General features: G+C 38.7%; 52 protein-coding genes and 6 pseudogenes (1 of these 58 running past the window's edge). 52 read left to right on the forward strand and 6 right to left on the reverse strand.

Annotated elements, in window-relative coordinates:
- Positions 1-32: 32 nt before the first annotated feature.
- The 12 genes and pseudogenes from HMPREF2867_RS10865 to HMPREF2867_RS10875 form a co-directional block, all read left to right on the forward strand.
- A pseudogene (locus HMPREF2867_RS10865) lies at positions 33-137 on the forward strand (conjugal transfer protein); the annotation flags it as partial.
- A 22-nt stretch (positions 138-159) separates the two neighbouring features.
- On the forward strand, positions 160-1,365 hold the full coding sequence (gene mobT, locus HMPREF2867_RS02900; RefSeq protein WP_070575669.1) for a MobT family relaxase: 1,206 nt from the start codon (positions 160-162) through the stop codon (positions 1,363-1,365).
- Between the two features lie 42 nt (positions 1,366-1,407).
- Positions 1,408-1,629 carry a hypothetical protein gene (locus HMPREF2867_RS02905; RefSeq protein ID WP_001009056.1) on the forward strand — a complete coding sequence of 74 codons (222 nt, stop codon included), beginning with the start codon at positions 1,408-1,410 and terminating at the stop codon, positions 1,627-1,629.
- 116 nt (positions 1,630-1,745) lie between these two features.
- Complete coding sequence (locus tag HMPREF2867_RS02910; RefSeq protein WP_000342539.1) at positions 1,746-2,243, forward strand: antirestriction protein ArdA; 498 nt, start codon at positions 1,746-1,748, stop codon at positions 2,241-2,243.
- Positions 2,244-2,331: 88 nt separating this feature from the next.
- Complete coding sequence (locus HMPREF2867_RS02915; RefSeq protein WP_000723888.1) at positions 2,332-2,724, forward strand: conjugal transfer protein; 393 nt, start codon at positions 2,332-2,334, stop codon at positions 2,722-2,724.
- A complete protein-coding gene (locus HMPREF2867_RS02920) occupies positions 2,708-5,155 on the forward strand; it encodes a conjugal transfer ATPase TcpF (RefSeq protein WP_000331160.1) in 2,448 nt (815 codons plus the stop codon). The genes HMPREF2867_RS02915 and HMPREF2867_RS02920 overlap by 17 nt, the downstream gene beginning before the upstream one ends.
- Before the next feature lie 2 nt (positions 5,156-5,157).
- Positions 5,158-7,335 (forward strand): CD3337/EF1877 family mobilome membrane protein, encoded by a 2,178-nt coding sequence (locus HMPREF2867_RS02925; RefSeq protein ID WP_070575672.1) that lies wholly within the window; start codon positions 5,158-5,160, stop codon positions 7,333-7,335.
- A complete protein-coding gene (locus HMPREF2867_RS02930; RefSeq protein ID WP_000769868.1) occupies positions 7,332-8,333 on the forward strand; it encodes a bifunctional lytic transglycosylase/C40 family peptidase in 1,002 nt (333 codons plus the stop codon). Before HMPREF2867_RS02925 ends, HMPREF2867_RS02930 begins: the two co-directional genes overlap by 4 nt.
- A complete protein-coding gene (locus tag HMPREF2867_RS02935; RefSeq protein WP_001224319.1) occupies positions 8,330-9,262 on the forward strand; it encodes a conjugal transfer protein in 933 nt (310 codons plus the stop codon). The genes HMPREF2867_RS02930 and HMPREF2867_RS02935 overlap by 4 nt, the downstream gene beginning before the upstream one ends.
- Positions 9,263-9,575: 313 nt before the next feature.
- Positions 9,576-9,623: pseudogene (locus HMPREF2867_RS11740) on the forward strand (hypothetical protein); the annotation flags it as partial.
- Between the two features lie 15 nt (positions 9,624-9,638).
- Positions 9,639-11,558, forward strand: coding sequence for a tetracycline resistance ribosomal protection protein Tet(M) (gene tet(M) / locus HMPREF2867_RS02940; protein ID WP_000691736.1), 1,920 nt, complete (start codon positions 9,639-9,641; stop codon positions 11,556-11,558).
- 118 nt (positions 11,559-11,676) lie between these two features.
- The gene (locus tag HMPREF2867_RS10875; protein ID WP_000336323.1) at positions 11,677-11,844 is read left to right on the forward strand and encodes a cysteine-rich KTR domain-containing protein; all 168 of its coding nucleotides are present in this window, start codon (positions 11,677-11,679) and stop codon (positions 11,842-11,844) included.
- Between the two features lie 59 nt (positions 11,845-11,903).
- On the opposite strand, the pseudogene HMPREF2867_RS02945 reads toward HMPREF2867_RS10875, so the two are convergent.
- Positions 11,904-12,041 (reverse strand): annotated as a pseudogene (locus tag HMPREF2867_RS02945) (XRE family transcriptional regulator); the annotation flags it as partial.
- Between the two features lie 283 nt (positions 12,042-12,324).
- Here HMPREF2867_RS02945 and HMPREF2867_RS11685 point away from each other — a divergent pair.
- The 5 genes and pseudogenes from HMPREF2867_RS11685 to HMPREF2867_RS02965 form a co-directional block, all read left to right on the forward strand.
- Positions 12,325-12,408 (forward strand): annotated as a pseudogene (locus tag HMPREF2867_RS11685) (MLS leader peptide); the annotation flags it as partial.
- 48 nt (positions 12,409-12,456) lie between these two features.
- Complete coding sequence (locus HMPREF2867_RS02950; RefSeq protein ID WP_001814874.1) at positions 12,457-12,540, forward strand: 23S rRNA methyltransferase attenuation leader peptide; 84 nt, start codon at positions 12,457-12,459, stop codon at positions 12,538-12,540.
- 124 nt (positions 12,541-12,664) lie between these two features.
- Positions 12,665-13,402, forward strand: coding sequence for a 23S rRNA (adenine(2058)-N(6))-methyltransferase Erm(B) (gene erm(B) / locus HMPREF2867_RS02955; protein ID WP_001038796.1), 738 nt, complete (start codon positions 12,665-12,667; stop codon positions 13,400-13,402).
- Positions 13,403-13,756: 354 nt separating this feature from the next.
- Positions 13,757-14,311, forward strand: a complete 555-nt coding sequence (locus tag HMPREF2867_RS02960; protein WP_000576156.1) for a recombinase family protein — start codon at positions 13,757-13,759, stop codon at positions 14,309-14,311.
- A 3-nt stretch (positions 14,312-14,314) separates the two neighbouring features.
- The gene (locus HMPREF2867_RS02965; protein WP_001240982.1) at positions 14,315-17,233 is read left to right on the forward strand and encodes a Tn3 family transposase; all 2,919 of its coding nucleotides are present in this window, start codon (positions 14,315-14,317) and stop codon (positions 17,231-17,233) included.
- A gap of 73 nt (positions 17,234-17,306) precedes the next feature.
- Here HMPREF2867_RS02965 and HMPREF2867_RS02970 read toward each other — a convergent pair.
- Positions 17,307-17,528, reverse strand: a pseudogene (locus HMPREF2867_RS02970) (helix-turn-helix domain-containing protein); the annotation flags it as partial.
- 504 nt (positions 17,529-18,032) lie between these two features.
- Here HMPREF2867_RS02970 and HMPREF2867_RS02975 point away from each other — a divergent pair.
- Positions 18,033-18,455, forward strand: coding sequence for a sigma-70 family RNA polymerase sigma factor (locus HMPREF2867_RS02975; protein ID WP_000804885.1), 423 nt, complete (start codon positions 18,033-18,035; stop codon positions 18,453-18,455).
- Positions 18,452-18,682, forward strand: a complete 231-nt coding sequence (locus HMPREF2867_RS02980; RefSeq protein WP_000857133.1) for a helix-turn-helix domain-containing protein — start codon at positions 18,452-18,454, stop codon at positions 18,680-18,682. The genes HMPREF2867_RS02975 and HMPREF2867_RS02980 overlap by 4 nt, the downstream gene beginning before the upstream one ends.
- A 225-nt stretch (positions 18,683-18,907) precedes the next feature.
- Here HMPREF2867_RS02980 and HMPREF2867_RS11505 read toward each other — a convergent pair whose 3' ends face one another.
- The gene (locus tag HMPREF2867_RS11505; protein WP_001845478.1) at positions 18,908-19,159 is read right to left on the reverse strand and encodes a hypothetical protein; all 252 of its coding nucleotides are present in this window, start codon (positions 19,157-19,159) and stop codon (positions 18,908-18,910) included.
- Between HMPREF2867_RS11505 and HMPREF2867_RS02985 the strand changes: the two genes are divergently transcribed.
- The 3 genes from HMPREF2867_RS02985 to HMPREF2867_RS02995 all read left to right on the forward strand — a co-directional run bounded on the left by HMPREF2867_RS02985 (position 19,143) and on the right by HMPREF2867_RS02995 (position 21,324).
- Positions 19,143-19,346, forward strand: a complete 204-nt coding sequence (locus HMPREF2867_RS02985) for an excisionase (RefSeq protein ID WP_000814511.1) — start codon at positions 19,143-19,145, stop codon at positions 19,344-19,346. The two genes, HMPREF2867_RS11505 and HMPREF2867_RS02985, sit on opposite strands and share 17 nt — an antisense overlap.
- Positions 19,347-19,427: 81 nt before the next feature.
- Positions 19,428-20,645 carry a tyrosine-type recombinase/integrase gene (locus tag HMPREF2867_RS02990; RefSeq protein ID WP_001291561.1) on the forward strand — a complete coding sequence of 406 codons (1,218 nt, stop codon included), beginning with the start codon at positions 19,428-19,430 and terminating at the stop codon, positions 20,643-20,645.
- A gap of 334 nt (positions 20,646-20,979) precedes the next feature.
- A complete protein-coding gene (locus tag HMPREF2867_RS02995) occupies positions 20,980-21,324 on the forward strand; it encodes a hypothetical protein (protein ID WP_037601098.1) in 345 nt (114 codons plus the stop codon).
- Between the two features lie 221 nt (positions 21,325-21,545).
- Here HMPREF2867_RS02995 and HMPREF2867_RS03000 read toward each other — a convergent pair whose 3' ends face one another.
- On the reverse strand, positions 21,546-23,030 hold the full coding sequence (locus tag HMPREF2867_RS03000) for a DUF1846 domain-containing protein (RefSeq protein ID WP_022496779.1): 1,485 nt from the start codon (positions 23,028-23,030) through the stop codon (positions 21,546-21,548).
- A 222-nt stretch (positions 23,031-23,252) separates the two neighbouring features.
- Here HMPREF2867_RS03000 and HMPREF2867_RS03005 point away from each other — a divergent pair, with 222 nt between their 5' ends.
- The 6 genes from HMPREF2867_RS03005 (at position 23,253) to dexB (ending at position 30,420) form a co-directional block, all read left to right on the forward strand.
- Positions 23,253-24,512: an ABC transporter permease gene (locus HMPREF2867_RS03005; protein ID WP_070575675.1), complete on the forward strand. Its 1,260-nt coding sequence runs from the start codon at positions 23,253-23,255 to the stop codon at positions 24,510-24,512.
- 15 nt (positions 24,513-24,527) lie between these two features.
- Positions 24,528-25,160 (forward strand): ABC transporter ATP-binding protein, encoded by a 633-nt coding sequence (locus HMPREF2867_RS03010; protein WP_070575677.1) that lies wholly within the window; start codon positions 24,528-24,530, stop codon positions 25,158-25,160.
- A gap of 13 nt (positions 25,161-25,173) precedes the next feature.
- Positions 25,174-26,550, forward strand: a complete 1,377-nt coding sequence (locus tag HMPREF2867_RS03015; RefSeq protein WP_070575680.1) for an ABC transporter permease — start codon at positions 25,174-25,176, stop codon at positions 26,548-26,550.
- A 71-nt stretch (positions 26,551-26,621) separates the two neighbouring features.
- Entirely contained in the window at positions 26,622-27,275 is a 654-nt protein-coding gene (locus HMPREF2867_RS03020) for a response regulator transcription factor (RefSeq protein WP_070575682.1), read from the forward strand.
- Positions 27,272-28,576, forward strand: coding sequence for a sensor histidine kinase (locus HMPREF2867_RS03025; RefSeq protein WP_070575685.1), 1,305 nt, complete (start codon positions 27,272-27,274; stop codon positions 28,574-28,576). Before HMPREF2867_RS03020 ends, HMPREF2867_RS03025 begins: the two co-directional genes overlap by 4 nt.
- A 233-nt stretch (positions 28,577-28,809) precedes the next feature.
- Complete coding sequence (gene dexB / locus HMPREF2867_RS03030; RefSeq protein WP_070575686.1) at positions 28,810-30,420, forward strand: glucan 1,6-alpha-glucosidase DexB; 1,611 nt, start codon at positions 28,810-28,812, stop codon at positions 30,418-30,420.
- A 57-nt stretch (positions 30,421-30,477) separates the two neighbouring features.
- Here dexB and HMPREF2867_RS03035 read toward each other — a convergent pair whose 3' ends face one another.
- Complete coding sequence (locus HMPREF2867_RS03035; RefSeq protein ID WP_045768550.1) at positions 30,478-31,473, reverse strand: LacI family DNA-binding transcriptional regulator; 996 nt, start codon at positions 31,471-31,473, stop codon at positions 30,478-30,480.
- A 140-nt stretch (positions 31,474-31,613) separates the two neighbouring features.
- On the opposite strand from HMPREF2867_RS03035, the gene HMPREF2867_RS03040 reads away from it, so the two are divergent.
- From HMPREF2867_RS03040 to HMPREF2867_RS03145, 22 genes and pseudogenes are all read left to right on the forward strand, one after another.
- A complete protein-coding gene (locus HMPREF2867_RS03040) occupies positions 31,614-32,780 on the forward strand; it encodes a galactokinase (RefSeq protein ID WP_070575689.1) in 1,167 nt (388 codons plus the stop codon).
- A 19-nt stretch (positions 32,781-32,799) separates the two neighbouring features.
- Positions 32,800-34,281, forward strand: coding sequence for a UDP-glucose--hexose-1-phosphate uridylyltransferase (gene galT, locus HMPREF2867_RS03045; protein ID WP_070476613.1), 1,482 nt, complete (start codon positions 32,800-32,802; stop codon positions 34,279-34,281).
- A 29-nt stretch (positions 34,282-34,310) separates the two neighbouring features.
- On the forward strand, positions 34,311-35,312 hold the full coding sequence (gene galE, locus HMPREF2867_RS03050) for a UDP-glucose 4-epimerase GalE (protein ID WP_002888050.1): 1,002 nt from the start codon (positions 34,311-34,313) through the stop codon (positions 35,310-35,312).
- 69 nt (positions 35,313-35,381) lie between these two features.
- Positions 35,382-36,428, forward strand: coding sequence for an aldose epimerase family protein (locus HMPREF2867_RS03055; RefSeq protein WP_070575692.1), 1,047 nt, complete (start codon positions 35,382-35,384; stop codon positions 36,426-36,428).
- A gap of 110 nt (positions 36,429-36,538) precedes the next feature.
- On the forward strand, positions 36,539-38,443 hold the full coding sequence (locus tag HMPREF2867_RS03060; protein ID WP_070575695.1) for a sugar MFS transporter: 1,905 nt from the start codon (positions 36,539-36,541) through the stop codon (positions 38,441-38,443).
- Positions 38,444-38,446: 3 nt separating this feature from the next.
- A complete protein-coding gene (locus tag HMPREF2867_RS03065) occupies positions 38,447-41,464 on the forward strand; it encodes a beta-galactosidase, LacZ type (RefSeq protein ID WP_070575698.1) in 3,018 nt (1,005 codons plus the stop codon).
- A gap of 491 nt (positions 41,465-41,955) precedes the next feature.
- Positions 41,956-43,122: a hypothetical protein gene (locus HMPREF2867_RS03070; protein WP_256263057.1), complete on the forward strand. Its 1,167-nt coding sequence runs from the start codon at positions 41,956-41,958 to the stop codon at positions 43,120-43,122.
- 92 nt (positions 43,123-43,214) lie between these two features.
- A complete protein-coding gene (locus HMPREF2867_RS03075) occupies positions 43,215-44,057 on the forward strand; it encodes an aldo/keto reductase (RefSeq protein ID WP_070575701.1) in 843 nt (280 codons plus the stop codon).
- Positions 44,058-44,191: 134 nt separating this feature from the next.
- Positions 44,192-44,407: a type II toxin-antitoxin system RelB family antitoxin gene (gene relB, locus HMPREF2867_RS03080; RefSeq protein WP_013990356.1), complete on the forward strand. Its 216-nt coding sequence runs from the start codon at positions 44,192-44,194 to the stop codon at positions 44,405-44,407.
- Complete coding sequence (locus tag HMPREF2867_RS03085; protein WP_070575704.1) at positions 44,397-44,651, forward strand: type II toxin-antitoxin system RelE family toxin; 255 nt, start codon at positions 44,397-44,399, stop codon at positions 44,649-44,651. Before relB ends, HMPREF2867_RS03085 begins: the two co-directional genes overlap by 11 nt.
- A 143-nt stretch (positions 44,652-44,794) precedes the next feature.
- Positions 44,795-45,481 (forward strand): YoaK family protein, encoded by a 687-nt coding sequence (locus HMPREF2867_RS03090; RefSeq protein ID WP_004182263.1) that lies wholly within the window; start codon positions 44,795-44,797, stop codon positions 45,479-45,481.
- Positions 45,482-45,571: 90 nt separating this feature from the next.
- A complete protein-coding gene (locus HMPREF2867_RS03095) occupies positions 45,572-46,204 on the forward strand; it encodes a nitroreductase family protein (RefSeq protein ID WP_070575707.1) in 633 nt (210 codons plus the stop codon).
- A 187-nt stretch (positions 46,205-46,391) separates the two neighbouring features.
- A complete protein-coding gene (locus HMPREF2867_RS03100) occupies positions 46,392-47,684 on the forward strand; it encodes a PTS sugar transporter subunit IIC (RefSeq protein ID WP_070575710.1) in 1,293 nt (430 codons plus the stop codon).
- Positions 47,671-48,534 (forward strand): alpha/beta hydrolase, encoded by an 864-nt coding sequence (locus HMPREF2867_RS03105; RefSeq protein WP_070575713.1) that lies wholly within the window; start codon positions 47,671-47,673, stop codon positions 48,532-48,534. The genes HMPREF2867_RS03100 and HMPREF2867_RS03105 overlap by 14 nt, the downstream gene beginning before the upstream one ends.
- 180 nt (positions 48,535-48,714) lie before the next feature.
- Complete coding sequence (locus HMPREF2867_RS03110) at positions 48,715-49,164, forward strand: Rrf2 family transcriptional regulator (RefSeq protein ID WP_049553619.1); 450 nt, start codon at positions 48,715-48,717, stop codon at positions 49,162-49,164.
- 134 nt (positions 49,165-49,298) lie between these two features.
- A pseudogene (locus HMPREF2867_RS03115) lies at positions 49,299-50,152 on the forward strand (VOC family protein).
- A gap of 138 nt (positions 50,153-50,290) precedes the next feature.
- Positions 50,291-50,893: a nitroreductase family protein gene (locus tag HMPREF2867_RS03120; RefSeq protein ID WP_070575716.1), complete on the forward strand. Its 603-nt coding sequence runs from the start codon at positions 50,291-50,293 to the stop codon at positions 50,891-50,893.
- Between the two features lie 206 nt (positions 50,894-51,099).
- Positions 51,100-52,023, forward strand: coding sequence for an aldo/keto reductase (locus HMPREF2867_RS03125; RefSeq protein ID WP_070575719.1), 924 nt, complete (start codon positions 51,100-51,102; stop codon positions 52,021-52,023).
- A gap of 149 nt (positions 52,024-52,172) precedes the next feature.
- The gene (locus tag HMPREF2867_RS03130) at positions 52,173-52,748 is read left to right on the forward strand and encodes a TetR/AcrR family transcriptional regulator (RefSeq protein WP_070575723.1); all 576 of its coding nucleotides are present in this window, start codon (positions 52,173-52,175) and stop codon (positions 52,746-52,748) included.
- A complete protein-coding gene (locus HMPREF2867_RS03135; RefSeq protein ID WP_070575726.1) occupies positions 52,745-53,425 on the forward strand; it encodes an ABC transporter ATP-binding protein in 681 nt (226 codons plus the stop codon). Before HMPREF2867_RS03130 ends, HMPREF2867_RS03135 begins: the two co-directional genes overlap by 4 nt.
- 3 nt (positions 53,426-53,428) lie before the next feature.
- Positions 53,429-54,574 (forward strand): FtsX-like permease family protein, encoded by a 1,146-nt coding sequence (locus HMPREF2867_RS03140; RefSeq protein WP_070575729.1) that lies wholly within the window; start codon positions 53,429-53,431, stop codon positions 54,572-54,574.
- 274 nt (positions 54,575-54,848) lie between these two features.
- Positions 54,849-55,109, forward strand: a complete 261-nt coding sequence (locus HMPREF2867_RS03145) for a SemiSWEET family transporter (RefSeq protein WP_002888017.1) — start codon at positions 54,849-54,851, stop codon at positions 55,107-55,109.
- Between the two features lie 105 nt (positions 55,110-55,214).
- Here the strand turns inward: HMPREF2867_RS03145 and HMPREF2867_RS03150 are convergent, their stop codons facing one another.
- Positions 55,215-55,697 (reverse strand): glutathione peroxidase, encoded by a 483-nt coding sequence (locus HMPREF2867_RS03150; protein WP_070575732.1) that lies wholly within the window; start codon positions 55,695-55,697, stop codon positions 55,215-55,217.
- Positions 55,698-56,079: 382 nt separating this feature from the next.
- Here HMPREF2867_RS03150 and HMPREF2867_RS03155 point away from each other — a divergent pair, with 382 nt between their 5' ends.
- Positions 56,080-57,078 carry a uroporphyrinogen decarboxylase family protein gene (locus HMPREF2867_RS03155; protein ID WP_070575734.1) on the forward strand — a complete coding sequence of 333 codons (999 nt, stop codon included), beginning with the start codon at positions 56,080-56,082 and terminating at the stop codon, positions 57,076-57,078.
- Between the two features lie 18 nt (positions 57,079-57,096).
- A protein-coding gene (locus tag HMPREF2867_RS03160; protein ID WP_070575737.1) for a transporter substrate-binding domain-containing protein crosses the window boundary here: on the forward strand, positions 57,097-57,671 show its 5' portion. It continues 292 nt past the right edge of the window; the window shows 575 of its 867 coding nt (coding positions 1-575); it begins with the start codon at positions 57,097-57,099; the stop codon falls past the right edge of the window.

Genomic DNA, 57,671 nt, shown 5'->3' on the forward strand with positions numbered 1-57,671 from the left:
AATTAAATGTCTAACTTTTTGGGGTCAGTACACTAACAGGGGGGTACAAATCGACAGGAAACAGTCAAAAAAACATTAGAAAATCCTTTGGTTACAAGGGATTTACAAAATTTCAGCGTATGTCAAATGGGCTTTAAAAGTTGACATACGCCTTTTTGATTGGAGGGATTTTTACTGAATGAACAAACTTGGTTACAGCATTTAAAAGAAAAACGCTTGGCTTATGGACTATCTCAAAACCGTTTAGCTGTTGCGACTGGTATTACAAGGCAGTATCTAAGCGATATTGAAACAGGAAAAGTCAAGCCATCAGAGGATTTACAGCAGTCCCTTTGGGAAGCTCTGGAACGCTTCAATCCCGACGCTCCCCTTGAAATGCTGTTTGATTATGTAAGAATTCGCTTTCCGACAACAGACGTACAGCAGGTGGTCGAAAACATCTTACAACTGAAACTGTCCTATTTTCTTCATGAGGACTATGGTTTCTATTCTTATTCAGAGCATTATGCTTTAGGCGACATATTCGTCCTTTGCTCCCATGAACTGGACAAAGGAGTTCTGGTGGAATTGAAAGGTCGTGGGTGCAGACAATTTGAAAGCTATCTTCTGGCACAACAAAGAAGCTGGTATGAGTTCTTTATGGACGTTTTGGTGGCTGGCGGTGTGATGAAACGCCTTGACCTTGCCATTAACGATAAGACAGGGATTTTAAATATCCCTGTACTCACTGAAAAGTGCCAACAGGAAGAATGTATCTCCGTCTTCCGCAGTTTTAAAAGCTATCGCAGTGGCGAACTGGTACGCAAAGAGGAAAAGGAATGTATGGGAAACACCCTCTATATCGGTTCATTACAAAGTGAAGTTTATTTCTGTATCTATGAAAAGGACTACGAGCAGTACAAGAAAAATGATATTCCCATTGAAGACGCAGAAGTAAAAAACCGTTTTGAGATTCGATTGAAAAATGAGCGTGCCTATTATGCAGTCCGTGATTTACTCGTCTATGACAATCCAGAGCATACCGCCTTTAAAATTATCAATCGGTATATCCGTTTTGTAGATAAAGACGATTCCAAACCTCGTTCTGATTGGAAACTGAATGAAGAATGGGCTTGGTTTATTGGGAACAATCGTGAACGATTAAAACTAAGCACAAAACCAGAGCCTTACTCCTTCCAAAGGACGCTGAACTGGCTATCTCATCAAGTTGCCCCGACCTTAAAGGTTGCGATTAAACTTGATGAAATCAACCAGACGCAGGTTGTAAAAGACATTCTCGACCATGCGAAACTGACAGACCGACACAAGCAGATTTTGAAGCAACAGTCAGTAAAAGAACAGGACGTGATAACAACAAAAAAATAACTCAAATACAAATTCATTGAATATAGAGAGGAGAACATTTTTATGAATTTTGGACAAAACCTTTATAACTGGTTTCTATCAAACGCTCAATCACTGGTGCTTTTAGCAATCGTTGTGATTGGCTTGTATCTTGGCTTCAAGCGTGAGTTTAGCAAACTGATTGGCTTTTTAATTATTGCGATTATTGCGGTTGGCTTAGTCTTCAACGCTGCTGGAGTAAAAGACATTTTACTAGAGCTATTCAATCGCATTATTGGTGCTTAAATAAAACCGTTCTTTTGTGGAATATAAGTGGTTTTCTTATGTTCCGCAAAGGAATGGTACACCAAACGAAGTGCGGTAGGGATTTTTGAATCTCTACAAAGAAAGGACGTGAATATATGGACGATATGCAAGTCTATATTGCGAATTTAGGCAAATACAATGAGGGCGAATTGGTCGGTGCGTGGTTTACCTTTCCCATTGACTTTGAGGAAGTCAAAGAGAAAATCGGCTTGAATGATGAATATGAGGAATACGCCATTCATGACTACGAGTTACCCTTTACGGTTGACGAATACACTTCCATTGGCGAACTCAATCGACTATGGGAAATGGTATCGGAATTACCCGAAGAATTACAATCGGAGCTATCTGCTCTGCTCACTCATTTTTCAAGCATTGAAGAACTAAGCGAACATCAAGAGGATATTATCATTCATTCCGATTGTGATGATATGTATGACGTGGCACGCTACTACATTGAAGAAACGGGTGCTTTAGGCGAAGTACCAGCTAGTCTTCAAAACTATATTGATTATCAAGCCTATGGTCGGGATTTAGACCTTTCAGGAACGTTTATCTCAACCAATCATGGGATTTTTGAAATCGTCTATTAAATCTGTCGGTACATTACTACTGGCAGATTTTCTATTTTACGGGGTGGCTCAATCAGCTACCCCTATTTTTTATGAAAGGATTGATTACATGAAGAAAATACGAAGCTATACCAGTATCTGGTCTGTGGAAAAGGTACTGTATTCTATCAATGATTTTAGACTTCCGTTTCCCATAACCTTTACGCAAATGACATGGTTTGTCGTGTCACTCTTTGCAGTGATGATACTTGGCAACTTGCCCCCTCTTTCCATGATAGAGGGAGCATTTCTCAAATACTTTGGGATTCCTGTGGCTTTCACATGGTTTATGTCTACAAAAACTTTTGATGGTAAAAAGCCTTATGGATTTTTGAAGTCTGTCATTGCTTATGCACTGCGACCAAAGCTGACCTATGCAGGAAAAAAAGTAACGCTTGGCAGAAACCAGCCACAAGAAGCCATTACAGCAGTTAGGAGTGAATTTTATGGCATATCCAATTAAATACATTGAAAACAATCTCGTCTGGAATAAAGACGGGGAATGTTATGCTTACTATGAGCTTGTTCCTTACAATTACTCATTTCTAAGTCCAGAACAGAAAATACAAGTGCATGATTCTTTCAGACAGCTTATCGCACAAAATCGTGATGGCAAAATTCATGCTTTACAAATCAGTACAGAATCCAGCATACGTTCTGCACAAGAGCGTTCCAAAAATGAAGTCACTGGCAAGCTCAAAGCGGTTGCCTATGACAAAATCGACCAACAGACAGACGCTTTAATATCCATGATTGGCGAAAATCAAGTGAACTACCGTTTCTTTATCGGCTTTAAGTTGCTTCTCAACGATCAGGAGTTTTCTATGAAAAGTCTTACCGTTGAAGCAAAAAATGCTTTGTCTGATTTTGTCTATGATGTGAACCATAAGCTGATGGGCGATTTTGTTAGTATGAGTAATGATGAAATCCTGCGTTTTCAGAAGATGGAAAAGCTCTTAGAAAATAAAATCTCTCGTCGTTTCAAAATCCGCAGGTTAGATAAGGACGACTTCGGCTATCTGATTGAACACCTTTACGGACAGACAGGCACTGCCTATGAAGAGTATGAGTACCATCTATCAAAGAAAAAGCTGGATAATGAAACGCTGATTAAATACTATGACTTGATTAAGCCTACTCGCTGTTTGGTGGAAGAAAAACAGCGATATTTGAAAATCCAGCAGGAAGATGAAACCGTCTATGTAGCTTACTTTACCATTAACAGCATTGTCGGAGAACTGGACTTCCCGTCCTCTGAAATCTTCTACTACCAGCAACAGCAATTTACATTCCCGATTGATACGTCAATGAATGTGGAAATTGTAGCGAATCGTAAAGCCCTATCTACTGTCCGCAATAAAAAGAAAGAACTGAAAGACTTGGATAACCACGCTTGGCAAAGTGATAATGAAACCAGCTCCAATGTGGCGGAAGCTCTGGAAAGTGTGAATGAGCTGGAAACCAATTTAGACCAAAGCAAGGAATCTATGTACAAGCTGTCTTATGTGGTAAGGGTATCAGCAAATGATCTTGACGAACTCAAACGTCGTTGTAATGAAGTGAAAGATTTTTATGACGATTTAAGCGTAAAACTGGTACGACCATTTGGGGATATGCTCGGCTTACATGAAGAATTTTTACCTGCCAGCAAGCGTTATATGAATGATTATATTCAATACGTGACCTCTGATTTCCTCGCTGGTTTAGGTTTTGGTGCTACTCAAATGCTGGGGGAAAATGAGGGGATTTATGTTGGCTACAGCTTAGATACTGGACGCAATGTCTATCTGAAACCTGCTCTTGCCAGTCAAGGGGTTAAGGGTTCAGTAACCAATGCGTTAGCGTCGGCTTTTGTTGGTTCGCTGGGTGGTGGTAAATCCTTTGCGAATAACCTTATCGTCTATTATGCGGTGCTTTATGGGGCACAAGCAGTGATTGTAGACCCAAAAGCAGAACGTGGCAGATGGAAAGAAACCTTGCCAGAGATTTCCCATGAAATCAATATCGTCACTCTGACTTCTGATGAGAAAAACAAAGGCTTACTTGACCCTTATGTGATTATGAAAAATCCCAAAGATTCTGAATCACTGGCTATTGATATTCTGACATTCCTTACGGGGATTTCCTCTCGTGATGGGGAACGCTTCCCAATCCTTAGAAAAGCCATTCGTGCAGTAACCAATAGTGAAGTACGAGGGTTGATGAAAGTGATTGAGGAATTACGGGTTGAGAATACGCCACTAAGTACCAGTATAGCCGACCATATCGAAAGTTTTACAGACTATGACTTTGCACATTTATTATTCAGTAATGGTTATGTGGAGCAGTCTATCAGCTTAGAAAAACAACTGAACATTATACAGGTTGCGGACTTGGTACTTCCCGACAAGGAAACTTCCTTTGAGGAATATACCACTATGGAGCTTTTATCCGTTGCTATGCTGATTGTCATTAGTACCTTTGCTTTAGACTTTATCCATACAGACCGAAGCATTTTCAAGATTGTAGATTTAGACGAAGCATGGAGCTTTTTACAGGTAGCACAAGGAAAAACACTATCTATGAAGCTGGTTCGGGCTGGTCGTGCTATGAACGCTGGGGTATATTTCGTGACCCAAAATACAGACGACCTCTTAGATGAAAAACTGAAAAATAACCTCGGCTTAAAATTTGCATTTCGTTCCACTGACCTTAACGAGATTAAAAAGACCTTAGCCTTTTTTGGTGTAGACCCAGAGGACGAAAACAATCAGAAGCGATTGCGTGATTTGGAAAACGGGCAATGCCTTATCAGTGATTTATATGGTCGTGTCGGTGTGATACAGTTCCACCCTGTATTTGAAGAACTGCTCCATGCCTTTGATACCAGACCACCTGTGCGAAAAGAGGTGTAAATGTGAAACCATCAATAGTAAACAGAATAAAATCAAACTGGACGCTGAAACGTCTAGGTAAAGTGGCAATGACAGTGGCTTTCACACTTGTGATTGCCATTTTTCTTTTAGCCATGCTGGGAACGGTGGTTCAAGCTGCGGGCTTGGTAGATGATACGGTCAATGTGGCAAATGAATACAGCCGATACCCACTTGAAAACTATCAACTGGATTTTTATGTGGATAATAGCTGGGGCTGGCTTCCGTGGAACTGGTCGGACGGGATTGGAAAACAGGTCATGTATGGACTATATGCCATTACCAATTTTATTTGGACAATCAGTTTGTATGTTTCCAATGCGACAGGTTACTTAGTACAGGAAGCCTATTCCTTAGACTTCATTTCCACTACAGCAGATTCCATTGGTAAGAATATGCAGACCTTAGCTGGTGTGAGTGCAAACGGATTTTCAACAGAGGGTTTCTATGTTGGATTCCTCTTACTCTTGATTTTGGTTCTTGGGGTTTATGTTGCCTATACGGGACTGATAAAGAGAGAAACCACAAAGGCAATTCATGCCATTATGAATTTTGTGCTGGTGTTTATCCTATCGGCTTCCTTTATTGCCTACGCTCCCGACTACATTAAAAAAATCAATGACTTTTCATCAGACATCAGTAATGCCAGTTTATCACTTGGCACGAAGATTGTCATGCCCCATTCCGATAGTCAAGGCAAGGACAGCGTGGACTTAATCAGAGATAGCCTGTTTTCCATACAGGTTCAGCAACCGTGGCTACTGCTTCAATACAACAGTTCAGACATTGAAAGTATCGGTATTGACCGTGTGGAAAGCCTGCTCTCCACCAGCCCAGATTCCAACAATGGCGAAGACAGAGAAAAAATTGTTGCGGAAGAAATTGAAGACAGAAGCAATACCAATCTAACCATTACAAAGACCATTAACCGTTTAGGTACAGTCTTCTTCCTATTTGTCTTCAATATTGGGATTTCCATATTTGTATTCCTATTAACAGGAATCATGATTTTCTCGCAGGTACTTTTTATCATCTATGCTATGTTTCTGCCTGTGAGCTTTATTTTAAGCATGATTCCATCATTTGATGGTATGTCAAAACGAGCCATAACAAAGCTCTTTAATACCATTTTGACACGAGCTGGAATCACATTGATTATTACGACAGCATTTAGTATTTCAACCATGCTCTATACCTTATCGGCTGGTTATCCGTTCTTTTTGATTGCTTTTCTACAGATTGTGACCTTTGCAGGAATCTACTTCAAGCTGGGCGATTTAATGAGTATGTTTTCTCTACAGAGTAACGATTCTCAAAGTGTGGGAAGTCGTGTGATGAGAAAACCTCGTATGCTTATGCACGCTCACATGCACCGTCTACAGCGGAAACTTGGACGTTCCATGACTACTCTAGGGGCTGGGTCTGCCATTGTTACAGGTAAAAAAGGACAGTCGGGTTCGGGGAGTTCTGCAAGGACACAAGCAGATCACTCCCGACCAGACGGAAAGGAAAAATCAACACTTGGAAAACGTATCGGTCAAACCATCGGTACAGTAGCTGATACCAAAGACAGAATGGTAGACACTGCTAGTGGTTTGAAAGAACAGGTTAAAGATTTGCCGACCAATGCAAGATATGCAGTATATCAAGGAAAATCCAAAGTAAAAGAGAATGTCCGTGATTTAACCAGTAGTATTTCTCAAACCAAAGCGGACAGAGCCAGTGGACGCAAGGAACAGCAGGAACAAAGGCGAAAAACCATTGCGAAGCGTCGCTCTGAAATGGAACAGGTCAAACAGAAAAAACAGCCTGCTTCTTCTGTTCATGAAAGACCGACTACAAGACAAGAACAATATCATGATGAACAGACCTCAAAACAGTCTAATATTCAGACTTCATATAAGGAATCTCAACAAGCCAAACAAGAGCGTCCAGCAGTTAAGTCCGATTTTTCAAGTCCAAAAGTGGAACGCCAAGGCAATACCGTTCAAGAAAAAACCGTTCAAAAGCCAGCAACTTCAACCACTACAGCAGATAGAACTTCACAACGTCCAATCACAAAAGAACGTCCGTCTACTGTTCAAAGAGTACCACTACAAAATACAAGAAGTAGACCACCAATCAAAACCGCCACCATTAAGAAAGTCGGTAAGAAACCATGAAGTTGAAAACTTTAGTGATTGGTGGTTCTGGATTATTCTTGATGGTCTTCTCACTGCTTCTGTTTGTTGCCATTTTATTTTCAGATGAACAGGACAGCGGAATTTCCAATATTCATTATGGAGGTGTGAATGTTTCCGCAGAAGTGCTGGCTCATAAGCCTATGGTAGAAAAATATGCCAAAGAATATGGCGTTGAAGAATATGTCAACATACTTCTTGCGATTATACAGGTGGAATCGGGCGGTACTGCGGAAGATGTTATGCAGTCCTCGGAATCCCTCGGTCTTCCACCTAATTCATTGAGTACAGAAGAATCCATTAAGCAAGGTGTGAAGTATTTCAGTGAATTATTAGCCAGTAGCGAAAGGCTCAGTGTAGATTTAGAATCGGTTATCCAGTCCTACAATTATGGTGGTGGTTTCTTAGGGTATGTGGCTAATCGTGGAAATAAATATACCTTTGAACTGGCTCAAAGTTTCTCAAAAGAGTATTCAGGTGGCGAAAAAGTGTCTTACCCCAATCCCATAGCCATACCTATCAATGGGGGCTGGCGATACAACTATGGCAATATGTTTTATGTGCAACTGGTAACGCAGTATCTTGTCACAACAGAGTTTGATGATGATACGGTACAAGCCATCATGGACGAAGCACTGAAATATGAGGGCTGGCGATACGTTTACGGTGGAGCTTCCCCGACTACTTCTTTTGATTGTAGCGGACTGACACAATGGACGTATGGAAAAGCTGGAATTAACTTACCACGAACCGCACAACAGCAATATGATGTGACCCAGCATATCCCACTATCGGAAGCACAAGCTGGCGATTTGGTTTTCTTTCATTCTACCTATAACGCTGGCTCTTATATTACTCATGTTGGGATATACCTTGGCAATAACCGTATGTTTCATGCAGGCGACCCAATCGGTTATGCCGACTTAACAAGCCCCTACTGGCAACAGCATTTAGTGGGAGCAGGACGAATCAAACAATGAGAAAGGAAGATTTAATGATGAAATTTAGAAAAAATCAGAATAAAGAAAAACAGATACCAAAGGAAAAGAAACCTCGTGTCTATAAGGTCAATCCTCATAAAAAGGTTGTGATTGCCTTGTGGGTACTTTTAGGGCTTAGTTTCAGCTTTGCGATATTCAAGCACTTTACAGCTATAGATACTCATACTATTCACGAAACAACTATCATAGAAAAGGAATACGTTGATACTCATCATGTAGAAAATTTTGTAGAGAACTTTGCGAAAGTCTACTATTCATGGGAGCAATCCGATAAGTCCATTGATAATCGAATGGAAAGTCTAAAAGGCTATCTGACAGATGAACTTCAAGCTCTCAATGTTGATACAGTACGCAAAGATATTCCTGTATCGTCTTCTGTAAGAGGATTTCAGATATGGACGGTAGAGCCAACTGGCGACAATGAGTTTAATGTAACCTACAGTGTAGACCAGCTCATTACAGAGGGAGAAAATACAAAGACCGTCCACTCTGCTTATATAGTGAGTGTCTATGTAGATGGTTCTGGAAATATGGTACTGGTTAAGAATCCGACCATTACCAACATACCTAAGAAATCAAGTTATAAACCAAAAGCCATTGAAAGTGAGGGGACGGTTGATTCCATTACAACCAATGAAATCAATGAGTTTTTAACGACGTTCTTCAAGCTCTATCCTACAGCGACAGCCAGTGAACTTTCCTACTATGTGAATGACGGGATATTAAAACCAATCGGAAAAGAGTACATCTTTCAAGAACTGGTAAATCCTATTCACAATCGTAAGGATAATCAAGTCACGGTATCGCTGACAGTGGAGTATATCGACCAGCAGACCAAAGCAACGCAGGTATCTCAATTTGATTTGGTACTTGAAAAGAACGGGAGTAATTGGAAGATTGTAAAATAACAAATATTGGTACATGATTACAGATACTTTGTAATCATGTACTCTTTTTGATAAAAAATTGGAGATTCCTTTACAAATATGCTCTTACGTGCTATTATTTAAGTGACTATTTAAAAGGAGTTAATAAATATGCGGCAAGGTATTCTTAAATAAACTGTCAATTTGATAGCGGGAACAAATAATTAGATGTCCTTTTTTAGGAGGGCTTAGTTTTTTGTACCCAGTTTAAGAATACCTTTATCATGTGATTCTAAAGTATCCAGAGAATATCTGTATGCTTTGTATACCTATGGTTATGCATAAAAATCCCAGTGATAAAAGTATTTATCACTGGGATTTTTATGCCCTTTTGGGTTTTTGAATGGAGGAAAATCACATGAAAATTATTAATATTGGAGTTTTAGCTCATGTTGATGCAGGAAAAACTACCTTAACAGAAAGCTTATTATATAACAGTGGAGCGATTACAGAATTAGGAAGCGTGGACAAAGGTACAACGAGGACGGATAATACGCTTTTAGAACGTCAGAGAGGAATTACAATTCAGACAGGAATAACCTCTTTTCAGTGGGAAAATACGAAGGTGAACATCATAGACACGCCAGGACATATGGATTTCTTAGCAGAAGTATATCGTTCATTATCAGTTTTAGATGGGGCAATTCTACTGATTTCTGCAAAAGATGGCGTACAAGCACAAACTCGTATATTATTTCATGCACTTAGGAAAATGGGGATTCCCACAATCTTTTTTATCAATAAGATTGACCAAAATGGAATTGATTTATCAACGGTTTATCAGGATATTAAAGAGAAACTTTCTGCCGAAATTGTAATCAAACAGAAGGTAGAACTGTATCCTAATATGTGTGTGACGAACTTTACCGAATCTGAACAATGGGATACGGTAATAGAGGGAAACGATGACCTTTTAGAGAAATATATGTCCGGTAAATCATTAGAAGCATTGGAACTCGAACAAGAGGAAAGCATAAGATTTCAGAATTGTTCTCTGTTCCCTCTTTATCATGGAAGTGCAAAAAGTAATATAGGGATTGATAACCTTATAGAAGTTATTACTAATAAATTTTATTCATCAACACATCGAGGTCCGTCTGAACTTTGCGGAAATGTTTTCAAAATTGAATATACAAAAAAAAGACAACGTCTTGCATATATACGCCTTTATAGTGGAGTACTACATTTACGAGATTCGGTTAGAGTATCAGAAAAAGAAAAAATAAAAGTTACAGAAATGTATACTTCAATAAATGGTGAATTATGTAAGATTGATAGAGCTTATTCTGGAGAAATTGTTATTTTGCAAAATGAGTTTTTGAAGTTAAATAGTGTTCTTGGAGATACAAAACTATTGCCACAGAGAAAAAAGATTGAAAATCCGCACCCTCTACTACAAACAACTGTTGAACCGAGTAAACCTGAACAGAGAGAAATGTTGCTTGATGCCCTTTTGGAAATCTCAGATAGTGATCCGCTTCTACGATATTACGTGGATTCTACGACACATGAAATTATACTTTCTTTCTTAGGGAAAGTACAAATGGAAGTGATTAGTGCACTGTTGCAAGAAAAGTATCATGTGGAGATAGAACTAAAAGAGCCTACAGTCATTTATATGGAGAGACCGTTAAAAAATGCAGAATATACCATTCACATCGAAGTGCCGCCAAATCCTTTCTGGGCTTCCATTGGTTTATCTGTATCACCGCTTCCGTTGGGAAGTGGAATGCAGTATGAGAGCTCGGTTTCTCTTGGATACTTAAATCAATCATTTCAAAATGCAGTTATGGAAGGGATACGCTATGGTTGCGAACAAGGATTATATGGTTGGAATGTGACGGATTGTAAAATCTGTTTTAAGTACGGTTTATACTATAGCCCTGTTAGTACTCCAGCAGATTTTCGGATGCTTGCTCCTATTGTATTGGAACAAGTCTTAAAAAAAGCTGGAACAGAATTGTTAGAGCCATATCTTAGTTTTAAAATTTATGCGCCACAGGAATATCTTTCACGAGCATACAACGATGCTCCTAAATATTGTGCGAACATCGTAGACACTCAATTGAAAAATAATGAGGTCATTCTTAGTGGAGAAATCCCTGCTCGGTGTATTCAAGAATATCGTAGTGATTTAACTTTCTTTACAAATGGACGTAGTGTTTGTTTAACAGAGTTAAAAGGGTACCATGTTACTACCGGTGAACCTGTTTGCCAGCCCCGTCGTCCAAATAGTCGGATAGATAAAGTACGATATATGTTCAATAAAATAACTTAGTGTATTTTATGTTGTTATATAAATATGGTTTCTTGTTAAATAAGATGAAATATTTTTTAATAAAGATTTGAATTAAAGTGTAAAGGAGGAGATAGTTATTATAAACTACAAGTGGATATTGTGTCCTGTATGTGGAAATAAAACACGATTAAAGATAAGGGAAGATACTGAATTAAAAAAATTCCCCCTCTATTGTCCGAAATGCAGACAAGAAAATTTAATTGAAATAAAGCAGTTCAAAGTAACTGTGATTACAGAGCCAGACGCAAAGACGCAGAGCCGATAAAATGAGATTAATACAATCTCATTTTATCGGCTCTTTCCGTTATGTATGGATTCTTTTAATTAGTCTTCGATGTTTCTTGCTTCGTTGATACCGCTGGCTAAAGATTCCATTAAGGATAGTTCTTTGTCTGTAAAGCTATCCATGTATTTCTCTATCTGTAATCGTCGGGTGCTTTTTACCAAGTTATTAGCAGGTAGGGGTCCCGAGCGCCTACGAGGAATTTGTATCGATAAGAAATAGATTTAAAAATTTCGCTGTTATTTTGTACATTTAACTTGACGGTGACATCTCTCTATTGTGAGTTATTAGTGGTACAGTTTTCAACCGTTTTAATTATAAAAAAGTGGTGCATTTTTAAATTGGCACAAACAGGTAACGGTTATTGCAGGTGTATTTCTTATCTATGGGTTTAACATGGATTTTATCATTAAAATCATGAGTATTGTCCGAGAGTGATTGGTCTTGCGTATGGTTAACCCTAAAGTTATGGAAATAAGACTTAGAAGCAAACTTAAGAGTGTGTTGATAGTGCATTATCTTAAAATTTTGTATAATAGGAATTGAAGTTAAATTAGATGCTAAAAATTTGTAATTAAGAAGGAGGGATTCGTCATGTTGGTATTCCAAATGCGTAATGTAGATAAAACATCTACTGTTTTGAAACAGACTAAAAACAGTGATTACGCAGATAAATAAATACGTTAGATTAATTCCTACCAGTGACTAATCTTATGACTTTTTAAACAGATAACTAAAATTACAAACAAATCGTTTAACTTCTGTATTTGTTTATAGATGTAATCACTTCAGGAGAGATTACATGAACAAAAATATAAAATATTCTCAAAACTTTTTAACGAGTGAAAAAGTACTCAACCAAATAATAAAACAATTGAATTTAAAAGAAACCGATACCGTTTACGAAATTGGAACAGGTAAAGGGCATTTAACGACGAAACTGGCTAAAATAAGTAAACAGGTAACGTCTATTGAATTAGACAGTCATCTATTCAACTTATCGTCAGAAAAATTAAAACTGAATACTCGTGTCACTTTAATTCACCAAGATATTCTACAGTTTCAATTCCCTAACAAACAGAGGTATAAAATTGTTGGGAATATTCCTTACCATTTAAGCACACAAATTATTAAAAAAGTGGTTTTTGAAAGCCGTGCGTCTGACATCTATCTGATTGTTGAAGAAGGATTCTACAAGCGTACCTTGGATATTCACCGAACACTAGGGTTGCTCTTGCACACTCAAGTCTCGATTCAGCAATTGCTTAAGCTGCCAGCGGAATGCTTTCATCCTAAACCAAAAGTAAACAGTGTCTTAATAAAACTTACCCGCCATACCACAGATGTTCCAGATAAATATTGGAAGCTATATACGTACTTTGTTTCAAAATGGGTCAATCGAGAATATCGTCAACTGTTTACTAAAAATCAGTTTCATCAAGCAATGAAACACGCCAAAGTAAACAATTTAAGTACCGTTACTTATGAGCAAGTATTGTCTATTTTTAATAGTTATCTATTATTTAACGGGAGGAAATAATTCTATGAGTCGCTTTTGTAAATTTGGAAAGTTACACGTTACTAAAGGGAATGTAGATAAATTATTAGGTATACTACTGACAGCTTCCAAGGAGCTAAAGAGGTCCCTAGCGCCTACGGGGAATTTGTATCGATAAGGAATAGATTTAAAAATTTCGCTGTTATTTTGTACAATAAGGATAAATTTGAATGGTACCATAAACGACCGTTTATGGTACCTTTTCATTTTCCTGCTTTTTCTAAATGTTTTTTAAGTAAATCAAGTACCAAAATCCGTTCCTTTTTCATAGTTCCTATATAGTTATACTTAATGAGTTATGGTACATTTAAATTATAAAATTAAGGAGGTTTTTTTATGATTTTTGGCTATGCTCGAGTGAGTACGGATGATCAAAATCTTAGTTTACAAATTGATGCACTTACTCATTATGGAATTGATAAATTATTTCAAGAAAAAGTAACTGGTGCGAAAAAAGACCGACCGCAATTAGAAGAAATGATCAACCTACTACGTGAAGGAGATTCTGTTGTCATTTACAAGTTAGATCGAATTTCACGATCAACTAAACATTTGATTGAACTTTCTGAATTATTTGAAGAACTTAGTGTCAATTTTATATCTATTCAAGATAACGTAGATACTTCAACGTCTATGGGAAGATTCTTTTTCCGAGTTATGGCTAGTTTAGCAGAACTGGAACGGGATATTATTATTGAACGAACTAACTCTGGTCTTAAGGCAGCCAGAGTCCGAGGAAAAAAAGGGGGCCGTCCAAGTAAAGGTAAGCTATCAATTGATTTAGCTTTAAAAATGTATGACAGCAAAGAGTATTCTATTCGTCAAATTCTTGATGCCTCTAAATTAAGCAAAACAACCTTTTACCGTTACCTCAATAAAAGGAATGCTTAAGATATGGCTATGAAAAGAATTTTAACTACTTCACAGCGTGAACAACTTCTTTCTGTAGACCACTTATCAGAAGAGGATTTTAAAGCGTATTTTAGTTTTTCTGATTATGATCTGGAGGTTATTAATCAACACCGTGGAAAGGTCAATAAACTAGGATTTGCGATACAACTTTGTTTGGCCCGGTATCCTGGGTGTTCTTTAAGTAATTGGCCGATTAAATCAACCAGACTAACTTCTTATGTGAGTCGACAGCTCCATCTTGATGCAATTGATTTAAATTCATATGATCATAGAAATACACGTGCAAATCACTTCAACGAGATCTTAGAAGTATTCAACTATCATCGATTCGGTAGTGCTAATACACAAAAACAGTTAATAGAATATTTAATTGAACTAGCTTTAGAAAATGATGACTCTATCTATCTAATGAAAAAAACAATTGATTTCTTAACTCGAAAAAGAATTATTTTTCCATCTATAGCTACACTTGAAGACATTATAAGCCGCTGTCGAGATAAAGCAGAAAACAACTTATTTTCAATATTACTCTGTTCATTAACAGATATACAAATTGAAAAACTAGAGAGTTTGTTTCAAATTTATGAAGAGACGAAAATAACTAAACTCGCTTGGCTAAAAGACATTCCAGGTAAGGCAAATCCAGAAAGCTTTATGAGTATTTGTAAAAAAGTGGAAGTGATTGCTTCCATGGGACTCGGGACAATTAATGTCTCCCATATTAATCGGAACAGGTTTCTTCAGCTAGCTAGACTAGGGGAAAATTATGATGCATATGACTTCTCCCGTTTTGAGCTTGAAAAAAGATACTCTTTACTTATTGCTTTTTTAGTCAATCATCATCAATATCTGATCGATCAACTGATTGAGATTAATGACCGCATTTTAGCAAGTATTAAACGCAAAGGGACACGTGATTCACAAGAACAGTTAAAAGAAAAAGGAAAATTGGCTACTAAAAAATTGGAACATTATGCTTCTTTAATTGATGCTCTTCACTTTGCAAAAGATAATGATAGTAATCCTTTTGACGAAATTGAACGAATCATGCCTTGGGAAGATTTAGTACAAGATGGAGAAGAAGCTAAAAAAATTACAGGTAATAAAAATCATGGCTATTTAGAAATGGTTCGAAATAAAGCTAATTACCTCCGAAGATACACGCCAATGTTATTGAGGACCCTTTCGTTCAAAGCAACTCCGGCAGCAAATCCAGTCCTCATGGCCCTAACTCAACTAACTGATTTACACAATAGTGGTAAAAGAAAAATACCGGCAGATACTTCTACTGATTTTGTGAGTAAAAAATGGAAAAGCCTTGTTCGGCCAGAAGAGGGGAAAATAGATCGGTCTTACTATGAGTTAGTAGCTTTCACCGAGCTAAAGAACAATATTCGATCAGGAGATATTTCAGTTGAAGGAAGTATGATCCATCGAAATATTGATGATTACTTAGTTGATTTATCTGCTTGTATTGATTCAGAAACTATTCCAGACACGTTTGAGGACTATTTAAAGGATCGGGAAATAATTTTAGATTTACAGCTTCAATTTTATTCGACAGTTGATAAGAGAATTTCAAGAGCAAACCTTAAAAAGTTGGAAAAAGTTACACCTAGCGAAGCAGAAATATATAGAAAAAAACTTTATTCAATAATTCCTAAGATAAGGCTTAGTGATCTTTTAATTGAGGTGGACAGTTGGACCAACTTTTCACAAGAATTTAGTCATGATTCTACAGGGAAACCGCCGAGTGAACAAGAAAGAAAAATTATTTTTGCTGCTTTGCTGGGTTTAGGGATGAATATTGGTCTTGAAAAAATGGCCCAATCAACTCCTGGAATTTCTTATTCTCAGTTAGCCAATGCCAAACAATGGCGCTTTTATAAAGAAGCTCTGACTCGTGCTCAATCTGTTTTGGTTAATTATCAGTTAAAGCTTCCTGTTGCAGACTTTTGGGGTGAAGGAAAAACCACTGCTTCAGACGGAATGCGCGTCCCAGTGGGCGTCTCAGCTCTAAAATCCGATGTTAATCCACATTACAAAAGTATGGAAAAAGGAGCTACAATGATTCGATCAATAAATGATAGGCATACGACTCATCATATCGAGGTTGCTTCAACTAATACAAGGGAAGCTACTCATACCCTTGATGGCCTACTTTATCATGAAACAGATCTAGATATTGAGGAACATTTTACTGATACAAATGGGTATTCTGATCAGGTGTTTGGAATGACCGCATTACTAGGCTTTGATTTTGAACCTCGCATCAGAAATATAAAAAAATCACAATTATTTTCTATCAAATCACCTTCCTACTACCCTAACTTATCAGAAGATATAAGCGGAAAAATCAATGTAAAAATTATTGAAGAAAACTATGATGAAATTAAACGAATCGCCTATTCGATTCAAACAGGAAAAGTATCTAGTTCTTTACTATTAGGAAAGCTAGGCTCATACGCACGTAAGAATAGAGTAGCTCTTGCACTGAGAGAACTAGGTCGCATTGAAAAGAGCATTTTTATGATAGATTATATTACAGATAGTGAGCTACGGCGAAGGATCACTCATGGACTAAATAAGACAGAAGCGATTAATGCTTTAGCTAGAGAACTATTTTTTGGGCGACGCGGAAAATTTATGGAGCGCGATATTCGCCGACAACTTCAAAGTGCTAGTGCGCTTAATGTGTTAATAAATGCAATAAGTATATGGAACGCCGTCTACTTACAAGCAGCTTATAATTATCTCGTCAAAATAGATCCCGAAGTAACTAAGTATATGAAGCATGTATCTCCTATTAATTGGGAGCATATCACTTTTCTTGGAGAGTATAAATTTGACTTGTTATCTATTCCTAAACACTTAAGAGAATTGAATATAAAAAATAAATAGGCCTTGAAACATTGGTTTAGTGGGAATTTGTACCCCTTATCGATACAAATTCCCACTAAGCGCTCGGGACCCCAGGTAAGAAAAATTCATCAACGGAAACATGAAGTAACGATACAAGGTCATAAAGAACTTGTATGCTGGGGTGTTGCCCTTTATTTTCAATATTAGTTAAGTACCGTGGGTCAATTTCAATCAATGCTCCCACTTGTTCACGAGTTAAACCTCGTTTCAATCGAGCTTCTTTAATGGCTAAACCAAAGGCTCTAAAATCATATTTATCTTCTTTTTTACGCATAGTAGACCACCTCTATACATTTTATTGTTCCTACTGAATTAAAAACAGGTATAGAAAAACGTGTTATATGGTTTATAGGTTTATATTTAATAAAAAGCACTACTAAACGCCAATAAAAAAAACCGTTATATGGTAGTGCTATTTACGCTGTTAAAATATTGTATATTACTTCCAAATGGCGGTTTGTTGGAGGTCAACGTCGCCATGAAGTACATCATATACAATAAATTTCCTTACATTGGGTTCTTGTCAAAAAAAGTCGTCTATCTGCAATAGATAAGTACGTCCACCAATGTGGTTTTATAAATCATATAGATAGAATAACAGAAGCATGTAAACAGAGAAATAAATCTGTTTATATGCTTTTTTGGCTATTCAGAACTTTTTTACAAAGTTTATTTATCAGTAATGCAACAAATCCCCCTTTCACATTGGGACTAAGAGTGAAAGGAGATAAACGAGCAAGGCTCACTTCCTTTCCTAGACAGAAAGGGGGTGAGAAACATGAAACCATCTTCTTTTCAGACCACAATAGAAAATCAGTTTGACTATATCTGTAAACGTGCTATGGAAGACGAGCGAAAGAATTATATGCTTTATCTTTCAAGGATTGCAAAGCGTGAGGTGTCCTTTTCGGATGTTGGCGATTATCTTGTTAGCCAGTTTGCGACAACAGATAACTATTCAACTGACTTTCAGATTTTTACACTCAATGGGTTATCAGTAGGCGTTGAAAATGATTTGTTGAGTGAAGCATTACGTGAGTTGCCAGACAAGAAACGTGAAATTCTACTGCTGTTTTACTTTATGGACATGAGCGATTCAGAAATTGCAGACCTGTTGAAATTGAACCGTTCTACTGTCTATCGGCATAGAACCAGTGGACTAGCCTTAATTAAAAAGTTTATGGAGGAATTTGAAGAATGAAAACACAATATCCTATGATTCCCTTTCCTCTCATTGTAAAGGCAACAGATGGCGATACCGAAGCGATTAACCAGATTCTACATCATTACAGAGGGTACATAACGAAGCGTTCCCTACGACTTATGAAAGATGAATATGGCAATCAAAGTATGGTCGTTGATGAAGTCTTACGTGGAAGAATGGAAACCAGACTGATTACAAAGATTTTGTCATTTGAAATTAAGTAATATCCTCTCTCCTTTCGTGGAAGCGTGCTAAACCATTCCACGCTTCCCGAACAGGGAGGTTTGTTATTCCACCAAAGCATATTGAGCTTTCAATGTGTTTTGATAGGCTAACGAGCCATTGTTCTTTGAAAACTGAATAAAAGTAATCGAATACGTTTCGATAAGAAAAGAGCCAACGGAACTAACCGCCATGACCTATCTTATAAAGATAGCGAGCGATTCATGTTAGTGATCCGAGAAGCAATCTTTAGCAGGATTGCCTGCAACGACATTCTTATCGTGATAATGATACTCCCATACAGTCAATAGTCCGAGCGTGATAAAACCGTCGCAGGCAATGAGTATGGCTACATGAGAACCATGCAGGGGTGGAACTCCCGTGAGCTTTGCTAAAGCTGTTCGATTGCTGGTAAAACAACTTTTATGAAATCCAAATAAGTGATTTGGAAAGGAGGATTTTATGAAGCAGACTGACATTCCTATTTGGGAACGTTATACCCTAACCATTGAAGAAGCGTCAAAATATTTTCGTATTGGCGAAAACAAGCTACGACGCTTGGCAGAGGAAAATAAAAATGCAAATTGGCTGATTATGAATGGCAATCGTATTCAGATTAAACGAAAACAATTTGAAAAAATTATAGATACATTGGACGCAATCTAGCGTCGCCAAAGGGTCTTGTATATGATAAAATAGTATTAAGTCGTATCAAGGCTCTTTCCATAAAGGAAAGGAGCAAATGCCATGTCAGAAAAAAGACGTGACAATAAAGGTCGAATCTTAAAGACTGGAGAGAGCCAACGAAAAGACGGAAGATACTTATACAAATATATAGATTCATTTGGAGAACCGCAATTTGTTTACTCGTGGAAACTTGTGGCTACAGACCGAGTACCAGCAGGAAAGCGTGATTGTATCTCACTTAGAGAGAAAATCGCAGAGTTACAGAAAGACATTCATGATGGTATTGATGTTGTAGGAAAGAAAATGACACTCTGCCAGCTTTACGCAAAACAGAACGCTCAAAGACCAAAGGTTAGAAAAAACACTGAAACTGGACGCAAATATCTTATGGATATTTTGAAGAAAGACAAGTTAGGTGTAAGAAGTATTGACAGTATTAAGCCATCAGACGCTAAAGAATGGGCTATTAGAATGAGTGAAAATGGTTATGCTTATCAAACCATCAATAACTACAAACGTTCTTTAAAGGCTTCATTCTATATTGCTATACAAGATGATTGTGTTCGGAAGAATCCATTTGACTTTCAACTGAAAGCAGTTCTTGATGATGATACTGTCCCTAAGACCGTACTAACAGAAGAACAGGAAGAAAAACTGTTAGCCTTTGCAAAAGCTGATAAAACCTACAGCAAAAATTATGATGAAATTCTGATACTCTTAAAAACAGGTCTTCGTATTTCAGAGTTTGGTGGTTTGACACTTCCAGATTTAGATTTTGAGAATCGTCTTGTCAATATAGACCATCAGCTATTGAGAGATACTGAAATTGGGTACTACATTGAAACACCAAAGACCAAAAGTGGCGAACGTCAAGTTCCTATGGTTGAAGAAGCCTATCAAGCATTTAAGCGAGTGTTAGCGAATCGAAAGAATGATAAGCGTGTTGAGATTGATGGATATAGTGATTTCCTCTTTCTTAATAGAAAGAACTATCCAAAAGTGGCAAGTGATTACAACGGCATGATGAAAGGTCTTGTTAAGAAATACAATAAGTATAACGAGGATAAATTGCCACACATCACTCCACATAGTTTGCGACATACATTCTGTACCAACTATGCAAATGCAGGAATGAATCCAAAGGCATTACAGTACATTATGGGACATGCTAATATAGCCATGACGCTGAACTATTACGCACATGCAACATTCGATTCTGCAATGGCAGAAATGAAACGCTTGAATAAAGAGAAGCAACAGGAGCGTCTTGTTGCTTAGTAGTACAAATGAATTTACTACTTATTTACCACTTCTGACAGCTAAGACATGAGGAAATATGCAAAGAAACGTGAAGTATCTTCCTACAGTAAAAATACTCGAAAGCACATAGAATAAGGCTTTACGAGCATTTAAGAAAATATAAAAAGATAATTAGAAATTTATACTTTGTTTAGTAATAAAAAGCTAAGATTATTATAGTAATCAAGGCACCTAAGAACTTTTGAAAACATAAAACATTTTCAAGAAATCTTGATTTAACAGTCATTTCCCTTGTGTAAGCGTTTCAAAAGGTGTATACTATAAATGAAAAGATAGGAAAAGGAGATGACTAGTGGCTAGTATTACAATAGAAGCGAGCAAGGTAGCTAGAAAGAGTCCTATTCGCGTAGACAGTAGTCTTGTGGGGACAGTTTCTGGAGTGGAAGACGTGAGCGTTTCCCTACCATCGTCAAAAGCTCGTTTGAGTGTCGGAAAATTGGGTTACAAGTCTAACACTATTACGGTGGAGGATGGGCAAATTGTCCGTGTTACTAGCAATTTTCTAAATCGCTTTATAGCGATAGCGCCATTGTTACTTTATCTTGTTGGAGGTCGTTATCTCCCACTTGTTGCTGTCCTATCTACTATAATTTTGCTTTTTAGCTTACCTTTTCTCAAGATAGAAATCGTAGGCTGATTAGAATCGGGAGTGGCTTAGCCCTCTGTTTGATACCTTTAACTCACTTTTTCATAATAATGCTAGGCCACTCCCTTTTCATTGGGAACGGGTCGAGACGAAAGAGTGGGTTATCAAAAAGGGAACTCGATAGAGTTTCCCTTTTTTCTTTCTCCAGCTAAAGTGATTTCGAAAAGACCCCAGTTAGTAAAACGGAGGTCTTTCTTGTTTTAAATCATGAATTACTTACGGTACAATTTGTCGTATTGATAGTAAGGATCGAAGGTCACATTGATACCGAGCTTACGAAGAACATTTTTGTCTTCATCGGTAAGAATGATTGTTGAGTGAGCTTCAGAACCTTTGAGGTTACCAAGTTCCTCCATGGCACGCGCCGCATCCGCATTGTTGGCAGCTGTAATGGCCAAGGCGATAAGGATTTCGTTGGAGTGGAGACGAGGATTACGGCTACCCAGATGGTCAATTTTCAGACCTTGGATAGGTTTAACCACTTCAGGCTCGATAAGTTTAGTATCCTTATCAATACCTGCAGAAGTCTTGATAGCATTAATCAAAGCAGCTGCAGTTGGACCAAAGAGTTCTGAATTCTTACCAGTTACGATTTGACCATTTGGCAATTCGAGGGCAAGAGCAGAACCACCTGTTTCTTCAGCCTTAGCGCGTGCTGCAACAACCACTTGGCGATCTTCAGGAGTAATACCAAGATCATTCATGAGCAACTCAATCTTCTTGACAGCAGTCTCAGGAACACGTTCATTTTTAAAATCAAGAACGGTTTGATAGTAGCGACGGATGATCTCTTGTTTGGAAGCTTCTTTGGCTGCCTCATCATCCGTAATGGCAAAACCAACCATGTTAACACCCATATCTGTAGGTGAAGCGTAAGGTGACTCACCAAGGATGCGTTCAAGCATACGTTTAAGGACTGGGAAAATCTCGATGTCACGGTTGTAGTTTACCGTAGTTTTGCCATAAGTTTCCAAGTGGAATGGGTCAATCATATTGACATCATCAAGGTCGGCAGTGGCAGCTTCATAGGCCAAGTTGACTGGGTGATGAAGTGGCAAATTCCAAACTGGGAAAGTTTCAAATTTTGCATAACCTGATTTGATGCCATTGATTTGGTCGTGGTACATGTTAGACATACATGTTGCCAATTTACCAGAACCAGGACCAGGAGCAGTAACAACGATAAGGTTACGGCTAGTCTTGATATAGTCATTTTTTCCCATACCTTCAGGAGAAATGATATGGTTCATATCCGTTGGATAGCCCTTGATTGGGTAGTGGATGTAAGATGTGATGCCATTTTTTTCCAATTGGTTACGGAAAGCATCGGCTGCAGGTTGACCTGAATACTGCGTAATAACAACAGAACCCACATAGATATTGAGCTCGTTGAATTTATCAATCAGACGAAGGACCTCTTGGTCGTAGGAAATGCCAAGGTCACCACGAGCCTTAGAGTGCTCGATATTGCTAGCATTGATGGCGATAACCACTTCAACCTGATCTTTAAGCTCTTGAAGGAGCTTGATTTTATTGTCAGGTTCATAACCAGGGAGGACACGGGCAGCATGGAAATCTTCCAACATCTTACCACCAAACTCCAAGTAGAGTTTCCCGTCAAACTGGTTAATACGCTCCAAAATATGGTCGCGTTGTAGATTCAAATACTGTTCAGAACTAAAAGCTTGTTTCTTCATAAATAAAAATACCTCTGAGGAAAATTATATCAAATGCCGAAGGTAAATGCTATCAGTGAAAGTCGATTTGTTGGAGAAAAAGAGTTTAAAGTCAATCATGATTAGAATATTTAATTTCATAAAGGTTTCACATTTGTCGTCTATAATTAGGATAAGAAAATGAAAGCGTCCTCACCTATCTTTGGTGTGGCTGAGGGCTAATGTCTTAAATGGAGGTGGAAGATGGTTCTCTTACAACAGGCAGTTGCTTATATTTTCCGCAAAAAAACGCGGAATTTTATCCTTTTTCTCATTTTATTTTTGATATTGTCTTGCTTGTATTTTTGTTTCTCTCTTATGCAAGTTGGTGGAGGAATGGAGGCACAAATCAGGAAGTCAAGTGGGGCAAGTTTTGCTCTGGTAAGTAAAGAAAGAGGCAGTGCATTTTCCTGGAAAGAGGGGGCAAAGATTAGTCATCTATCTGATGTGACTTCAGCGATACCTCAATATATAAGTCCAGTGCGACTAATCGATAAGAAGGTCGTTACAGGAAAACAAACGGTGGAACGTGATGACCTTGATAATGAGGCTAATCAAGCCTTGGGAGCGACTTTCACTAAGGAAACAGGCCAAAGTGTTGATTTTCGGAGTGGTGCTTTTCAAGTCCGTAAGGGGAAGCATTTATCTGCTAAAGGGCAAATTATGATTCATGAATCGCTTGCTAGGAAAAATAAGCTAAGCGTCGGAGACAAGCTGACCTTATCAAATTTTCAGATGACTGAAGGTGGAACTAAGGAAATGACCTTTGATATTGTTGGTATTTTTTCTGGCAAGAAGGAGGAGACATTTACTGGAATGTCCTCAGATTTAAGTGAAAATCAAGTCTTCCTCCATTATGAGGACGCTAGCCAACTGCTTAATTTGACTGATAAGTTAGTGACAAAATTATCCTTTGGTATTAAGAATCCAGATAGAATCGACCAAGTCATTAAACAAGTGAAACAATTAGATATCGATTGGTATCGTCTACGTTTGGACGAGGACCGAAAAGCTTTTGACTCCTTGAAGGAATCGTCTCAAGCGCTACAAGGAATCGTCAGAACGATGATGATTAGTTTAATTGTTACAGGAGCAGGTATCCTCTCGTTTTTAATGGCACTATGGACACGTGAGAGAAATCATGAGATAGGTATTCTTTTAGCAATTGGGAAGAGCAAGGGACGCATTTTTGCTCAATTTCTTATGGAGATATTGTTGGTATCCCTTATGTCTTTGCTACCAGCCCTTGCTATTGGACGACTACTAAGTCGACTGTTTTTGCAAGAATTTATAGGACAGCAAGGACAGCAGCAGGCTCTTCAGTTATTAGATCAAATTCCTCAGGGACTACCTTTAGGGCTATCTTATCTCTGTCTTCTAGTCTTGGTAATATCATCGCTCGGTGTGACAACAGGTCTCATTTGGCGCAAAACACCAAAAGAAATCTTATCTAATATGAGTTAAGGAGAAAGGAACACTATGTTAGAACTCAAAGATGTTGCGTATAGTTATCAAAATAAAAGTGAAGCTATCCTCTCGAAGGTGAATTATCGTTTCGAGAAAGGTAAGTTTTATAGTATTATTGGGCAATCTGGAGCGGGAAAATCGACCTTACTTTCCCTTTTGGCAGGTCTTGATTATCCCAAGAAGGGGCAGGTCTTGTTTAACGGAGAAAATATCAAGAAAAAAGGCTCCAGTTATCACCGTAGACACCATGTTTCGCTTGTTTTTCAAAATTACAATCTCATTGATTATCTTACACCTTTAGAAAATGTACGACTTGTTAATAAAAATGCTGATAAGAAGATACTTTCTGAATTGGGATTAGATGAAAAACAAATTAATCGAAATGTCCTGCAACTTTCAGGTGGGCAACAACAACGCGTAGCTATTGCGCGGGCTTTGGTTTCAGAGGCCCCAATTATCTTAGCAGATGAACCGACAGGAAATCTAGACGAGGAAACTGCCAAGGATATTATTACTATCCTTAAAAGAATGGCTTTAGATCGCCAAAAATGTGTCATAGTTGTCACACACAGTAAGGAAGTTGCTCAGGCATCTGATGTTGTTTTAGAGTTGAAGAAGCAACAACTCATAGAAAAGAAAAAATAAAGAAAGGACTCTTATGTTTCGAAACGCTTTTGCATATATTACACGAAAATGGTCAAAGTCACTATTACTGTTAACTATTATTCTTTTGATGAGTACTCTTAGTTTGTTAGGACTTGCTATGCGAAGTGCAACCCAAGAAGCTGCATCCAAGAGTCTAGGGTCAATTACCAATAGTTTTTCAATGCAGATTAATCGTAACACGAATCCTGGAACTCCTCGAGGGGCTGGAAATCTTAAGGGAGAAGATATTAAAAAGATTAGTGAGACTAAAGGGATTGTTTCGACGATTAAACGGATCAATGGTATTGGTGATTTACTAGATTATGAGATTATCGAAACAGAGCAAACGCTGCAAAATCAGTCACCAGAACGTGCTAAAAATTTTAAGTCTACCTTGATGTTGACAGGAGTCAATGACTCATCAAAAGAAGATAAATTTGTTTCAGGTGCTTATAAACTAGTTAAAGGAGAACATCTAACCGATAAGGACCATAATCAAATCTTGATGCACGAAGGTTTAGCTAAAAAGAATGGGCTTAATGTAGGAGATAAAGTAAAGCTTAAATCTAATCTTTATGATGCAGATAACGAAAAAAGGGCTGATGAAACAGTGGAAGTGACTATCAAAGGTTTATTTTCTGGTCAAAATCAAGCAGCCGTTACCTATGCTCAGGAGTTGTATGAAAACACCCTCATCACTGATCTAGACACAGCAGCAAAACTCTATGGAAATACCGTAGAAACTGCCACTTATGAGGATGCCACTTTCTTTGCTAAAGGTGATCAAAATCTTGATTCCTTGATAGCAAAGATTCAAAAGTTAGACATTAACTGGACCCTCTACGATCTTGTTAAGAGTTCATCAAACTACCCTGCTTTACAGGAATCTATTCTTGGGATGTATCGTGTGGCAAATCGTATGTTTATTGGAAGTCTCATTTTTACAAGTTTATTGTTAACCCTTCTGTTGATTTTATGGTTAAATGCTCGTCGTAGAGAAGTTGGTATCTTTTTGGCCTTGGGACTTAAAAAGACACAGGTTGCGGGTCAATTTTTAATGGAATTACTGATGATTGCCTTACCAGCCTTTCTTTTATCATATGGTTTAGCGAGTTTCTTTGCCGAAAAAGTTGGTAAAACAGTCCTTTCCAATGTTACGGAAGGTATCAATAAGCAAATGACAAAAGAATCTCTAGCTGCAAATCTCGGTGGAGGGGCTGAGGCAGAGAGCTTCAGTAAGACTCTGACTCAGATTCATATGACAGTCCAACCTAAGCAACTTTTAGTAGTTATTCTAGTCGGTGGCTTTATCTTAAGCTTGGTATCCTTAATTTCTTCTCGCTGGCTTCTTCACAAGAAACCCAAAGACCTCTTAGTTGATGTTGAATGATAAGTTTGCTGCACCTATAAAAAACGGTATAATGAAAGAAAGCGACTATATATAGATGAAAAGGATAATGTATGAAGATACTAATCGTAGAAGATGAAGTCCTGATTCGAGAAGGGATGAGCGACTATCTCATGGAATGTGACTATGAGGTCTTTGAAGCAGGCGATGGACAGGAGGCCCTGGACCTCTTTCACAGAGAGGCGCCAGATCTGGTCTTGCTGGATATCCAGCTCCCTATCCTCAATGGCTTGGAAGTACTCAAGACCATCCGCAAGACTAGCTCAGTCCCTGTCCTCATGCTGACGGCCTTCCATGACGAGGACTATAAGTTGACAGCCTTTGGAGAGTTGGCAGATGGCTACCTGGAAAAACCCTTCTCCTTGTCCCTCTTGAAGGTCCGTATCGAAGCTATTTTTAAAAAGCTCCAGCCTTCCCGGGTCTTCACCTATGGAGAGGCACGGGTAGATTTTGAGAGCTACACAGCCAGCATAGCAGGCCAAGCAATTTCCATGAATGCCAAGGAGTTGGAAATCTTGGAATACTTGCTCCAGCATGAGGGCAAGGCCCGGACCCGCTCTCAGATCCTCGATGCCGTCTGGAAGGAGACGGAGGAGATTCCTTTCGACCGGGTGATCGATGTCTATATCAAGGAACTACGAAAAAAACTGGAGCTGGACTGTATCGTTACGGTACGCAATGTCGGCTATAAATTGGAGAGACCATGACCAAACGGAGTATCTTTGCAAAAATCTTTCTGATCACCTTTGCCCTTTTTAGTAGCTTAGTTATCCTTCTCCATGCTTCGGTTTACTTTATTTTTCCATCGAGCTATATCGAGTCCCACCGCCAGACGATTTTGAAGAAATCGCAAGCACTGGCCAAGAGTTTCCAGGGTCAGGAAGAAGGGACCATTGAGTCGGTCATCGACCTTTATTCCAAGACCAATGATATCAAGGTCTCGATCAAGGGCAAGGAAAAACAGAATGCCCTAGAGGTCAAGGATGACCTGCTCGTGAACCCTGACAGCCAGAATAATTCTCTGGTCATTGAAGAGCGAAAGATCCAGACAAAAGAGGGAAAGAACTTGACCTTGCAATTCTTAGCAACCGTCGATTCCCAAAAGGAAGCGCGGGACATCAGTCTGGGCTTTCTCCCCTATAGTCTCCTTGCTTCCTTTGTTCTATCGCTGATTGCCTCCTATCTCTATGCCCGCATGATTTCTGCTCCGATCCTTGAGATCAAGCAGATGACCAAGCGGATGAAGCGGCTGGATCGGACAGCCAGTCTTCCTATTCACTCGCAGGATGAGATCGGTGTCCTTAAGCAACAGATCAACGACCTCTATCATCATCTCCTAGAGGTGATCGACAATCTAGAGCAGCAGAAACAGGAAAATCTGAAGTTGGAGCAGATGAAGGTGGAATTCCTACGGGGGGCCTCGCATGAGCTCAAGACGCCTCTGGCCAGCTTGAAGATTATCCTAGAAAATATGCGAGATAAAATTGGTCGCTACAAGGATCGGGACCGCTACCTATTAGTTTCTCTTGACATCGTCGATGAGATGAACCAGATTGTCCTAGAGATCCTGTCTTTATCTTCTGTTCAAGAATTAGGTGGTGATAAGGAGTGGATTCAGTTAGATGATGTGGTAAATCGCATACTCACTCAAAATCAAGTGTTGGTTGAGAATCGCTCCCTATCAATTGACAATTATCTTCCGGCAACTAGTATTTTCATGAATTTACCTATTTTGAAATTGGTTCTCTCAAATATTATCAGTAATGCAGTCAAGCATTCTGATAAGGGTGGAGTGATTCGAATAGGTTTAGAAAATGAAGGAACTGATTTTGTCATTGAAAATACGAGTGTATCTAAAGAAAATATTTCAACTAAAGCTCAGTCTAAGAAAGAAGGAGGATTAGGCCTTTTTGTGGTCAAATACCTTTTAGAGCATGAGGAACTTAGCTATAGATTTGAAGAAAGTTCTACGGGGAGGCGCTTTGTTATGGTCTTGCCCAAAAAGTAAAAAGCGATGGTTAAGGTATTAACCATCGTTTTTTTTTTGTATTGTTAAAATAAGCAAAGGCTAACCTTACATTTCAACTCTATTATTTTTCAATATTACCAAAATTTTAAGGAGTCTGGAGTATAGGTCATTGAAATGTTTTAAACAAAAAAGAAAACGCTTGCATAACTTCTAGAAAAACGTAAAATAGAACTATCAGACTCACGATGATAATAAAAACGAGGAGTAGAATCATGCAAAAACATTGGTGGCATAAAGCTACGATTTATCAAATTTACCCTAAATCTTTTATGGACAAAAACGGTGATGGCATTGGTGATTTGAAGGGGATTACCAGTAAGTTAGACTACTTGCAAAAACTTGGAATAACAGCCCTATGGCTTTCGCCTGTCTATGACAGTCCAATGGATGACAATGGCTATGACATCGCTAACTATGAGGCTATTGCAGATATTTTTGGAGACATGAGTGACATGGATGAGCTTTTGGCGGAAGCCAAGAAGCGTGATATTCAAATTGTTATGGACTTGGTGGTTAACCATACGTCTGATGAGCATGCATGGTTCATCGAAGCGCGTGAAAATCCAGAAAGTCTTGAACGAGATTTCTACATCTGGCGAGACAAACCTAATGAGTTAGTATCTATCTTTAGTGGCTCTGCTTGGGAATATGATGAGACCTCAGGGCAATATTATCTGCATTTCTTTAGTAAGAAACAGCCAGACCTCAATTGGGAAAATCCACAGTTGCGCCAGAAAGTTTATGACATGATGAATTTCTGGATTGATAAGGGAATCGGTGGTTTCCGCATGGATGTGATTGATATGATTGGTAAGATCCCAGATCAACTGATTGATACAAACGGTCCAAAACTTCACGATTATATCAAGGAGATGAACCAGGCAAGCTTTGGAAAGCACGACCTTCTAACCGTTGGTGAAACCTGGGGAGCAACACCTGAAATTGCTAAACAGTATTCAAATCCTGATAATCAAGAACTTTCTATGGTTTTCCAGTTTGAACATATTGGACTTCAGCATAAGCCAGATAGCCCTAAATGGGAGTATGAGAAAGAGTTGGATGTTTCAGCACTTAAGACTATTTTTAATAAATGGCAAACCGAGTTAGAGTTGGGACAAGGATGGAACTCACTTTTTTGGAATAATCATGATCTGCCTCGTATTCTCTCAATGTGGGGAGATACTGGTGTCTATCGTGAGAAGTCAGCCAAGGCCTTGGCTATCCTCCTTCATCTGATGAGAGGAACACCTTACATTTATCAAGGTGAAGAAATCGGCATGACCAATTATCCTTTTAGAACTTTGGAAGAATTGAATGACATTGAATCTCTCAACTATGCCAAAGAAGCTCTCGAAAAAGGGGGATCGATAGAAGTTATCATGGACCAAATCCGTCAGGTGGGTCGTGACAATGCTCGAACACCAATGCAATGGGATACGTCTAAAAATGCTGGATTTAGCATATCGGATAAGACTTGGTTACCTATTAATCCAAACTATAAGGACATAAATGTTGAATCAGCCCTTGCCAATCCAGAATCAATTTTCTATACATATCAGAAGCTCGTAGAGCTTCGTAAGACTCAAGATTGGTTGGTGGATGCTGACTTTGAACTCTTGGAGACAACTGACAAAGTCTTTGCTTATATTCGGAAAACCAAAGATAGCAGTTATCTGGTTGTAGTCAACCTATCAGACCAAGAACAAGACTTCTATTATGATTTCGAAAGAGCAGAAGTTGTCATTGCAAATACCGAATTAGAGCCAATTACAGACCAAGGCAAACTCCAAGCCTGGGATGCTATTTGTGTGAAAGTGAAATAAAAAGAAAAGTGGTTGTCAACTAACTGTTGGCGACCACATTTTTCTATTAAATAGTTGTTATTTCGTACTTTCTCTCAGAGTCAGTTTAGTGCCTAACATAGTAAGTGTCGGGATTTCTCTTGGAGCCAAGACTTGTTTATTGAGGACATCCATGGCAGTTCGCCCCATTTCTTCGGTATAAACAGTAACACTAGAAAGTGGCGGATAAACTTGTTTGGCTAGACTGGTGTCATTAAAGGAGATAATCTGGATATCTTCTGGGACATTAATGCCATTTTCCTGAAGGGCTCTAAGAGCACCGATAGCCAGACTATCACTAGCTGCAAAGTAGGCATCTGGTAGGGGTGTACCACTTGCTATTTTAGAGGCTAAAAGGTCATAGCCAGATCGAACTGTAAAATTACCTGAAAGAATCAAAAGAGGGTCATAGATGCTCTTTTCAATACAGTAGTTACGATAAGAACGTAAACGAGGCTCCGGAACGATTTCAGTTGAATCCGTTGTTTTTTCTTGCCCTGTTAAAAGACCGATGCTCTTACACCCTTGCTCAGTGAGATAACTTAGTGCCGTTTGAACAGCATTTTCAAAGTCAGTTGTCACACAAGGATGTCCCTGAAGTAGAGTATCACTATCTACAAAGACCAGTGATTTACCCAATGATTCCAATTCAGTAATCTGTTCACGACTAAACTTTCCGATACAAAGTATACCTATGACTTCTTCAGCGAGACTAAAAGGAATGTCATTGAAATAACGAAGCATCTCGTAGTCTAGTTCATGGGCTCTTGTTTCAATTCCAAGCCGAATGTTGTAGTAGTAGAGATCGTCTAACTCATCTTCCTCACTTACCCATTGGATAATTGCCACTTGATGTTTTTCTTTTTTAAAGTTTCCGATTTTCTGATGTTTGGTATATCCGATTTCATCTGCCGCAGTTAAAATACGGTGCCTGGTTTCTTCAGTAACGGAGAGGTTTTCATCTTGGTTGAGAACACGTGAAACAGTTGCGATTGATACATCAGCCAATTTTGCGATATCTTTTAATGTAGCCATATTGTTCTCCTTTCATCCAAAGTATACCATAAATTCTAAAATTTTACCTATTTTTTACTAAAAAAGCAGTAAAAATATTGATTTTCCATGTGAAAGGGGTTACACTGTTAGTGTAAAAAAGAATAAGCGAGGTACATCCTATGAAGACATCACAGTTAAGAGAAAAGTTTAAAGAAGTTTTTGGTGTAGAAGCAGACCATACTTTCTTTTCTCCAGGTCGTATTAATTTGATTGGTGAGCATACGGACTACAACGGTGGTCATGTATTTCCAGCAGCCATTACCCTAGGTACTTACGGAGCGGCCCGCAAACGTGATGACAAAGTTTTGCGTTTCTTCTCAGGTAACTTTGAGGATAAAGGCATCATCGAAGTACCACTTGAAAATCTTCGTTTTGAAAAAGAACACAACTGGACAAACTATCCAAAAGGTGTTCTTCATTTCTTGCAAGAGGCTGGTCATACGATTGATTCAGGTATGGATATTTACATCTATGGTAACATTCCAAATGGATCAGGCTTGTCATCATCATCATCTTTGGAATTGTTGATTGGTGTTATTGCTGAAAAACTTTATGACCTTAAATTGGAACGCCTTGACTTGGTTAAAATCGGTAAGCAAACTGAAAATGACTTTATCGACGTTAACTCTGGTATCATGGACCAATTCGCTATTGGTATGGGAGCTGATCAACGTGCGATTTACTTGGATACAAATACTTTAGAGTATGACTTGGTACCACTTGACCTTAAAGACAATGTTGTTGTTATCATGAACACTAACAAACGTCGTGAATTGGCTGATTCTAAATACAATGAACGTCGTGCTGAATGTGAAACAGCAGTATCTGAACTCCAAGAAAAACTTGATATCCAAACACTTGGTGAATTGGACCTCTGGACATTTGATGCATACAGCTACTTGATTAAAGATGAAAATCGTATCAAACGTGCCCGTCATGCAGTTCTTGAAAATCAACGTACACTTCAAGCCCGTAAAGCTCTTGAATCAGGGGATTTGGAAGGCTTTGGACGCCTTATGAATGCTTCTCACGTGTCATTGGAACATGATTACGAAGTGACAGGTCTTGAACTTGATACTTTGGCACACACCGCATGGGAACAAGAAGGTGTTCTTGGAGCTCGTATGACAGGAGCGGGCTTTGGTGGATGTGCCATCGCGTTAGTAAACAAAGATAAAGTTGAAGATTTCAAAAAAGCAGTTGGTCAACGTTATGAAGAAGTCGTTGGTTATGCACCAAGCTTCTATATTGCTGAAGTAGCTGGCGGTTCACGAGTACTTGATTAATGAGAAAGAAGTAGAGATTATGGCTGAAAATTTAGTAAACACTTTTGTAACTCTGGTTATTGAAAATAGTGATTATGAGGAATTGGACCGTATCTATTTGACAAACAAAGTTTTTGCTTTGGTTGGAGAAGGAGTTGCTGATGTTGAAACAGATAGCTCTGAGTTGATTGACCTTAAAGACCAGTTGCTTCAAGCAGGTGTTAAAGCTGGTTCTGTAGGTGAACTTAATGAAGAACAAGATATCATCGGTGCTCAACTCATGGACTTGATTACACCAAGCCCTAGCCTTGTCAATCGTAACTTCTGGGATACTTATAAATCTGACCCAGAGCAAGCAATTGCTGACTTTTATGCACAAAGTAAACGAAATGATTATGTGAAAGTCAAAGCCATTGCACAAAATATTGCTTATAAAGCACCTACTAAATACGGTGACTTGGAAATTACGATTAACCTTTCGAAACCGGAAAAAGATCCAAAAGCCATCGCTGCTGCTAAAAATGCGGTAGCTTCTGATTATCCAAAATGCCAACTTTGTATGGAAAATGAAGGTTATCTTGGTCGCATCAATCACCCAGCACGTAGTAATCATCGTGTTATTCGTTTCCAAATGGAAGGAAATGACTGGGGCTTCCAATATTCACCATATGCTTACTTTAATGAACATTCTATCTTCTTTTATGGTAAGCACGAACCAATGCACATCAGTCCATTGACGTTTGGTCGTCTCCTATCAATTGTTGAAGCATTTCCTGGTTACTTCGCAGGTTCAAATGCCGATCTTCCAATTGTAGGTGGTTCAATTCTTACACATGAACACTATCAAGGTGGTCGCCATACCTTCCCAATGGAAGTAGCAGGCATTAAAGAAAAAGTTAGCTTTGATGGTTACTCTGATGTTGAGACTGGTATCGTTAATTGGCCTATGTCAGTTCTTCGTTTAAGAAGTGAAGATAAGGAAAGACTTATTGCTCTTGCAACCAAAATTTTAAATTGCTGGCGTGGTTATTCAGACGAAAAAGCTGGTGTCTTGGCTGAGTCTGATGGACAACCTCACCACACCATTACCCCAATTGCTCGTAGAAAAGACGGTAAATTTGAATTAGATTTGGTTCTTCGTGACAATCAAACTTCTGAAGAACATCCAGACGGTATCTACCACCCACATAAAGATGTTCAACACATTAAGAAAGAAAACATTGGTTTGATTGAAGTTATGGGATTGGCCATTCTTCCTCCTCGTTTGAAAACAGAACTTAAAGATGTTGAAGATTATCTATTAGGTCAAGGTAACCAAGTTGCTCCAATTCACCAAGAATGGGCAGATGAACTCAAAGCTCAAAATCCGAATGTTACGGCTGAGGAAGTGACAGAAGTTGTTCGACAATCTGTTGCAGATATCTTTGCTCGTGTACTAGAAGATGCAGGTGTTTATAAGACTAATAGTGAAGGCTTAGATCAGTTTAAAGCATTTGTAGATTTTGTAAATTTAGCTGATTAATTGTTTTTTCTGAAGAAAGGAGATAAGAAATGGCAATTTTAGTATTAGGTGGAGCTGGTTATATCGGTTCTCACATGGTTGATCGCTTAGTTGAAAAAGGTCAAGAAAAAGTAGTAGTAGTAGATAGTTTGGTAACCGGTCACCGTGCTGCCGTACATCCAGATGCTATTTTCTACCAAGGCGATCTCTCTGATCAAGATTTTATGAGAAAGGTCTTCAAAGAAAATCCTGATGTTGATGCCGTTATTCACTTTGCGGCCTATTCATTGGTTGGTGAATCAATGGAAAAACCACTCAAATATTTTGATAACAATACAGCTGGAATGGTTAAATTGCTTGAAGTTATGAACGAATGCGGTGTTAAATACATTGTCTTCTCATCAACAGCAGCAACTTACGGTATCCCAGAAGAAATTCCAATTCTTGAAACAACACCACAAAATCCTATCAACCCATATGGTGAAAGTAAGTTGATGATGGAAACTATCATGAAGTGGTCTGATAAAGCTTATGGTATTAAATATGTGCCACTTCGTTACTTCAACGTTGCTGGTGCAAAACCTGATGGATCTATCGGTGAAGACCATGGTCCAGAAACTCACCTTCTTCCAATTATCCTTCAAGTAGCTCAAGGTGTTCGTGAAAAAATCATGATTTTTGGTGATGACTACAACACTCCTGATGGTACAAATGTTCGTGACTATGTTCACCCATTTGACTTGGCAGATGCCCACCTTTTGGCAGTGGAATATCTCCGTAAGGGCAATGAGTCAACAGCCTTCAACTTAGGCTCTTCAACGGGATTCTCAAACCTTCAAATTCTTGAAGCCGCTCGTAAGGTAACTGGTAAAGAAATCCCAGCTGAGAAAGCTGATCGTCGTCCTGGTGATCCTGATACATTGATTGCTTCATCTGAAAAAGCACGTACAGTTCTTGGATGGAAACCACAATTTGATAACATCGAAAAAATCATCGCAAGTGCTTGGGCATGGCATTCTAGCCATCCAAAAGGGTACGATGATCGAGGATAATTAAAATAATAAACAAAGGGTCAAAGAGTATATATAATTATTGTACTCTTTGTTTTTTGAGGAAATAATATGAAAATAAACTGCGAAATTATTGGAAAAGTTGATTCAGGCGATGTCAGTAAAATTTCAATGGAAAATAATAATGGTGTTGTCATTTCCACACTCACAACAGGTGCTACACTTCAGGAGTTTTTGGTTCCAACGGAAACTGGTGCTCTTAAAAATATAGTACTTGGTTTCAGTGATTACGAGGATTATTATAAGAATAATTTATGTGCCTGCCAGTCCATTGGTAGGGTTGCTGGAAGAATCGGAAAAGCTTCGTATACTCATGATATGGTTCTTTATAGCCTTCCTAAGAATGAGGGAGAAAACTGTTTACATGGCGGTCCAAAAGGAATGCAGGTTCAAAATTGGAACTATGTCACAAACCTGAATGATGAATATGTTGAGACAAAATTTATTAGAAGACTTTATTCAAGTGTAGATGGCTTTCCTGGTGATGTTACAGTCTCTATTAGTTATAGACTTAACAATAATAACCGCTTAACAATACTCTTTGAAGCCTTCGATGTTACAGAGTCAACAGTCTTTAATCCGACAAACCATGTTTACTTTAATCTTAGCGACAAACAGGATTTATCAAGTCATGAGTTACAAATCTATTCAGACTATCGTTTAGAGTTGGATTCTGAGTTAATTCCAACAGGACAAAAAATTAATGTAGATGGAACGAATTATGATTTCAGAAAGACAACTGACTTGCTACCTCGGATTGAAGCAAATAATGGTTTTGATGATGCCTTTGTAGTTGGAGGGGAAACTTGTGATCATGTGAAAGAAGTAGCTATTTTGCATGACAAAGAAAGCGGAGATGGTATTGAAATCTTCTCTAACAGAAATGGTTTAGTTATTTATACTATGGATATTATAGAGGATAATATTTACTTTGCGAGAGATCGAGGAACAATTGCAAAAGGACGAGAAGCTATAGCTATGGAAGCTCAAACACTCCCAGATGCCGTTAATCATACAGATTTTGGAGATATCATCTTGGAGGAGGGTCATAGTGTAAGCTATGAAATCGGTTTCCAATATTTTAATTCATCAAAATAACCATGTTTTAGTAAAAGTTTAGTAAAAAATCACTAAAACTATTGACGGTTTAAACTAATACTTATATAATGTAAGCGTATTCAAAAAACAACTAACAGGAGGTTTTCGTAATGGGAAAATCTAAAGGTCAAATGAAGTCTCGTCTATCCTATTCAGCTGGTGCTTTTGGTAACGACGTCTTCTATGCAACGTTGTCAACATACTTTATCATGTTTGTGACAACTCACTTGTTTAACACAGGTGATCCAAAGCAAAATAGTCACTACGTACTATTAATTTCTAACATCATCGCTATTTTGCGTATCTTGGAAGTATTTATCGATCCATTGATCGGTAACATGATTGATAACACTCATACTAAGTATGGTAAATTCAAACCATGGGTAGTTGGTGGTGGTATCATCAGTTCTATCGCCTTGTTGCTTCTCTTCACCGATTTAGGTGGTTTGAATAAAACAAATCCTTTCTTGTACCTTGTACTTTTCGGAATTATCTACCTTGTAATGGATGTCTTCTACTCAATTAAAGATATCGGTTTCTGGTCAATGATTCCTGCCTTGTCTCTTGACAGTCATGAACGTGAAAAAATGGCAACTTTTGCCCGTATTGGTTCTACGATTGGTGCCAATATTGTAGGTGTTGCCATCATGCCAATCGTTTTGTTCTTCTCTATGACGAACAGTAGTGGCTCTGGAGATAAATCTGGATGGTTCTGGTTTGCATTTATCGTTGCTCTCATTGGTGTGATTACATCAATTGCTGTTGGTATTGGTACACGTGAAGTTGAGTCAAAACTTCGTGATAACAAAGAAAAAACTAGCCTTAAACAAGTCTTTAAAGTTCTTGGTAAAAACGACCAATTGATGTGGTTGTCTCTCGGATATTGGTTCTATGGTCTTGGTATTAATACACTTAATGCTCTTCAACTTTTTTACTTCACATTTATCCTTGGTGATCCAGGGAAATACTCAATCCTTTACGGATTGAATACAGTTGTTGGTTTGGTTTCAGTTTCACTCTTCCCTAGCCTAGCTGGTAAATTCAACCGTAAACGTTTGTTCTATGGATGTATTGCAGTAATGCTCGGTGGTATCGGAATCTTTAGTATTGCAGGAACATCACTTCCAATGATCTTGACTGCTGCTGAACTCTTCTTTATTCCACAACCTCTTGTGTTCCTTGTTATCCTCATGATTATCTCTGACTCAGTAGAATATGGTCAATGGAAATTGGGACACCGTGATGAATCACTTACTTTGTCAGTTCGTCCACTTGTTGATAAACTTGGTGGTGCGATGTCAAACTGGCTTGTTTCTACAATTGCCGTAGCTGCTGGTATGACAACAGGTGCCTCAGCATCAACAATTACAACACATCAACAGTCTATCTTTAAGCTTAGCATGTTTGGTTTCCCAGCAGCAGCAATGCTTATCGGAGCCTTCATTATTGCTCGTAAAATCACTTTGACTGAAGCACGTCACGCTGAAATTGTTGAAGAATTGGAACATCGCTTTAGCGTAGCAACTTCTGAAAATGAAGTTAAAGCTAACGTCGTATCTCTTGTAAACCCTACAACTGGCCATTTGGTTGACCTCTCAAGTGTTAATGATGAACACTTTGCTTCAGGTAGCATGGGTAAAGGTTTCGCCATTAAACCTACTGATGGAGCTGTCTTTGCACCAATTAGTGGTACCATTCGTCAAGTTCTTCCTACTCGCCATGCAGTTGGTATTGAAAGTGAAGATGGTGTCATTGTTCTTATCCACGTTGGTATCGGAACAGTTAAACTTAAAGGTGAAGGGTTCATTAGTTACGTAGAACAAGGTGATCGTGTTGAAGTTGGACAAAAACTTCTTGAGTTCTGGTCACCAATTATTGAGAAAAACGGTCTTGATGACACAGTACTTGTCACTGTAACCAATTCAGAAAAATTCAGTGCTTTCCATCTTGAACAAGAAGTTGGAGAAAAGGTAGAAGCTTTGTCTGAAGTTATTACCTTCAAAAAAGGAGAATAATCTATGAACACGACTGAAAAAATTCAAACTTACTTAAACGATCCAAAGATTGTTAGCGTTAATACTGTTGACGCTCACTCAGATCATAAGTATTTTGAATCTCTTGCAGAATTTTCTGAAGGGGAGATGAAGTTAAGACAATCTCTTAATGGAAAATGGAAAATTCACTATGCTCAGAATACAAATCAAGTTTTAAAAGACTTTTATAAAACAGAATTTGATGAAACTGATTTGAATTTCATCAATGTACCAGGTCATTTAGAGCTTCAAGGTTTTGGTTCTCCACAATATGTGAATACCCAATATCCTTGGGATGGTAAAGAATTCCTTCGTCCACCTCAAGTTCCTCAAGAATCAAATGCTGTTGCATCATACGTTAAACATTTTACCTTGAATGATGCATTAAAAGATAAAAAAGTATTTATCTCATTCCAAGGGGTTGCCACTTCCATCTTTGTATGGGTCAATGGTAACTTCGTAGGATACAGTGAAGACTCATTTACACCTAGTGAATTTGAAATTAGTGATTACCTTGTTGAAGGTGATAACAAGTTGGCGGTAGCTGTTTATCGTTACTCTACAGCAAGCTGGTTGGAAGACCAAGACTTCTGGAGACTTTACGGTATTTTCAGAGATGTTTACTTGTACGCTATTCCAAAAGTTCACGTTCAAGATCTCTTTGTTAAGGGAGATTATGATTACCAAACAAAAGCAGGTCAATTGGATATTGATTTGAAGACTGTTGGAGATTACGAAGATAAGAAAATTAAATATGTTCTTTCAGATCATGAAGGCATCGTTACAGAAGGTGATGCATCTGTTAATGGTGACGGTGAACTATCTGTAAGTCTTGAAAATCTGAAAATCAAACCTTGGAGTGCTGAAAGTCCTAAACTTTACAATTTGACCCTTCATGTTTTGGATGATGACCAAGTTGTTGAAGTCGTTCCAGTTAAAGTTGGATTTAGACACTTTGAAATTAAAGATACACTCATGCTTTTGAATGGTAAGAGAATTGTCTTTAAAGGGGTTAACAGACACGAATTTAACGCTAGAACAGGACGTTGTATCACTGAAGAAGATATGCTTTGGGATATCAAAGTGATGAAACAACATAACATCAATGCTGTTCGTACTTCTCACTATCCTAACCAAACACGTTGGTATGAATTGTGTGATGAATATGGACTTTATGTTATCGATGAAGCCAACCTTGAAACACACGGTACATGGCAAAAACTTGGTCTAAGCGAACCTTCATGGAATATCCCAGCTAGTGAACCAGAATGGTTGCCTGCTTGTTTGGATCGTGCCAATAACATGTTCCAACGTGATAAGAACCATGCTAGTGTTATCATTTGGTCTTGTGGTAATGAATCATATGCTGGTAAAGATATTGCTGACATGGCTGATTACTTCCGTAGTGTTGACAATACTCGTCCAGTTCACTATGAAGGTGTTACATGGTGTCGTGAATTTGATTACATTACAGACATCGAAAGTCGTATGTATGCGAAACCAGCTGATATTGAAGAATACCTCACTAACAATCCTCAAAAACCTTATATTTCATGTGAATACATGCACACAATGGGTAACTCTGGTGGTGGATTGAAACTCTACACTGATTTAGAGAAATATCCAGAATACCAAGGTGGATTTATTTGGGACTTCATTGACCAAGCTATTTACAAACCACTTCCAAATGGTAGCGAATTCCTATCATATGGTGGTGACTGGCATGATAGACCTTCTGACTACGAATTTTGTGGAAATGGTATTGTCTTCGCAGATCGTACCCTAACTCCAAAACTTCAAACAGTTAAACATCTTTACTCTAATATTAAGATTGCTGTTGATGAAAAATCAGTAACTATCAAGAATGATAATGTCTTTGAAGATCTTTCTGCTTATACTTTCCTAGCTAGAGTTTACGAAGATGGTAGAAAAGTTAGCGAAAGTGAATATCACTTTGATGTTAAACCAGGTGAAGAAGCAACATTCCCAGTAGAATTCGCTGTTGGATCTTCAAATGCTGAACGAATTTATGAAGTTGCTTGTGTTCAGAATGAAGCAACTGAATGGGCTCCAAAAGGACATGAAATTGTTCGTGGTCAATATGTTGCTGAAAAGATTAGCACTGAAACACCAGTTAAGGCTCCTTTGAATGTTGTTGAAGGCGACTTCAACATCGGAATCCACGGACAAAACTTCTCTATCTTGCTTTCACGTGCACAAAATACGCTAGTATCTGCTAAGTATAACGGTGTTGAATTCATTGAGAAAGGTCCTAAACTTAACTTTACTCGTGCTTACACTGACAACGATCGTGGTGCTGGATATCCATTCGAAATGGCAGGCTGGAAAGTTGCTGGAAACTATAGTAAGGTTACAGATACTCAAATTCAAATTGAAGATGACTCTGTTAAAGTGACTTATGTTCATGAATTGCCTGGCTTTTCTGATGTCGAAGTTAAGGTAACTTATCAAGTTGATTACAAGGGTCGAATCTTTGTTACTGCAAACTATGATGGTAAAGCAGGTTTGCCAAACTTCCCTGAATTTGGTCTAGAATTTGCTATCGGTTCACAATTTACAAACCTAAGCTATTATGGATACGGTGCAGAAGAAAGCTACCTTGATAAACTTCCTGGTGCCTATCTTGGTCGATATGAAACATCTGTTGAAAAGACATTTGCTCCATATCTAATGCCACAAGAATCTGGTAATCACTATGGTACTCGTGAATTTACAGTATCTGATGATAACCATAATGGTCTTAAATTCACCGCACTTAATAAGGCATTCGAATTCAGTGCTTTGCGTAACAGTACTGAACAAATTGAAAATGCTCGTCATCAATATGAATTGCAACAATCTGATGCTACATGGATTAAAGTTCTTGCTGCTCAAATGGGTGTCGGTGGTGACGACTCATGGGGTGCTCCAGTTCATGACGAATTCTTGGTTAGCTCAGCAGATAGCTATCAATTGAGCTTCGTGATTGAACCACTCAACTAAAGTATTATTGGACTTTGCCTCCAACGATATATTTGATAAAGGAAACTCGAAAGGGTTTCCTTTTGTCATGGTTTGAAGTAAGAAAAAAGGAAACAGATCTCTGTTTCCTTTTAAAATATAACTCAGTTTTCAATTCCCTTAAAAATAGGAGTGGTCAAGTAAAATTATGAAAAAGTGAGTTAAAGTTATTGATATAGAAAAGGGACTAAACCACTCCCGAGACGTTAATGATTTTTTGTAGCTTTAAATGAAACTTGAAGATTATGCCTTGACGTTAATCATCCAATGGCACTCTATCTAATATAAGTATACAACTTTGAGTTTAGATGTCCCAAAATAAGACTCTATGGATTCTTATCTGTATTGTGATTGGCGACTATTCTTGTCAATAAAAATTTAGGAGGTTGTTGATTTCACTGAGACTATAGTAATGTTCTATGAAAACGTGTACAATAGCAATTAGAGAATAAAACATAGATTGGAGTAGATTGATGACACCATCTTTTGAAGACTTCACAGAAAAAGCAGAAGCATTCTTAGAAGAACATATTACAGAGTATCTCAGTGTGGACATGGCTCTTGAAGATTTTGCAAGACAATACAACCAAGGGCTTTTTGATGAGATTACTTCCCCTGATTCAAAGCAGGAGAGAGCCTGGAAACTTATTGAAGAGGCTTATCATTATTATGAGGACGATCCTTCAAGAAGTCAGGAATTTTTGACAGAGGCTTTAAAACTAGATCCTGAAAATCTTGATGCTAAACAAATGCTCTTAACTTTTCAAAGTCCACTTGAACATCTAAAAGGCTTAATTGCTTTAGAAAAAGAGCAAAGGTCCAAGTGGGAGCAAGGTCCAAAAATGGGCTGGGCTAATCTTGACGAGCGTCCTTATTTGTCTTTGAAGTATAATCTTGCTAAATTTTATTTAAGCAACAGTATGAAGCGGTTTGCTATTAAGGAATTTGAAGAGATTCTAGAGATAGATGTTCAAGATCACATGGGAGTCTGTTACGAATTGATGGCTACCTATTGCAATCTGGAGGACTATGATAAGGCTAAAAACTTTTTCGAATGTGAGCAAATGGAATATCACGAAGAAGATTTGATGATAGTACCAATGATGACGGTCTCTCTAATGACGGGACATATTGAGGATGCGGATTTCTATTTTGATCTTCTCTATGCAAAAAATCCAGAGTTCGAAAATTATTTAAAAATGATTGAACAAGGTGATGACGAGCGTCTAGTTGCCGAAACGCTTAAAGTCAACCCTATCTTATTTGAAGCCAATAGTATGAAAAGTCTTTTGATGGTTTTTAATCAAGTCGTTGATCTGTCCCAGTCAGAATATTATTTTACTTGGTTAATCGAAAAATATCGTGTAAAACGTCCACAAAGACATGTTGCGAAAAAGAAAAATCCAGAATTGCACAAACTAATTAGAGAATTGGAAAAAAGTATAGAACAAAGCAAAGCCCTCCAAGGTCTTTCAATAAGTGTGGAGCGTATACTTCGTCAACATGGCTTAATAGATTTTAAAGATTTTAAAAAGAAAACGGAAGAGGAAGTAGCAGCGATTAGAGGAGTTGGAAAGGTGAGCATGAAAATCCTTAAAGAAAATGGTGTTGTCTATAAAAAGAAGCGGAAAAAGAAGTAAGGAACTATTCATCAAACAAGCCGTAGCAAATCTTTGCATTTTTATCTTATATCTTTTAAGATAATTCTGTTACAAATTGAAAGGAGAACAGGATGGAAACATATACACTTTCAAATGGCGTTACGATTCCTAAAATTGGTTTTGGGACTTGGCAGATTCCAGAAGGGGAAGAAGCTTATAACAGCGTTAGTTTCGCACTTAAGGCGGGTTACACACATATTGATACGGCGCAAATCTACGGTAACGAGGTTTCTGTAGGTAAGGCGATTACAGATAGTGATGTGGCGCGTGAGGATATTTTCCTAACGACTAAACTCTGGAATGACAAGCACGATTACGATTTGGCTAAGGCTTCTATCGACGAGTCTCTTGAAAGACTAGGTGTGGATTATTTGGATCTTTTGCTCATCCACTGGCCTAATCCAAAGGCTCTTCGTGAGAATGATGCTTGGAAGGTTGGCAATGCAGGTGCTTGGAAGGCAATGGAAGAAGCCTACAAAGATGGTAAGGTGCGTGCTATCGGTGTGTCTAACTTTATGCAGCATCATCTTGATGCTCTCCTTGAAACGGCTGAAATTGTGCCACATGTCAATCAAATTCTTTTGGCTCCAGGTTGTGCCCAAGAAGATTTGGTTGCCTATTGCCAAGAGCGTGATATTCTTCTTGAAGCCTACAGTCCACTAGGTACTGGTAGCATTTTTGGAAATGAAGACGTAGAAGCAGTGGCTGAACGTAACGGAAAATCTGTTGCTCAAGTTGCCTTACGTTGGAGCCTTCAAAAAGGTTTCTTGCCACTACCTAAGTCAGTGACAGCAAAAAATATCGAAGCCAACTTGGATATCTTTGACTTTGATTTGTCAGAGGAAGATATGGCAGTATTGGATAAGATTCAAGGCATTAAAACTCAGGATGATCCTGATACAGTTAATTTTTAATAGGACTGCAAGCAACTCGTGAGGGTTGTTTTTTTCTATTGTTTTACGAATAAAAGTATGAACCTATTATCAAAATTGACAAAAAGGAGGAGTGGTAATACAATGGTGTTACAAAAGAGAACGAGGTTAAGGATATGACAACAATTACATTGAAGGTTTCAGAAGCAGATAAGAAGTTCATGCAGGCAATTGCGAAATTCGAAGGCGTATCCTTGTCAGAATTAATTCGTACCAAGACTTTAGACGCTATTGAGGATGAATACGACGCTAGAGTAGCCGATTTGGCTTTGGCAGAATATGAAGACTATCTTGAAAATGGTGGGGAGGTGCTAAATTGGGATGATCTATAAGATAGTACCCACCCCTAAATTTGCCAAAAGTTTTAAAAAGTTGGATCCTTTTGTTAGGAAACAAATTAAGGCTTATCTCAATCGCGTGACAGAGAATCCAAGGGCCAAGGGTAAGGCCTTAGTTGCCAATCGCACTGGACAATGGCGTTATCGTATTGGTGCCTATCGTGTTATTGTCAATATTCAGGACAATGAACTAATCATACTTGCCCTCGAAGTCGGTCATAGACGTGATATCTATTAGTATCAAGACATAGAATATCCTAGGTTCCGTTAATTTTTAATAGGATAGAAGCAACTCGTTAGGGTTGTTTTTTATACTGTGTGTGCCCGAATTTGCTATAATAAGGCTATCATATCAATTACTATTAGAAGGGAAGTTATGCTATGGAATCGCGGAACCTTCTTCCTCAAAATACACGTCTGATGGCTAATTTGTTGAGTTTCTCGGGAGGAGCTTTGGATGTCTTTTGTCATATGTATTACCATAGTTTGGTTGCTACTCAGACAGGGAATATCCTTCTCTTGGTCGCTGACTGGCAGAACAGTAGTATGTACTATAACTTGTTGCGTTGCTTTTCAATCTTATTCTTTTCTTTAGGCTTTCTTTTTGGCATGTGGTTTAAAGACCAGCGTAAGAATGCCTATTGGCGAGTTTATGGTCTTCTTCCACTTTGTGTGATGACAGCTATCCTGCCTTTTCTACCTTCAAATGCCTTGATTGAGCTCCCGATTATCGCTTTTTCTGCAGGTATCATGATGAAGACTTTTACTGGCAGTCAGATTGAGAATCATCCCTTCGTGATATTTATGACCTCAGGAAATTATCGAAGGATGTTAACGGCCCTCTATTATGCTATTCAGGGAAGTGGTGATCAGAGAGAATATCGTCGTCAGGCTGTCAATTATAGCTTTATCGTAGGGAGCTTTGTCGTTGGCGCTATCGTCTCAGCCGTTCTGATGCATTTTGTGCACCTTAAGTCAATTTGGGTAATCACACTCAGTCTTATTACCATCATGGTTTACTATTCATCTGAAGTGAAACGGCTAGGGCTCAAGGAAACTAATCTTTAGTCGTCTGTAGCAAATATTTTTGATAACAATTGTCTTGTGTTATAATTTTGATTATATTATTTTCATTTAATCAAAAAAAGGAGACATAAGATGCCTGTAGTAAGCAATGATTTTTCAGATATCGTTTATAACCGTCGTTCCATTCGTAACTTTGATACATCTGTTAAGATTCCGCGAGAAGAACTGTTGGAAATCCTAGATAAGACTGTCACAGCACCATCATCAGTCAACATGCAACCTTGGCGTTTTGTCGTCGTTGATAGCGAAGAGGGCAAGGAAAAATTGACACCTTTCGTCAGCTACAATGGTGTGCAAAATGAAACATCATCAGCCATGGTCCTTATTTTTGCCGATTTGAAGAGCCAAGAAAGAGCTGAAGATATCTACGGTAAGGCTGTTGCTCAAGGAAAAATGCCTGAAGAAGTCAAAGAAAAACAACTGTCAAGCATTGTGCCAATGTATGAAAATGCTCCTCGCGAAATGATGAATGAAATTGTCCACATCGATGCTAGCCTTGCTGCCATGCAGTTGATGTTGGTTGCTCGTTCTTATGGTTATGATACCAACGCTATCGGTGGTTATAAAAAAGATGGGCTTGCCAAAGCCTTTGGACTTGATGAAGACCGTCATGTACCAGTTTTGCTCATTGCTCTTGGGAAAGCCAATGAAGAAGGCTTTGAGTCTGTTCGTCTGGATGCCTCTGATGTAACAACTTTTGCTTAACAAATAATTGACCGTAAGTCTCGGAAGTGGAGGCTTACGGTTTTTTGTATTAAGAGATAGCTAAGTGTTTTTAGTAAGATTGGGTAGTTGCTTTAACCCACGATTAAGGTAAGGCCTCTCTCTTTGTGTTATAATGAAGAAAAACGTTGAATGTAAAGTTTATTTTGCCTTTTACTAGGAGTCTTTTATGACAAACTATTTGGTCCAGAGGTTTCTCTGGTTTCGTGAGCGAGGCTTCGTCCAAATTACGCAGAAAACCTTGGTTTCGCTCTTTCCCTTTTTCCTATTTTCAGGAATTATTCGGGTGATTTCACTATCTGTCTTTTCGGAGCTTGGTTATATTAACCAATTGTTTTCAGTTTCTGACTGGTTACCGGCCTTTAAGATAACTGGGCAGGTGCTCATTAATCTTTCCAACTTTCTTGGTGGCTTAGCCGGGCCCTTATCAACCTACTTTGCAGGAAAATACACAGCTGGTCACTATGGTAGAAGTACTGGTACAGCTGGTGTGACATCCCTTTTGGTTAGCTTAATTATAGGATCGCAGGAGCTGTTGCTGTCACCGCTAAACGATGGTGTTTTGACTCGCATCAATTTACCGGCTTCAATCAACATTATGTTGGCTATCTTTGTGGGCTATCTGGTTGGCCAGATTTTTCGCTTTTCAAGAGCTAGTGATGATCAGATTGTGGACAAGGACTATATTTATCAACCAAAGACCGTCCGTCCCATTTTTTTGTCACTCATTTTAGCTATTGGACTTAACATTCTCTTTGTGATTGGAGAGCAAGATAATGTTTTTCTGACGATTAGGCAGGTTACCTCTACCTTTACTGTAACTGATAATCACCTGTTCTCAACCTTTATGATGGGACTTTTGAACACTTTTTCTGCTTGGATTGGAAATAGTCAGGCTTTTGCCCTAAATTCAATTGCCGATGATAGTTTTGCCTTGGAAAATTTGACCTATGCTGTTTCCCATCATACGACGACTGGGCTTCCCCACCTTTACACACTAACAAATCTTTATCATAGTTATGGCTTGGTTGCTGGCATTGGCTCAGGGCTAGCCCTCTTGGTGGCTCTGCTTTTAGCATCAACCAGTTATAAGGATAAGAAGGTGAGTCTTCTAAGTGTCTTTCCTAGTCTCTTTAACAATGGGGCTCCATTTATGGTGGGGATACCAGTCTTGCTTAATTTAGTTTATCTGGTTCCTTTCCTATTGGCACCGATGATCAATATGGGCATTGCTGCGGTGGCCTTGGCTATCCATCTTATGCCAGCTGCGGTTTATCCAGTTCCAGATGGTACACCAAGTCTTCTTTACGCCTTTATTGGAACTGGTGGTAGTCTGCGGGCACTTGCTGTTAGCATGCTCTGTTTTGCGGTTGATGTTGCTATCTTTATTCCCTTTGTTCATCTGTCTAATAAGGTGCAACACGGTTTGAAAGAGGAAGGAGAAAGCAATGAAGTTCAGTAAAAAAACGAAGTTGGTCTTTATCTTTGTCGCTGTCTTTCTCATTGGTTTGGCAGTTCCGTCTTATAGTTGGACCAGGAAAAATGTCAAGGAAATAGAGACTTTCTATAATTCAAAATTGTCTCCCATTATCATGATTCCAGGGAGCTCCGCTACGGAAAATAGATTCGATGGCCTAGTACGTAAGCTCAATCAAGACCGTCGTGGTGTCAAGCATAGCCTCCTCAAGGTTAAGGTTTGGAACAATGGGCGTATCACCTTTGAGGGTAAAATCAAGGCTAAGGATAACGAGCCAGTCATTGTTATTGGATTTGAGAATAACAAAGATGGCTATTACAATATCAAGAAACAAACCAAGATGATGAATCAGGCATTTGAAGCCTTGCAGAATAAATACAATTTCAATAATTTTAAAGGGTTGGGGCATTCAAATGGTGGCTTGATTTATACGGCTTTTATTGAAAATTATCTTAGCGACTACGATGTCAAGATAAATTCTTTGATGACTATAGGAACGCCCTATAATTTCACTGAAACCAATATTAAAAATAAATCGGTCATGCTAGCAGACTTTATAGCTGCTAAGGAGAATATTCCGTCTACCCTACATGTCTATTCGGTAGCGGGAACCATCACCTATGATTCGGACGAATTGGTTCCCGATGCTAGTGTGTCCGCTGGGAAATATATCTATCAGAATCAGGCAAAAAGTTATACTGAAATCACTGTTACAGGTGAAGATGCCCAACACTCGGATTTACCAACCAATGATGAGGTAGTGGAACTAATCAAACAACATATCGAGGGACAAGGTGTTCGTAAGAAGCAAAAGACCAATCTAGAACCTCAATAGGCTATAATACTATGTATTATTAGTCTAGTTAGTTATTATCAAATACAAAAGAATAGAGTCTACGATGGCTCTATTTTTTTAGTGTAAGACTAACTCTTTAAGTTGTTGTAACTCCTTGTTTTACAACGTTGGTTTTGTTATAATTGATTGAAAAGAAAAAGATGAATGAGAGGTTCTGATATGCAAATTCCAAGTCGCTTTACCATTGCTGTCCATATTTTGACCCTTATAGCACAAAATAAGGGAAATGAAACTAAGCTAACCAGTGATTTAATGGCAGGTAGTGTGGGGGTTAATCCAGTTATTATCCGCAAAACCTTGTCGCAACTGAAGAAAGCAGACTTGATTTCAGTTCAAAGGGGAAGTGGAGGAGCCACATTAGCCAAGGCACCAGAGGAGATTAATCTTTTGCAGGTTTATCGTGCGGTGGATAGCATCGGTCCAAGTGGCAAACTCTTTAGTTTTCATGACAATCCTAATCCAGCGTGTCCAGTAGGACGTAATATTCATGGGATTTTGGATCAGAGCCTAGAAGACGTTCAAATGGCAATGGAAAAAGAACTCGAAAAGAAAACTTTGGCTGGTATTTTAAAGGATGCTAAGGCCAACTGGAAAGAAGCTGGAGCTTGATTTTTAGATTTTAAACTATAAGAAATCGAAAGTTTTTCGGTTTCTTTTTTAATTTCAAGTTGTAATAATTGACATTACAATAAAACTAAGTATAATGATGTCATAGGAATAATTACAATACAGGAGAAAATCATATGATATACGACTACAATAGTAAGATTTACCTCGCAGAAGCGGTACTCAATGTGAAGGACTTGGCACGTCAGACAGCCTTTTATACACAGGTTATAGGACTTGAAATCCTATCTCAAACTGCAACAGAAGTTGTTTTGGGTGCTGGAAACAAGCCGCTAGTTCACTTGATTGAAACCAATCGTGAGGAAGCGGCAAGTCCAGTTATGGTCTCTACCATATGGCAATTTTGTTGCCATCTCGCGAGGATTTGGCAGATGTTTTCAAACATATTGCTGAGCTAGATTATCCATTTGTCGGTGCAGCTGACCACGGTTATAGTGAAGCCCTTTATTTGGAAGACCTTGAAGGCAATGGTATTGAGCTCTATAGAGACAAGCCTGTTGCTGAATGGGATATTCGTGAGGATGGTCGCATCGTTGGTGTAACAGAAGAACTATCAGCTCAAGAAATTTACGAGATGGGACGCAAGGTTGAGCCATTTGTGATAGCTAAGGATACTCGTATGGGGCATATTCATTTATCGGTCAAAGATAGTCAGCTAGCAACGGCTTTCTATCAGGATGTTTTGGAGCTGGCAGATAAGTATACCATTCCAAGTGCTAGTTGGATTGCTTCAGGTGATTACCATCACCACTTGGCTGTCAATGAATGGGGTGGCAAAAACTTAGCCAAACGTGAAAAAGGGATGATTGGTCTTGCCTACTACGTCCTTGAAGTAGAAGACAAAGAAGATTTGATTACCATAGCAGAACGTGCTAAGAATCGTGGAGCAGAGGTCAAATGGTTATCTTCTAATGCGTTAATCTTCGAGGATAATGATGGTATTTTGACACGGGTAAGAAAAAAATATTAATAATTAGTGATTTTTTTGAGTCGTAACTATTGACATTACATTTGAAAGGTCTATAATGGTTATTGTAATCAAAGTTATTACAAATAAACTTAACAATTTTAACAATTAACATTCATCACAAAGAAAGAGGGAATAACTATGACCTACTTTACAGACTTACAAAAAAAACGCCGTTCAATTTATGCTTTGGGAAAAGACCTTGAGCTCTCTAACCAAGAATTGATTGAAACCATTCAAGGGGCTGTTCTTAACACACCGACAGCCTTCAACTCACAAACATCACGTGTGGTGATCTTGCTGGATGAAGAATCAGATGCTTTCTGGAATGAAATCGCTTATTCAGAGCTTGAAGAAGTAACGCCAGCAGAAGCTTTTGAGGCAACAAAAGAACGTTTGGCAGGTTTTGCTCAAGCTAAGGGAACAATCCTCTTCTATGAAGATCAAGATGTAGTGAAAGGCCTTCAAGAGCAATTCCCACTTTACGCTGAAAACTTCCCAATTTGGTCAGAGCAAGGTCACGGAATCGCCCTTTATGCGACGTGGTTGGCTTTGGCTGAGAAGAATATCGGCATGAACGTGCAACATTACAACCCACTTGTTGATGCTCAATTAGCTGAAAAATACGACATTCCAGCTAACTGGAAACTCCGTGCTCAATCGCCATTTGGTCAAATCGTTGCACCAGCAGGAGATAAAGACATCCAAACAGAAGGTCGTTTCAAAGTTTTTGGCGACAAATAATCACTTTAATTTAGTCAGTCAGCTTGCCAGTAGGCTACATACTGACTGAACAAAATCATAATGATAAGACAAAAAATTAGCAGGGTTGAGAAATCTTGTTATTTTTCGATTTTAAGACCAGTTCGTAGATAAATTGTAAAAGAAAGCTAAAATTTGCGATTTGAAACCCTTTTCACTACAATAGAGATACAGAAAAGGAGACAGAGATGAAGTATATTGATTTTGCTGAAAATGAGCGTTTATCAACCATTGTCCTTGGGATGATGCGGATTAGTCAGATGAGTGAAGATGAGGTGGAGGCCTTGGTGGAGGCAGCCTTGTCGATTGGGATCAACACCTTTGATCTGGCAGATATCTATGGTGATGGCCAGTGTGAGGTCTTGCTTGGGAAGGTTCTCAAGCGCCGTCCGGATCTTCGGAATCAGATGTGGATCCAGTCTAAGTGTGGGATTCGCAAAGATGGTTTTACTTATTTTGATTTTTCTAAGGACTATATTTTGGATTCCGTCGATGGCATCCTCGAGCGTCTGCAGATCGAGCGTTTAGATAGTCTCCTCCTTCACCGACCGGATGCTCTTATGGAGCCTGAAGAAGTGGCGGCAGCTTTTGATCACTTGGAGCAAGCGGGCAAGGTCCGTCATTTTGGGGTGTCCAATCAAAATCCTATGATGATAGAATTGCTCAAAACGGCTGTCAAACAACCACTCAAGGTCAACCAGTTGCAGTTGAGTGCCGCCTTTACACCAAGCTTTGAGGCTGGTTTTCATGTCAACATGGAAGGGCCAAAAGCAGCCGTGCGAGATGGCAGTGTCTTTGAGTATTGTCGCTTAACCGATACGGTGATTCAAGCTTGGTCTGTCCTCCAGCATGGCTTTTTCAAGGGGATTTTTGTCGGCAAGGAAGAGTTTGCGGCCCTTAATCACGTCCTCAATGACTTGGCGAAGAAATACCAGGTCACTCCGACAGCTATCGCCCTTGCTTGGGTCCTCCGCTATCCGGGTAAGATGCAGGCTGTCATCGGAACGACCAACCCCCAGCATGTCCTTGAAGCAGGGAAAGCAGCAGCAGTGACCCTAACGCGCAAGGAATGGTACCAAATCTACCTTGCTGCAGGTAATGATTTGCCTTAGAATAGTTGTTATTAGACCAGACTTCACTTGTATCAGTGGGCTGGTCTTTTGTTTTATACTTTACGAATTTTTCTTGACAAGTCTTACTTTGTTATGTTATTCTTTATGCAACGTATGTTGCGTAACAACTGTTGCGCGAAAGGAGTCTTATGCCACCAAAGGTTAAATTTAGTAAAGAAGCTATGATTGGGACAGCTTTACAATTGGTGAGAGAAGAGGGCATGGCTAGTTTGACGGCTCGAGCATTAGCGGAGCAACTGGGAGCCACGCCAAGGGTCATTTTTGGGCAATTTGCTAATATGTCTGAGTTACAAGCAGAGGTTGTTGTTGCTGCGGAAATGGTAGTGGTGGAGTATATACGAAAGGCTTTAGAAGATGAGAAGCCCTTCCGTTCTGTTGGGATTGCTTATATCCTGTTCGCCTCAAAAGAGCCCCAACTCTTTCAGTTGCTTTTCCAAAATCCTAGCAAAGATCCGATTCGTCGCTTTCAAGATTTTCTTCCCATGAAGGATCATAGCTACCAATTGGTTCTGGAATCGATTGTCGCAGACTATCCATTGACGTTAGAGGAGGCTAGTCGCTTGTACCAGCATTTATTTATCTACTCACACGGGATGGCCTCTATGGTTGCTTCTGGCATCTATCAGTTCGGCATGGAAGAAGTGATTGGTTTATTGACAGAAGTTTGTCAATCTCTCATCAAAGAAATGGTAGGAAAGAAATGATTCAACTAGAAAATGTTCACAAAAGTTATGGCCAAACAAAGGTTTTAAAAGGGATTGATTTGCAGATTCAAGACCAGGATGATGTGGTTGTCCTAGGTCCTTCTGGATCAGGAAAGTCAACCCTCTTAAACGTGTTATCCGGATTAGAAAAGGTAGACGAGGGGCATATCCTCATTCAAGGGCAGGATTTGTCTCAACTCACAGATGCTCAATTGACAGCCTTTAGACGTGAGAAGATAGCCTTTATTTTTCAGCAGTATTATTTATTACCTAATCTGACGGTCAGACAGAATGTTAAGATGGGAGCTGATCTGGCAAACAATCATGATTTTTTGCAGATTATAGAAGATTTGGGGCTTGGCGATAAGCTGGACAAGTATCCGAGTGAATTGTCTGGTGGGGAACAGCAGAGAGTGTCTATTGCTCGGGCCTTGGCCAAAAAGCCAGAGATTCTTTTCTTAGATGAGCCGACGGGAGCCCTGGATGAAGAAACAGGGCGCAAGATTCTCGACTATATCTGGAAGTTAAAGGAAAAGCTGGGCTTTACCTTAATTATGGTGACGCATAACCAAAATATTGCGGATATGGGCAGAACCATCATTCGTGTCAATAGTGGCAAGATTACCCAAGTTGTGACCAATGATCAGCCTCAGACTGCCTATGAGATTGGATGGTAAGCCATGTTTTCAGTAAAAGATATTCGAAAATTAGTTGTCGTCAGTATCATTGGGGCTTGTGCGGTTTTTGTGGCCAATCTCTTCTTGAATTTTTACCTGGATATCGAGCAGTTGGAGATTTCTAAAACCAATCCGATGATTCAGACCTACTATGATGCCCAGGTTTCACTTTCCTGGATGGTAGCCATGGTCAGTGGGGTCGTTTTGTCCTTGATGTCGATCCTTCTCATGTGTTTTTATATCAAACAATTTGTCGATGACCACAAGGAACAATTAGGGATTTTAAAGGCTTTAGGCTATAGCAATGGCCAGTTGGCGAAACGATTTTGGGCTTTTGGACTCAGTTTTGGAGTTGGGGCTCTTCTTGGCTATTTCGCTTCTTTTCTTATGATGGGACATTTTTATGACTTTCGAAATGAAAAGGGAATTCTGCCAGAAATTACCATTCATTTTCACTGGCAGCTCCTGGTTGCTTTGGTGATGCTGCCAACGACCTTCTTTATGGTCCTTGCGATTGGCTATGCTAGAAGACAATTACAAACGCCGGCCCTTCGCTTATTGAAAAAATCTCCAACACCGATTAAGGTCAAAAGGAGAAAGAGGGCCCCCAAGAAAGAGAAATCCTTCCTAGAAGAGCTGTCTTCGTCGCTGATTTGGGGGAGAAAATCGATTCTGTTTTTTGTGGTCTTTGGCTCCATGTGTTTTGCGGCCATGGTTCAATTGTCTTTTGGCCTAAGGGACTACACAGATGACATCATCCAAACGATGATGATTATGATTGGCCTGATTCTTTCTTTCTCGATTCTCTTTTTGTCATTGGGGATTGTGGTCTCAGAAAGTCGCGAAACCTTGGCCTTGATGAAGGCTTTTGGCTACACCAATCGTGAATGCCAAAGTCATATTCTCGCTCCTTATCGTTTCTGGGCTTATCTAGGATTCATTCTTGGGACGGCTTATCAATATGGCATCATGGAAATTTTGATCGGTGTGATCAAAGACACGGTGCCTGAAAAGATTGAGCACAACTTTGACTGGAATGTGTGCTTTTGGACTTTGCTCGGTTTTGCTGTGGTTTATGAAAGCCTCTTTTATCTATCCAACAGAAAACTCCAAAAACAAACCATCAAAGAAGTACTCTTAGCAGAATGATTTCGTTACAATCAATCATAAAGAGTCAATTATTCTAAGGAGCAAAAGATAGTATTATGAAAACGCTAGATAAGAGACTAAATTCACTATCACAAGATTGTGACCAATCACAATCTTGTGATAGTTTACATGTTTTTAACATTGCCCCAAAATTCTTGAATTCTCTATTGTAAAAGCGTAAGATAGACACTGTTTTAATTCTAGTGCATTAAAACATGCCTTGTAATATTTTTTAAGATGTACAAGGAAAGAATTTATAAAAGAGGAGTCTCGAATGTCAGATAAACAAATGAAAACCCTTGGTTGGGTAGCAACCTTTATGTCAGTAATGATGTACGTATCTTACGTACCACAAATCATGGACAATTTGTCTGGTCATAAAGGAAACTTTATCCAACCTTTGGTAGCGGCTATCAACTGTAGCCTTTGGGTTTACTATGGTCTCTTTAAAAAAGAACGTGACCTTCCCCTTGCTGCTGCAAATGCGCCAGGTATCATCTTTGGATTGATTACAGCATTGACAGCTTTGTTCTAAAATAAAGCGAAATTTCTTTTTATACTATTTTTCTTAACGCAGAAAACGAGAGCAGAACTAGCGACAGTCAGAGATTGTCATTCTAGTTTTACTCTCGTTTTATTTTTAGTTATTAAGAAGAACTTTGATAGCATCTTCCATTTTTAGTGGATCAGTTTTGGAAGAAAAGCGTTCTACGACTTTACCTTCACGGTTAATCAGAAACTTAGCAAAGTTCCATTCAATTCTAGCCCCAAGGGGTCCAGATTTTTCTTTTTTAAGCCAATCAAAAAGTGGCTCTGCTTCCTTACCATTGACCTTGATTTTGGCAAACCGTGGGAAGGTTGTATGGTAATTGAGGGTGCAAAAGCTATTGATTTCCTCAGCACTACCAGGTGCCTGCCCCATAAACTGATTACAAGGAAAATCAAGAATCTCGAATCCTTGGTCTTTGTATTTGTCATAGAGTTCCTGCAAGCCCTGATATTGTGGCGTCAAACCACATCCTGTTGCTGTATTGACGATTAAGACGACCTTGCCCTTATAGTCCTGGAGAGACACGGGTTGGTCAGCTTGATCTGAGACTGTAAAATCGTATAAGGATGTCATAGAAAATCTCCTTTGCTTTGTTTGAGACTATTATAGCAAAGTTAGTCAGAGAAGTGATTCTCCAGGAAGACTAGAGACTAAATGATGTTTGTGATAGTAATTCTCTATCTTGGTGTTAAGAATTACTTATAGCTGATGGTAATAATACTATGTAGGTATATATGCTTAAAAGAAGTAACAATCGGATTTAACGTAATTTAGATTACTATATCATAAATTTTATTTATGGCTAGGGATAACATTTCTTTATTTTTCGGATGTGATAATCTCTGATAAGATAATGTCATTCAGTTTTGAAGCAACCAATGATAATAAGAGATTATAGTATTTTAGGTGAATTCATTGAGTTGTTGATTTTAGGATAAAAGAAAAGGAGTTTCTTATGTCAGAAAAAAGAGAGTTGGTTTTGAAAGCATTTCGTGGAGAAAGTGTTGATCGTGTCCCAGTAGGATTTTGGCATCATTTTACTACTGAAGACGAGTGGTTACATGGTTTTGAAAATCCAGAAATTATTGATAAAAATAAGGCTGGTCATAAAAAATTTATTGAAGAAGTCAAACCCGATTTTGTTAAGTTGATGAGTGATGGTTTCTTTGCATACCCACAACCTGCTTTTAAAGATTTTAAGTCAATCAGTGACCTGCAAACAATTGAACCTTTAGGTGCAAATCATCCTTGGATTTCTGCCCAAATTGAACTTGTAAAAAGTTTGATTGCTGATTTTCCTGAAGATATTGTTGCAATTTACAATATCTTCGCTCCGGTTACTTATTTTAAATGGTTAGTTGGAGAGGTTTCGGGTGGAGATGACGCCATCGCAGATTACATTGAGGAGAACCGTGAAGCTTTGAAGCATGTTTTAGATGTTATTGGAGAAGACATCGCAAGTCTTAGTCAGAGAGTGATTAAAGAAGCTGGTGCTGATGGTATTTACCTAAGTGTTCAAAGTATTCAAGATAATCGTGTTAGCGCTGAGACTTATAAGGAAATCATTGCTCCAAGTGAATTAAAGGTTTTAGATGCAGCCAATGAGGCCAAGGGTCATAACATCCTACATATTTGTGGCTACGAAGGGGCTCGCAATAACGTTGAACTCTTTAAAGATTATCCTGCTCAGGTAATTAATTGGGCGGTTGGTCCTGAAGGAATTAGTTTGTCAAAAGGCCGTAACATTTTTGGAGGTCGCACAGTTCTTGGTGGGTTTGAAAACGGAAAAGACGGTCTTTTATATACTGGAACTAAAAAAGCTATTCAAGAAAAGGTTAGGGAGATTATTGCTGATACTGGAACCCATGGGTTAATCATTGGTGCTGATTGCACGATTCCAAGTGATATTAACCATGAGCGTATTGAATGGGTACGTGAAGCAGCAATTTTGTAAGAAAAAGGAGAGATTAATATGAGTAAAAAGACATGGATTATTGGTGGAGCTGTTGTTGTAGCACTTATTGGGGCTACAGTTATTGGACGTAGCTTAACAGGAGATAAAAAAGCAAAATCAGATTCTGGAAAGGTAACAACATTAAAAGTTGCCCATACTCAAAACTATGTTCCTTATGATTTTGTTGATAAGGATGGTAATTCTGATGGCTATGAGGTAGCTGTATTAAAGGAAATTGATAAAAAGCTTCCACAATATAAGTTTGAATATACAGGAACCAGTGATGATGACCTCTTAATCGGTCTGGAGTCAGGTAAATATGATATTGGTACTAAGGGTGCTTGGTACACAGATGAACGAGCTAAAAAGTTCATCATACCAAAAGACCCAATTGGAGCAAGTATTATTGGATTTACCATTCGTAAGGAAGATAAAGACAAATATAAAAATATCTCTGATTTTGCAAAACAAAATGGTCGCTTGGTGCCAATCTCGCCACAAAATGCTCAGTGGAATGTTATCAAAGACTACAACGATGAACATAAGGATCAACCAATCGAGTTAACATCTGCGGAATCTTTCCAAGTTTCAGA

Source organism: Streptococcus sp. HMSC064H09 (genome assembly GCF_001812625.1).
GTDB lineage: Bacteria > Bacillota > Bacilli > Lactobacillales > Streptococcaceae > Streptococcus.

Coding starts and splice junctions, on each gene's coding strand:
- HMPREF2867_RS02975 (WP_000804885.1), top strand. CDS start 18,033: ATGAAACCATCTTCTTTTCAGACCACAATAGAAAATCAGTTTGACTAT.
- HMPREF2867_RS03130 (WP_070575723.1), top strand. CDS start 52,173: ATGCCACCAAAGGTTAAATTTAGTAAAGAAGCTATGATTGGGACAGCT.
- HMPREF2867_RS02985 (WP_000814511.1), top strand. CDS start 19,143: ATGAAGCAGACTGACATTCCTATTTGGGAACGTTATACCCTAACCATT.
- HMPREF2867_RS03035 (WP_045768550.1), bottom strand. CDS start 31,473: ATGGCTACATTAAAAGATATCGCAAAATTGGCTGATGTATCAATCGCA.
- HMPREF2867_RS03105 (WP_070575713.1), top strand. CDS start 47,671: ATGAAGTTCAGTAAAAAAACGAAGTTGGTCTTTATCTTTGTCGCTGTC.
- HMPREF2867_RS03020 (WP_070575682.1), top strand. CDS start 26,622: ATGAAGATACTAATCGTAGAAGATGAAGTCCTGATTCGAGAAGGGATG.
- HMPREF2867_RS03155 (WP_070575734.1), top strand. CDS start 56,080: ATGTCAGAAAAAAGAGAGTTGGTTTTGAAAGCATTTCGTGGAGAAAGT.
- HMPREF2867_RS03040 (WP_070575689.1), top strand. CDS start 31,614: ATGAAGACATCACAGTTAAGAGAAAAGTTTAAAGAAGTTTTTGGTGTA.
- galE (WP_002888050.1), top strand. CDS start 34,311: ATGGCAATTTTAGTATTAGGTGGAGCTGGTTATATCGGTTCTCACATG.
- HMPREF2867_RS02905 (WP_001009056.1), top strand. CDS start 1,408: ATGAATTTTGGACAAAACCTTTATAACTGGTTTCTATCAAACGCTCAA.
- HMPREF2867_RS03125 (WP_070575719.1), top strand. CDS start 51,100: ATGAAGTATATTGATTTTGCTGAAAATGAGCGTTTATCAACCATTGTC.
- HMPREF2867_RS03015 (WP_070575680.1), top strand. CDS start 25,174: ATGTTTCGAAACGCTTTTGCATATATTACACGAAAATGGTCAAAGTCA.
- HMPREF2867_RS02920 (WP_000331160.1), top strand. CDS start 2,708: ATGGCATATCCAATTAAATACATTGAAAACAATCTCGTCTGGAATAAA.
- HMPREF2867_RS03070 (WP_256263057.1), top strand. CDS start 41,956: ATGACACCATCTTTTGAAGACTTCACAGAAAAAGCAGAAGCATTCTTA.
- HMPREF2867_RS03110 (WP_049553619.1), top strand. CDS start 48,715: ATGCAAATTCCAAGTCGCTTTACCATTGCTGTCCATATTTTGACCCTT.
- HMPREF2867_RS03010 (WP_070575677.1), top strand. CDS start 24,528: ATGTTAGAACTCAAAGATGTTGCGTATAGTTATCAAAATAAAAGTGAA.
- HMPREF2867_RS03085 (WP_070575704.1), top strand. CDS start 44,397: ATGATCTATAAGATAGTACCCACCCCTAAATTTGCCAAAAGTTTTAAA.
- HMPREF2867_RS03095 (WP_070575707.1), top strand. CDS start 45,572: ATGCCTGTAGTAAGCAATGATTTTTCAGATATCGTTTATAACCGTCGT.
- galT (WP_070476613.1), top strand. CDS start 32,800: ATGGCTGAAAATTTAGTAAACACTTTTGTAACTCTGGTTATTGAAAAT.
- HMPREF2867_RS03025 (WP_070575685.1), top strand. CDS start 27,272: ATGACCAAACGGAGTATCTTTGCAAAAATCTTTCTGATCACCTTTGCC.
- HMPREF2867_RS03090 (WP_004182263.1), top strand. CDS start 44,795: ATGGAATCGCGGAACCTTCTTCCTCAAAATACACGTCTGATGGCTAAT.
- HMPREF2867_RS02935 (WP_001224319.1), top strand. CDS start 8,330: ATGAGAAAGGAAGATTTAATGATGAAATTTAGAAAAAATCAGAATAAA.
- HMPREF2867_RS02990 (WP_001291561.1), top strand. CDS start 19,428: ATGTCAGAAAAAAGACGTGACAATAAAGGTCGAATCTTAAAGACTGGA.
- HMPREF2867_RS02930 (WP_000769868.1), top strand. CDS start 7,332: ATGAAGTTGAAAACTTTAGTGATTGGTGGTTCTGGATTATTCTTGATG.
- HMPREF2867_RS02980 (WP_000857133.1), top strand. CDS start 18,452: ATGAAAACACAATATCCTATGATTCCCTTTCCTCTCATTGTAAAGGCA.
- HMPREF2867_RS02910 (WP_000342539.1), top strand. CDS start 1,746: ATGGACGATATGCAAGTCTATATTGCGAATTTAGGCAAATACAATGAG.
- HMPREF2867_RS03145 (WP_002888017.1), top strand. CDS start 54,849: ATGTCAGATAAACAAATGAAAACCCTTGGTTGGGTAGCAACCTTTATG.
- HMPREF2867_RS02965 (WP_001240982.1), top strand. CDS start 14,315: ATGGCTATGAAAAGAATTTTAACTACTTCACAGCGTGAACAACTTCTT.
- HMPREF2867_RS03100 (WP_070575710.1), top strand. CDS start 46,392: ATGACAAACTATTTGGTCCAGAGGTTTCTCTGGTTTCGTGAGCGAGGC.
- HMPREF2867_RS03000 (WP_022496779.1), bottom strand. CDS start 23,030: ATGAAGAAACAAGCTTTTAGTTCTGAACAGTATTTGAATCTACAACGC.
- HMPREF2867_RS03120 (WP_070575716.1), top strand. CDS start 50,291: ATGACCTACTTTACAGACTTACAAAAAAAACGCCGTTCAATTTATGCT.
- HMPREF2867_RS02950 (WP_001814874.1), top strand. CDS start 12,457: ATGTTGGTATTCCAAATGCGTAATGTAGATAAAACATCTACTGTTTTG.
- HMPREF2867_RS03150 (WP_070575732.1), bottom strand. CDS start 55,697: ATGACATCCTTATACGATTTTACAGTCTCAGATCAAGCTGACCAACCC.
- relB (WP_013990356.1), top strand. CDS start 44,192: ATGACAACAATTACATTGAAGGTTTCAGAAGCAGATAAGAAGTTCATG.
- dexB (WP_070575686.1), top strand. CDS start 28,810: ATGCAAAAACATTGGTGGCATAAAGCTACGATTTATCAAATTTACCCT.
- HMPREF2867_RS03140 (WP_070575729.1), top strand. CDS start 53,429: ATGTTTTCAGTAAAAGATATTCGAAAATTAGTTGTCGTCAGTATCATT.
- HMPREF2867_RS03075 (WP_070575701.1), top strand. CDS start 43,215: ATGGAAACATATACACTTTCAAATGGCGTTACGATTCCTAAAATTGGT.
- HMPREF2867_RS02960 (WP_000576156.1), top strand. CDS start 13,757: ATGATTTTTGGCTATGCTCGAGTGAGTACGGATGATCAAAATCTTAGT.
- HMPREF2867_RS02915 (WP_000723888.1), top strand. CDS start 2,332: ATGAAGAAAATACGAAGCTATACCAGTATCTGGTCTGTGGAAAAGGTA.
- HMPREF2867_RS03065 (WP_070575698.1), top strand. CDS start 38,447: ATGAACACGACTGAAAAAATTCAAACTTACTTAAACGATCCAAAGATT.
- HMPREF2867_RS03005 (WP_070575675.1), top strand. CDS start 23,253: ATGGTTCTCTTACAACAGGCAGTTGCTTATATTTTCCGCAAAAAAACG.
- HMPREF2867_RS03060 (WP_070575695.1), top strand. CDS start 36,539: ATGGGAAAATCTAAAGGTCAAATGAAGTCTCGTCTATCCTATTCAGCT.
- HMPREF2867_RS03135 (WP_070575726.1), top strand. CDS start 52,745: ATGATTCAACTAGAAAATGTTCACAAAAGTTATGGCCAAACAAAGGTT.
- HMPREF2867_RS11505 (WP_001845478.1), bottom strand. CDS start 19,159: ATGTCAGTCTGCTTCATAAAATCCTCCTTTCCAAATCACTTATTTGGA.
- HMPREF2867_RS03055 (WP_070575692.1), top strand. CDS start 35,382: ATGAAAATAAACTGCGAAATTATTGGAAAAGTTGATTCAGGCGATGTC.